At 70.7% G+C, this 55,427-nt stretch carries 57 protein-coding genes (1 of these 57 running past the window's edge); 31 read left to right on the forward strand and 26 right to left on the reverse strand.

Annotated features, from left to right (window positions below; genetic code table 11):
- The 3 genes from ACFO0C_RS43080 to ACFO0C_RS43090 form a co-directional block, all read left to right on the forward strand.
- Window positions 1–1,721 (forward strand): WD40 repeat domain-containing protein (locus ACFO0C_RS43080; protein WP_378072643.1); only part of this gene is annotated, 1,721 nt, incomplete at its 5' end.
- 265 nt (window positions 1,722–1,986) lie between these two features.
- Window positions 1,987–3,975 carry a cellulase family glycosylhydrolase gene (locus ACFO0C_RS43085; protein WP_378072644.1) on the forward strand — a complete coding sequence of 663 codons (1,989 nt, stop codon included), beginning with the start codon at window positions 1,987–1,989 and terminating at the stop codon, window positions 3,973–3,975.
- Window positions 3,976–4,047: 72 nt separating this feature from the next.
- Window positions 4,048–5,082 (forward strand): LacI family DNA-binding transcriptional regulator, encoded by a 1,035-nt coding sequence (locus tag ACFO0C_RS43090; protein ID WP_378072866.1) that lies wholly within the window; start codon window positions 4,048–4,050, stop codon window positions 5,080–5,082.
- Between the two features lie 63 nt (window positions 5,083–5,145).
- Here the strand turns inward: ACFO0C_RS43090 and ACFO0C_RS43095 are convergent, their stop codons facing one another.
- Genes ACFO0C_RS43095 through ACFO0C_RS43105 form a run of 3 tightly spaced genes read right to left on the reverse strand, consistent with a single transcriptional unit; the run spans window position 5,146 to window position 6,532 of the window.
- A complete protein-coding gene (locus ACFO0C_RS43095) occupies window positions 5,146–5,751 on the reverse strand; it encodes a maleylpyruvate isomerase family mycothiol-dependent enzyme (RefSeq protein ID WP_378072645.1) in 606 nt (201 codons plus the stop codon).
- Window positions 5,751–6,188: an SRPBCC family protein gene (locus tag ACFO0C_RS43100; RefSeq protein ID WP_378072646.1), complete on the reverse strand. Its 438-nt coding sequence runs from the start codon at window positions 6,186–6,188 to the stop codon at window positions 5,751–5,753. Before ACFO0C_RS43100 ends, ACFO0C_RS43095 begins: the two co-directional genes overlap by 1 nt.
- Window positions 6,185–6,532, reverse strand: a complete 348-nt coding sequence (locus ACFO0C_RS43105) for an ArsR/SmtB family transcription factor (RefSeq protein ID WP_378072647.1) — start codon at window positions 6,530–6,532, stop codon at window positions 6,185–6,187. The genes ACFO0C_RS43100 and ACFO0C_RS43105 overlap by 4 nt, the downstream gene beginning before the upstream one ends.
- Before the next feature lie 85 nt (window positions 6,533–6,617).
- Here ACFO0C_RS43105 and ACFO0C_RS43110 point away from each other — a divergent pair, with 85 nt between their 5' ends.
- Both ACFO0C_RS43110 and ACFO0C_RS43115 read left to right on the forward strand, forming a co-directional pair.
- Window positions 6,618–7,253: a hypothetical protein gene (locus ACFO0C_RS43110; protein ID WP_378072648.1), complete on the forward strand. Its 636-nt coding sequence runs from the start codon at window positions 6,618–6,620 to the stop codon at window positions 7,251–7,253.
- Window positions 7,254–7,343: 90 nt separating this feature from the next.
- Window positions 7,344–7,619, forward strand: coding sequence for a hypothetical protein (locus ACFO0C_RS43115; protein ID WP_378072649.1), 276 nt, complete (start codon window positions 7,344–7,346; stop codon window positions 7,617–7,619).
- Window positions 7,620–7,634: 15 nt separating this feature from the next.
- Here the strand turns inward: ACFO0C_RS43115 and ACFO0C_RS43120 are convergent, their stop codons facing one another.
- The 5 genes from ACFO0C_RS43120 to ACFO0C_RS43140 all read right to left on the reverse strand — a co-directional run bounded on the left by ACFO0C_RS43120 (window position 7,635) and on the right by ACFO0C_RS43140 (window position 13,851).
- Window positions 7,635–8,225, reverse strand: coding sequence for a hypothetical protein (locus ACFO0C_RS43120; protein ID WP_378072650.1), 591 nt, complete (start codon window positions 8,223–8,225; stop codon window positions 7,635–7,637).
- A gap of 91 nt (window positions 8,226–8,316) precedes the next feature.
- Window positions 8,317–8,661 (reverse strand): SRPBCC family protein, encoded by a 345-nt coding sequence (locus ACFO0C_RS43125; RefSeq protein ID WP_378072651.1) that lies wholly within the window; start codon window positions 8,659–8,661, stop codon window positions 8,317–8,319.
- A 227-nt stretch (window positions 8,662–8,888) separates the two neighbouring features.
- Window positions 8,889–9,998 (reverse strand): NAD(P)-dependent alcohol dehydrogenase, encoded by a 1,110-nt coding sequence (locus ACFO0C_RS43130; protein ID WP_378072652.1) that lies wholly within the window; start codon window positions 9,996–9,998, stop codon window positions 8,889–8,891.
- 27 nt (window positions 9,999–10,025) lie between these two features.
- The gene (locus tag ACFO0C_RS43135; protein ID WP_378072653.1) at window positions 10,026–11,486 is read right to left on the reverse strand and encodes an aldehyde dehydrogenase family protein; all 1,461 of its coding nucleotides are present in this window, start codon (window positions 11,484–11,486) and stop codon (window positions 10,026–10,028) included.
- An 85-nt stretch (window positions 11,487–11,571) separates the two neighbouring features.
- On the reverse strand, window positions 11,572–13,851 hold the full coding sequence (locus tag ACFO0C_RS43140) for an ATP-binding protein (protein WP_378072654.1): 2,280 nt from the start codon (window positions 13,849–13,851) through the stop codon (window positions 11,572–11,574).
- Window positions 13,852–14,199: 348 nt separating this feature from the next.
- Between ACFO0C_RS43140 and ACFO0C_RS43145 the strand changes: the two genes are divergently transcribed.
- Together ACFO0C_RS43145 and ACFO0C_RS43150 are read left to right on the forward strand one after the other, a co-directional pair.
- Complete coding sequence (locus ACFO0C_RS43145; protein WP_378072655.1) at window positions 14,200–14,874, forward strand: response regulator transcription factor; 675 nt, start codon at window positions 14,200–14,202, stop codon at window positions 14,872–14,874.
- On the forward strand, window positions 14,871–16,229 hold the full coding sequence (locus ACFO0C_RS43150) for a sensor histidine kinase (RefSeq protein WP_378072656.1): 1,359 nt from the start codon (window positions 14,871–14,873) through the stop codon (window positions 16,227–16,229). The genes ACFO0C_RS43145 and ACFO0C_RS43150 overlap by 4 nt, the downstream gene beginning before the upstream one ends.
- A gap of 1 nt (window position 16,230) precedes the next feature.
- On the opposite strand, the gene ACFO0C_RS43155 is transcribed toward ACFO0C_RS43150, so the two are convergent.
- Window positions 16,231–16,737 (reverse strand): SgcJ/EcaC family oxidoreductase, encoded by a 507-nt coding sequence (locus ACFO0C_RS43155; protein ID WP_378072657.1) that lies wholly within the window; start codon window positions 16,735–16,737, stop codon window positions 16,231–16,233.
- A gap of 137 nt (window positions 16,738–16,874) precedes the next feature.
- Entirely contained in the window at window positions 16,875–17,180 is a 306-nt protein-coding gene (locus ACFO0C_RS43160) for an ArsR/SmtB family transcription factor (protein WP_378072658.1), read from the reverse strand.
- A gap of 528 nt (window positions 17,181–17,708) precedes the next feature.
- Between ACFO0C_RS43160 and ACFO0C_RS43165 the strand changes: the two genes are divergently transcribed.
- Window positions 17,709–20,003, forward strand: coding sequence for an ATP-binding protein (locus tag ACFO0C_RS43165; RefSeq protein ID WP_378072659.1), 2,295 nt, complete (start codon window positions 17,709–17,711; stop codon window positions 20,001–20,003).
- A 120-nt stretch (window positions 20,004–20,123) separates the two neighbouring features.
- Window positions 20,124–20,333 carry a hypothetical protein gene (locus tag ACFO0C_RS43170; protein WP_378072660.1) on the forward strand — a complete coding sequence of 70 codons (210 nt, stop codon included), beginning with the start codon at window positions 20,124–20,126 and terminating at the stop codon, window positions 20,331–20,333.
- Between the two features lie 278 nt (window positions 20,334–20,611).
- On the opposite strand, the gene ACFO0C_RS43175 is transcribed toward ACFO0C_RS43170, so the two are convergent.
- Window positions 20,612–21,076: a hypothetical protein gene (locus tag ACFO0C_RS43175; protein ID WP_378072661.1), complete on the reverse strand. Its 465-nt coding sequence runs from the start codon at window positions 21,074–21,076 to the stop codon at window positions 20,612–20,614.
- Complete coding sequence (locus tag ACFO0C_RS43180; RefSeq protein ID WP_378072662.1) at window positions 21,073–21,594, reverse strand: RNA polymerase sigma factor; 522 nt, start codon at window positions 21,592–21,594, stop codon at window positions 21,073–21,075. Before ACFO0C_RS43180 ends, ACFO0C_RS43175 begins: the two co-directional genes overlap by 4 nt.
- Window positions 21,595–21,782: 188 nt before the next feature.
- On the opposite strand from ACFO0C_RS43180, the gene ACFO0C_RS43185 reads away from it, so the two are divergent.
- The 12 genes from ACFO0C_RS43185 to ACFO0C_RS43240 all read left to right on the forward strand — a co-directional run bounded on the left by ACFO0C_RS43185 (window position 21,783) and on the right by ACFO0C_RS43240 (window position 27,839).
- Window positions 21,783–22,262, forward strand: a complete 480-nt coding sequence (locus tag ACFO0C_RS43185; RefSeq protein WP_378072663.1) for an Asp23/Gls24 family envelope stress response protein — start codon at window positions 21,783–21,785, stop codon at window positions 22,260–22,262.
- Window positions 22,259–22,573: a hypothetical protein gene (locus ACFO0C_RS43190; RefSeq protein WP_378072664.1), complete on the forward strand. Its 315-nt coding sequence runs from the start codon at window positions 22,259–22,261 to the stop codon at window positions 22,571–22,573. The genes ACFO0C_RS43185 and ACFO0C_RS43190 overlap by 4 nt, the downstream gene beginning before the upstream one ends.
- Before the next feature lie 28 nt (window positions 22,574–22,601).
- Window positions 22,602–22,781: a hypothetical protein gene (locus ACFO0C_RS43195; protein WP_378072665.1), complete on the forward strand. Its 180-nt coding sequence runs from the start codon at window positions 22,602–22,604 to the stop codon at window positions 22,779–22,781.
- Window positions 22,774–23,166, forward strand: a complete 393-nt coding sequence (locus ACFO0C_RS43200; RefSeq protein WP_378072666.1) for an Asp23/Gls24 family envelope stress response protein — start codon at window positions 22,774–22,776, stop codon at window positions 23,164–23,166. Before ACFO0C_RS43195 ends, ACFO0C_RS43200 begins: the two co-directional genes overlap by 8 nt.
- Complete coding sequence (locus ACFO0C_RS43205; RefSeq protein WP_378072667.1) at window positions 23,163–23,738, forward strand: DUF6286 domain-containing protein; 576 nt, start codon at window positions 23,163–23,165, stop codon at window positions 23,736–23,738. The genes ACFO0C_RS43200 and ACFO0C_RS43205 overlap by 4 nt, the downstream gene beginning before the upstream one ends.
- On the forward strand, window positions 23,738–24,280 hold the full coding sequence (locus tag ACFO0C_RS43210) for a hypothetical protein (RefSeq protein WP_378072668.1): 543 nt from the start codon (window positions 23,738–23,740) through the stop codon (window positions 24,278–24,280). The genes ACFO0C_RS43205 and ACFO0C_RS43210 overlap by 1 nt, the downstream gene beginning before the upstream one ends.
- 88 nt (window positions 24,281–24,368) lie before the next feature.
- On the forward strand, window positions 24,369–24,590 hold the full coding sequence (locus ACFO0C_RS43215) for a hypothetical protein (protein WP_378072669.1): 222 nt from the start codon (window positions 24,369–24,371) through the stop codon (window positions 24,588–24,590).
- A gap of 168 nt (window positions 24,591–24,758) precedes the next feature.
- On the forward strand, window positions 24,759–25,196 hold the full coding sequence (locus tag ACFO0C_RS43220) for a hypothetical protein (protein WP_378072670.1): 438 nt from the start codon (window positions 24,759–24,761) through the stop codon (window positions 25,194–25,196).
- A gap of 106 nt (window positions 25,197–25,302) precedes the next feature.
- Entirely contained in the window at window positions 25,303–25,542 is a 240-nt protein-coding gene (locus tag ACFO0C_RS43225; RefSeq protein ID WP_378072671.1) for a hypothetical protein, read from the forward strand.
- Window positions 25,543–25,663: 121 nt separating this feature from the next.
- On the forward strand, window positions 25,664–26,242 hold the full coding sequence (locus tag ACFO0C_RS43230; RefSeq protein WP_378072672.1) for a hypothetical protein: 579 nt from the start codon (window positions 25,664–25,666) through the stop codon (window positions 26,240–26,242).
- Window positions 26,243–26,395: 153 nt separating this feature from the next.
- Window positions 26,396–26,803, forward strand: coding sequence for a hypothetical protein (locus ACFO0C_RS43235; protein WP_378072673.1), 408 nt, complete (start codon window positions 26,396–26,398; stop codon window positions 26,801–26,803).
- 511 nt (window positions 26,804–27,314) lie between these two features.
- The gene (locus tag ACFO0C_RS43240) at window positions 27,315–27,839 is read left to right on the forward strand and encodes a hypothetical protein (protein ID WP_378072674.1); all 525 of its coding nucleotides are present in this window, start codon (window positions 27,315–27,317) and stop codon (window positions 27,837–27,839) included.
- A gap of 24 nt (window positions 27,840–27,863) precedes the next feature.
- Here the strand turns inward: ACFO0C_RS43240 and ACFO0C_RS43245 are convergent, their stop codons facing one another.
- From ACFO0C_RS43245 to ACFO0C_RS43280, 8 genes are all read right to left on the reverse strand, one after another.
- Window positions 27,864–32,240 (reverse strand): hypothetical protein, encoded by a 4,377-nt coding sequence (locus ACFO0C_RS43245; protein ID WP_378072675.1) that lies wholly within the window; start codon window positions 32,238–32,240, stop codon window positions 27,864–27,866.
- Window positions 32,237–33,178, reverse strand: a complete 942-nt coding sequence (locus ACFO0C_RS43250) for a hypothetical protein (RefSeq protein ID WP_378072676.1) — start codon at window positions 33,176–33,178, stop codon at window positions 32,237–32,239. The genes ACFO0C_RS43245 and ACFO0C_RS43250 overlap by 4 nt, the downstream gene beginning before the upstream one ends.
- A gap of 1 nt (window position 33,179) precedes the next feature.
- Window positions 33,180–34,106, reverse strand: a complete 927-nt coding sequence (locus ACFO0C_RS43255) for an AAA family ATPase (protein ID WP_378072677.1) — start codon at window positions 34,104–34,106, stop codon at window positions 33,180–33,182.
- Window positions 34,106–35,389, reverse strand: a complete 1,284-nt coding sequence (locus tag ACFO0C_RS43260; RefSeq protein WP_378072678.1) for a toll/interleukin-1 receptor domain-containing protein — start codon at window positions 35,387–35,389, stop codon at window positions 34,106–34,108. The genes ACFO0C_RS43255 and ACFO0C_RS43260 overlap by 1 nt, the downstream gene beginning before the upstream one ends.
- 90 nt (window positions 35,390–35,479) lie before the next feature.
- Entirely contained in the window at window positions 35,480–35,695 is a 216-nt protein-coding gene (locus ACFO0C_RS43265; RefSeq protein WP_378072679.1) for a hypothetical protein, read from the reverse strand.
- A 61-nt stretch (window positions 35,696–35,756) separates the two neighbouring features.
- On the reverse strand, window positions 35,757–36,434 hold the full coding sequence (locus ACFO0C_RS43270) for a response regulator (protein WP_378072680.1): 678 nt from the start codon (window positions 36,432–36,434) through the stop codon (window positions 35,757–35,759).
- The gene (locus ACFO0C_RS43275) at window positions 36,431–37,546 is read right to left on the reverse strand and encodes a sensor histidine kinase (RefSeq protein WP_378072681.1); all 1,116 of its coding nucleotides are present in this window, start codon (window positions 37,544–37,546) and stop codon (window positions 36,431–36,433) included. Before ACFO0C_RS43275 ends, ACFO0C_RS43270 begins: the two co-directional genes overlap by 4 nt.
- 38 nt (window positions 37,547–37,584) lie before the next feature.
- The gene (locus ACFO0C_RS43280; RefSeq protein ID WP_378072682.1) at window positions 37,585–38,115 is read right to left on the reverse strand and encodes a hypothetical protein; all 531 of its coding nucleotides are present in this window, start codon (window positions 38,113–38,115) and stop codon (window positions 37,585–37,587) included.
- A 302-nt stretch (window positions 38,116–38,417) separates the two neighbouring features.
- On the opposite strand from ACFO0C_RS43280, the gene ACFO0C_RS43285 reads away from it, so the two are divergent.
- From ACFO0C_RS43285 to ACFO0C_RS43305, 5 genes are all read left to right on the forward strand, one after another.
- On the forward strand, window positions 38,418–38,690 hold the full coding sequence (locus ACFO0C_RS43285) for a hypothetical protein (protein ID WP_378072683.1): 273 nt from the start codon (window positions 38,418–38,420) through the stop codon (window positions 38,688–38,690).
- 44 nt (window positions 38,691–38,734) lie between these two features.
- Window positions 38,735–39,676 (forward strand): trypsin-like serine peptidase, encoded by a 942-nt coding sequence (locus ACFO0C_RS43290; protein WP_378072684.1) that lies wholly within the window; start codon window positions 38,735–38,737, stop codon window positions 39,674–39,676.
- Window positions 39,677–39,743: 67 nt separating this feature from the next.
- Entirely contained in the window at window positions 39,744–41,288 is a 1,545-nt protein-coding gene (locus ACFO0C_RS43295) for a S8 family peptidase (protein ID WP_378072685.1), read from the forward strand.
- A 61-nt stretch (window positions 41,289–41,349) separates the two neighbouring features.
- The gene (locus ACFO0C_RS43300) at window positions 41,350–42,060 is read left to right on the forward strand and encodes an ankyrin repeat domain-containing protein (RefSeq protein ID WP_378072686.1); all 711 of its coding nucleotides are present in this window, start codon (window positions 41,350–41,352) and stop codon (window positions 42,058–42,060) included.
- 40 nt (window positions 42,061–42,100) lie between these two features.
- The gene (locus ACFO0C_RS43305; RefSeq protein WP_378072687.1) at window positions 42,101–43,879 is read left to right on the forward strand and encodes a thiamine pyrophosphate-dependent enzyme; all 1,779 of its coding nucleotides are present in this window, start codon (window positions 42,101–42,103) and stop codon (window positions 43,877–43,879) included.
- Here the strand turns inward: ACFO0C_RS43305 and ACFO0C_RS43310 are convergent.
- Window positions 43,869–45,116 carry a GAF domain-containing protein gene (locus ACFO0C_RS43310; protein WP_378072688.1) on the reverse strand — a complete coding sequence of 416 codons (1,248 nt, stop codon included), beginning with the start codon at window positions 45,114–45,116 and terminating at the stop codon, window positions 43,869–43,871. The two genes, ACFO0C_RS43305 and ACFO0C_RS43310, sit on opposite strands and share 11 nt — an antisense overlap.
- 249 nt (window positions 45,117–45,365) lie before the next feature.
- Between ACFO0C_RS43310 and ACFO0C_RS43315 the strand changes: the two genes are divergently transcribed.
- Complete coding sequence (locus ACFO0C_RS43315; protein WP_378072689.1) at window positions 45,366–46,817, forward strand: helix-turn-helix domain-containing protein; 1,452 nt, start codon at window positions 45,366–45,368, stop codon at window positions 46,815–46,817.
- 9 nt (window positions 46,818–46,826) lie between these two features.
- Here the strand turns inward: ACFO0C_RS43315 and ACFO0C_RS43320 are convergent, their stop codons facing one another.
- A complete protein-coding gene (locus tag ACFO0C_RS43320; protein ID WP_378072690.1) occupies window positions 46,827–48,317 on the reverse strand; it encodes a serine/threonine-protein kinase in 1,491 nt (496 codons plus the stop codon).
- A 144-nt stretch (window positions 48,318–48,461) separates the two neighbouring features.
- On the opposite strand from ACFO0C_RS43320, the gene ACFO0C_RS43325 reads away from it, so the two are divergent.
- Window positions 48,462–48,674, forward strand: coding sequence for a DNA-binding protein (locus ACFO0C_RS43325; protein WP_378072691.1), 213 nt, complete (start codon window positions 48,462–48,464; stop codon window positions 48,672–48,674).
- A gap of 45 nt (window positions 48,675–48,719) precedes the next feature.
- Here the strand turns inward: ACFO0C_RS43325 and ACFO0C_RS43330 are convergent, their stop codons facing one another.
- Window positions 48,720–49,046, reverse strand: coding sequence for a TraR/DksA family transcriptional regulator (locus ACFO0C_RS43330; protein WP_378072692.1), 327 nt, complete (start codon window positions 49,044–49,046; stop codon window positions 48,720–48,722).
- Window positions 49,046–49,270 (reverse strand): CDGSH iron-sulfur domain-containing protein, encoded by a 225-nt coding sequence (locus tag ACFO0C_RS43335; RefSeq protein WP_378072693.1) that lies wholly within the window; start codon window positions 49,268–49,270, stop codon window positions 49,046–49,048. The genes ACFO0C_RS43330 and ACFO0C_RS43335 overlap by 1 nt, the downstream gene beginning before the upstream one ends.
- Before the next feature lie 51 nt (window positions 49,271–49,321).
- Between ACFO0C_RS43335 and ACFO0C_RS43340 the strand changes: the two genes are divergently transcribed.
- On the forward strand, window positions 49,322–50,284 hold the full coding sequence (locus tag ACFO0C_RS43340) for an iron-containing redox enzyme family protein (RefSeq protein ID WP_378072694.1): 963 nt from the start codon (window positions 49,322–49,324) through the stop codon (window positions 50,282–50,284).
- Here ACFO0C_RS43340 and ACFO0C_RS43345 read toward each other — a convergent pair.
- Together ACFO0C_RS43345 and ACFO0C_RS43350 are read right to left on the reverse strand one after the other, a co-directional pair.
- Window positions 50,270–51,367, reverse strand: a complete 1,098-nt coding sequence (locus ACFO0C_RS43345) for a carboxylate-amine ligase (protein WP_378072695.1) — start codon at window positions 51,365–51,367, stop codon at window positions 50,270–50,272. The genes ACFO0C_RS43340 and ACFO0C_RS43345 overlap by 15 nt on opposite strands.
- Window positions 51,364–52,299 (reverse strand): methyltransferase, encoded by a 936-nt coding sequence (locus tag ACFO0C_RS43350; RefSeq protein WP_378072696.1) that lies wholly within the window; start codon window positions 52,297–52,299, stop codon window positions 51,364–51,366. The genes ACFO0C_RS43345 and ACFO0C_RS43350 overlap by 4 nt, the downstream gene beginning before the upstream one ends.
- 143 nt (window positions 52,300–52,442) lie before the next feature.
- Between ACFO0C_RS43350 and ACFO0C_RS43355 the strand changes: the two genes are divergently transcribed.
- Complete coding sequence (locus ACFO0C_RS43355; protein WP_378072697.1) at window positions 52,443–54,686, forward strand: catalase; 2,244 nt, start codon at window positions 52,443–52,445, stop codon at window positions 54,684–54,686.
- A gap of 302 nt (window positions 54,687–54,988) precedes the next feature.
- Window positions 54,989–55,427: the 5' portion of a GNAT family N-acetyltransferase gene (locus ACFO0C_RS43360; protein WP_378072698.1), read on the forward strand. Its footprint extends 101 nt past the window's final position; only the first 439 of its 540 coding nucleotides appear in the window; it begins with the start codon at window positions 54,989–54,991; its stop codon lies off the right edge, out of view.

The following is a 55,427-nucleotide window of genomic DNA, read 5'->3' on the forward strand; positions in this document are numbered from 1 at the left end:
GTGGTGTCACGGTGCGCGTCTTGGAGGGTCATTCCGGTTGGGTGCGGGCGGTGTGCTCGGTCGAGGTCGGCGGTCGGGTTCTGCTGGCCTCGGCCAGTGATGATCAGTCGGTCCGGTTGTGGGATCCCTCCAGTGGTGTCACGGTGCGCGTCTTGGAGGGTCATTCCGGTTGGGTGCGGGCGGTGTGTCCGGTCGAGGTCGGCGGTCGGGTTCTGCTGGCCTCGGCCAGTGATGATCAGTCGGTCCGGTTGTGGGATCCCTCCGACGGCACCACCATTCGTACCTTGGAGGGTCATACCGGCTGGGTGATCGCGGTGTGCCCGGTTCCGGTGGATGGGCAGGTTCTGCTCGCCACTGCCAGCGGTGACCGGACGATCCGGTTGTGGGATCCCTCCAGTGGTGCCACGGTGCGCGTCTTGGAGGGTCACACCGGTGGGGTGCGAGCGGTGTGCCTGGTGCCGGTGGATGGGCAGGTTCTGCTCGCTACCGCCAGCGGTGACCGGACGATCCGGTTGTGGGATCCGGCCAGCGGCATCACCGTTCGCACTCTGGAGGGCCATGGCGGTGGGGTGAGTGCGGTGCGTCTGGTCGAGTTCGACGGCCGGGTCCTGCTCGCCTCGGCCGGCGGCGACCAGACGGTCCGGTTGTGGGATCCGGCGACCGGCGCCGCCGTGCGCACTCTGGAAGGTCACACGGGCTGGGTGAACGAGGTGTGCCCGATCGTCGTCGACGGTCAGGTCCTGCTCGCCTCCGCCAGCGACGACCGGACGATCCGGTTGTGGGATCCGGCCAGCGGCACCGCCGTGCGCACTCCGGAGGGTCACACGGGCTGGGTGCGAGCGGTGTGTCCGATCGAGGTCGACGGTCAGGTCCTGCTGGCTTCCGCGAGCGGTGACCGGACGGTTCGGTTGTGGGACCCCTCCAGTGGCACCACTCTGCGCACGCTGGAAGGCCACATGGGCTGGGTGAACGCGGTGTGCCCGGTGCCGGTGGACGGGCAGGTCCTGCTGGCTTCCGCGAGCGGTGACCGGACGGTCCGGTTGTGGGACCCCTCCAGTGGCACCACTCTGCGCACGCTGGAAGGCCACATGGGCTGGGTCAGCGCGGTGTGTTCGATCGAGGTGGAGGGTCAGGTCCTCCTTGCGACGGCCAGCGGTGACCGCACGGTCCGGTTGTGGGATCCCGTCAGCGGCATCGCCATGCGTACCCTGCACGGCCACACCAGCTGGGTGCGAGCGGTGTGTCCGATCGAGGTCGACGGGCAGGTCCTGCTCGCCTCCGCCAGTGGTGACCGGACGGTTCGGTTGTGGGATCCCGTCAGCGGCGCCACCGTGCGTACCTTGGAGGGTCATTCCGGCGGGGTGAGCGCGGTGTGCTCGATCGTTGTCGACGGTCAGGTCCTCCTTGCCACTGCCAGTGGTGACCGGACGGTCCGGTTGTGGGATCCCGCCAAGGGCAGCACCGTACACACCTTGGAAGGACACACCGGCGGGGTGCGAGCGGTGTGCCCGGTCGAGGTCGACGGGCAGGTCCTGCTCGTCACCGTCAGCGACGACCAGACGGTCCGGTTGCGGGATCCAGGCAAGTCACGCCACCTTGTGGTGCCGGTCCACTTCCCAGTGGCGAGCTGCACGGCACACGGCAACACCATCATCTTCGCCGCCGGTACGGGACTGATCGTCGTCGGTCTGCATTGGCCGGCGCAGGATCATCCCGGATGAATGTTTCTCTTCATTCGTGGTCAGGAGTGGAGAAACTTTCCAGCGGATGCAGGCTAGCGACGGTGATCGATGTGGTCAACGTGCTGCCGGAGGTTTGCGGGTGGCGGTGAACGCTGTGCCGCCGATCGCCGATTCATTGACGGCTATCTCTCGAGTTTCTAGCCTGCGACCAGAAACTTTCGGGCCGAGTCCCCCAACTGAGGCCCTCATCCCCAGGAATCGAGCCCTCATGAACCTGCAAGGCAAACGACGATCTCTCGCAAGGATGGCCACGCTCGCCGCCGCCGTGATCGGCCTGCTGACCGGCACGGCGGTGCCGGCGACCAGCGCCCAGGCCGCGGCCGGCTGCCGGGTCTCCTACACCGTCGGTGCGCAGTGGCCTGGTGGTTTCACCGGCAACGTCGCCGTGACCAACCTCGGTGCCGCGATCAACGGCTGGCAGCTCGCCTGGACCTTCCCGGCAGCCGGACAGGCCGTCACCCAGGCCTGGGGCGCCGGCGTCGTCGCGTCCGGCAGCACGGTCACCGCCACCAACGCCAGCTGGAACGCCGCGATCGCCACCGGCGCGACAGTGTCGTTCGGGTTCAACGGGGTCTGGTCGGGCAGCAACCCGGTGCCGGCGTCGTTCACCCTCAACGGCGTCGCCTGCACGGGAGGCACCACGCCGCAGCCGACGCCGGCCAAGGATGTCGTCGCCGCGATGCAGCCCGGCTGGAACCTCGGCAACACTCTCGACGCGATCCCCGCCGAGACCAGCTGGGGCAACCCGCTCACCAGCCGGGAACTTCTGCACAAGGTCCGATCCGAGGGCTACCGGAGCGTCCGGATCCCGGTCACCTGGGCCGACCACCTCGGCGCGGCCCCGGCCCACACGCTCGACGCCACCTGGCTGGCCCGGGTGAAACAGGTCGTCGACATGGCCCTCGACGAGGACCTGTACGTGATGATCAACCTGCACCACGACTCGTGGCGCTGGATCAACACCTACCCGGCCGACGCCGCCGTCCTCGACCGCTACACCGCCGTGTGGACCCAGCTGAGCAGCACCTTCCGCGACTACCCGGCCGAGCTGGTCTTCGAGAGCATCAACGAGCCCGACTTCACCGGCGTCACCGACGAGCAGAAGTATCCGCTGCTCAACACCCTCAACACCACATTCGTTCAGCTCGTACGCGCTACCGGCGGCAACAACTCGACCCGTGTCCTCGTGTTGCCGACCCTGTGGACGAACGCCGACCAGCCGCGCCTGGACGCGCTGAACGCCACGTTCACCGCGCTCAACGATCCCTACCTGGCCGCCACCGTCCACTTCTACGGCTGGTGGCCGTTCAGCGTGAACATCGCCGGCGGCGTCCGCTACAACGAGGAGGTCCGCGCCGACCTCAACGGCACCTTCGACCGGGTCAAGGCGTCATTCATCGACCGGGGCATCCCGGTGATCGTGGGGGAGTGGGCACTGCTCAACTGGGACCACAACCGCCCGGGCGTCATCGAGCGCGGCGAGTTCCTCAAGTTCATCGAGGAGTTCAGCCACCGGGCCCGCACCACCGGCGCCACCACGATGGTCTGGGACGCCGGCCAGTTCCTGAACCGTTCCACCCTCACCTGGCGTGACCAGGTCGTCTTCGACATGATGAAGGCCGGCTGGACCACCCGTTCGGGCACCGCCTCGTCCGACCAGATCTACCTGCCGAAGTCGGGCACCATCACCGCGAAGCCGCTGACCCTCCACCTCAACGGCACCACGTTCCAGGGCCTCTACCGGAACGGCACCGCGCTCCCCGCCGCCGACTACACCCTCTCCGGCACCACCCTCACTCTCACCCCGGCGGCCCTGACCCGGCTCGCGGGCAACCGCGCCTACGGCGTGAACGCCACCATCGAAGCCCGCTTCTCCGCCGGAACGGCCTGGCCGATCAGCATCATCTCCGCCGACCAGCCGACCCAGGAGGCAACGACCGGCACCACCACCGCGACGACTGTGCCCACCCGGTTCAACGGCGATCAACTGCAAACCATGGAGGCGGTGTACGCCGACGGCAGCCCCGCCGGTCCGGCCGACTGGTCCACCTTCAAGCAGTTCTGGGAGCACTTCCAGCCTGACTACGCCGCGGGCACGATCACGCTGAAGGAGGCCTTCTTCGCGGAGGTCGACGACGGCACGGTCACGCTCACCTTCCACTTCTGGAGCGGCGCGCGGACCACGTACAAAATCATCAAAACGGGGTCGACGGTGACCGGCTCGCCTGCCTGAAGCGTCGCGTTAGGATCGATGCCCGCCCATCGGTGAGCGGGCGCGAGCGGGAGGACCGGACGGGTGAGCGAGATGCCACGTGGCGGTGACTCGTCGCGGCCCGTCACCATCGCCTACATCGCCGAGTCCGCCGGAGTGTCGATCCCCACCGTGTCCAAGGTGATCAACGGACGCTCCGGGGTCTCGGCGACCACCCGTGCCCGCGTCGAGAGCCTGATCTACGAGCACGGCTATCGCAAGGTCTCCGCGGCCCACCGCCGCAACGTGCTGGAGCTGGTCTTCCGTGACCTGGAGAGCATGTGGGCCGTCGAGATCATCCGCGGCGTCAAGCAGGTGGCCCGCCGGCACCGGCTCGGCGTCACCGTCTCCGAGTCGGGTCTGGCCGAGTCCGACGAGTCCACCTGGGACGACACCGTCGCCCGGCGGCCGCAGTGCGTGCTGGCCGTGGCGCACCTGTCGGCCGCCGAGCGTGACGAGCTGCGGGCGAAAGACATTCCGTTCGTCGTCTTCGACCCGACCGTGGAGCTGCCGGCCGACGTGCCGTTCGTCGGCGCGACCAACTGGACCGGCGGCCGGACGGCGGCGCGCCATCTGGCCGGGCTCGGGCACCGCCGCATCGCCATGATCGGCGGTCCCGAGCACGTCCTGTGCTGCCAGGCCCGCCAGGACGGCTACCGGGCCGGGCTCGCCGCATCCGGCCTGCCGGCCGATCCGGATCTGATCGTGAACGTGCCGTTGACCCGCGAGGACGGATACACGGCGGCGGCCGCGCTGCTGCGCCGGCCCGACCGGCCCACGGCGATCTTCGCGGCCAACGACCTGCAGGCCCTCGGCGTCTATCAGGCGGCCCGCGAGGCCGGGCTGGCGATTCCCGGCGACCTGAGCGTGGTCGGCTTCGACGATCTGCCGGTCGCCGAGCTGGTCGACCCGCCGCTCACCACCGTCCGCCAGCCGCTGAGTGAGATGGCCGTCGCCGCGACCGAGCTGGCGCTGGCCCTGGGCCGGGGCGAGCGCCAGTCCCAGCTGGGTGTCGAGATCGCCACCACCTTGACGATCCGGTCCAGCACCGCCACGCCGAGCGAAACAGGCCCTCGTCCGCGCCGGTGACCAGCGGTGCCGGGTGACTCGTTCCGACAGGGCGAGGCGACTTGCCCGGGGGGACCGGGTGGCTCACCGAGGATTCAGCGGCGGGGGGAGAGCCCGGCCGTCGGGCAGCGTGCGCGCGCTCAACAATGCGACCAGTTCGCCGCTGCCGGCGCGGACGAGTCGGCCGTCGCCCCAAGCCCAGCCGGTGTCGGCCGCCTCCAGCCGGATGCCGGTCAGGTCCACGCCGAACAGTGCGCCGTCGGCGGCGGTGAGCAGATCAAGGACAGCGGTCACCGCTGCGGCCGGTGCGGCTGTGGGCATGCCGAGGGCGATCGTCACGTCCAGGGAGTGGATGACGGCGTGGCTCAGTGCACCGGCCGCGCCGCCGTCGGGTGGCTGCCAGGTGTGCAGTCGCGGCGACCGCAGCTGGTCCAGCAGGTCGGTCGGCGGCAGCGACGCGTCCCGGGCGGCGACGTTGTCGGACAGCACGGTGAAGTCGCCGCCGGCCGCCGCCATCTCGGCGCCGAACCGCTCCGGCGTCAGGCGCACCGGCATCGTCACATGTGCGACCACATGCCGGACCAGCCATTTCTCACACAGGGTGGGCGCGTCCCACGCGGTGGGGGAGACGGTGAGCAGATCGGCGAGACGCGTGTAGGTCGGCGCCACCCAGGCCATCGGATCGGACATCAACGGTCTCCCTGCACGAGGTGGGCGAGGTGTTTCTCGAGCTTGTCGAGGGAGGTGAGGAAACCGGCCCGGGACTCGGGGGTACGCATCGCCTCGGGCACATGCTGCTGACGGATGACGACCGAGGTACCGTCGGCGCCGAGATCGTCCAGCGTGCTCGTGGTGCGCATCCCGCTCGCCGGTTCGAACCAGGCGAGCCGCTCGGGTGCGACGACCTCGGTGAACACGGCGACCATCCGGTGACTGCCGTGCGCGCCGATCATCAGGGTCTCGAACCGGCCGCCCGGCCACAGCTCGACGACGATGCCGTCCGGTGGGGTGATCATGCCGTGCGGGCCCCAGAAACGCGCGGGCTCGGCGGGGTCGGTGAGGCAGTGCCAAACCAGCTCGCGGGGTGCCCGGAAGGTCCGCTGGTAGACGAGGTCGGCGTCGCTCACCGGTCGTCGTCTCGCTGCAGCTGGTCGAGGCGGGTCTCCAGCCGGTCCATGCGTTCGGACCAGATGCGCCGGCTCTGCTCGATCCAGGAGGCGGCGACGTCGAGGGCGCCCGGTTCGAGACGGCACGGCCGGGTCTGACGGTGCCGGCCCCGGCTGATCAGTCCGGAACGTTCGAGCACGCCGATGTGCTGTGACACGGCTTGCGTGCTCATCGCGTACCGCTCGGCCAGGTCTTTGACCGTGGCCTCGCCGGCGCTCAGCCGGACGACGATGTCTCGCCGGGTGGGGTCGCTCAGCGCGGTGAACAACGCGTCGAGCCGCTCGTCGTCCATGGTGACTGCCATGACGCTTACTCAAGCATCTGCTTTATCAACCGTCAACTTGTCGAAGCTGCCGACGGCACTTGCGGGGGCGTGCTCTACTGCGGTCATGCGGCAGCGGGCGGGTCTGATCCTGGGAGTGGTGGTGCTCCTCGCCGGAGTCACCGCGATCGCCGGCTGGCGTTGGTGGCAGGGCCGGGCGCCGTACGGGCCGGACGCTCTGCGGGCCTCCGCGACACTGCGGCTGGTCGATCAGGCCACCGCCGACGCCGCCCTCGAACCGTTCGACGCCGAGATCGCCACCAGCGACGACGACCAGATCCTGCTCGGCCGCGTCTCCTGGACCGCGCCGACGGCACCGGAGGACACCACCCTGCGGATCGTCCTGCTCGACCAACGCCGGCACCTGCTGCCCGGTTTCCTCGCCGTGACCGCGCCGGACCCCGAACACGTCTCCACCGGCCTGGACGGATCCCTCGACGACGCCCGCGACCGGTACGACTGGCTGGCGGGCACCGGCACCCGCGAGTCCGGCGGGTCGTTCTGGGGCGCGGGAAACATCATCACCGTGTCGTCGCTGGACGCCTCCCCGGTGACGTTCCAGACCGTGCTGCACGCCGAACGCCCGGACACCCCCGCCGGGGCCCGGGTCGCCACCGCGCCCGTGACCACACAGGACATGCTGATCGCCCTGATCTGCGTCGGCGGAGACGGCCGGGTCCACTGGGCGCAACGCCTCACCTGACCGCGGGCACTGTCCAACGGTGTCCGATGCGAAACCCGGCCGGCCCCCGAGCCGGTTACCGTCCGATCATCGCAACGACCGGAGGATCCCGTGCCCGAACTCAGCCCCGAGAACCGCGAGCGGCTGGTGCGCTCACAACGTCAACTCACCATCTTGGCCGTGCTGGCGATCATCGTGCTGGTGGCCATCGTGGTCGCCCTGTCAGCGGCGGGGGCGTCCGTGCTGCCCGGCGCGCTGGTCGGGGTCGCGGTCGGGGCTCTGCTGAGCATTCCGCATCGTCGCCTGCTCACCGAACTGGGCCTGACCAAGCAGGAGGCGCGGGCGATCCTCATCGAGGAGAGGAAACGCCGCAAAGCCGTCCGCTGACAGCGGCGGCCGGCGTCAACGCGCGGTACTTCCGTATGACGGTGTCGTGTGAATGCCTGTCCCGTACACGTACCGCAGGTCTGCCGCGTCGATGAGCCGGGCGGCAGCCGGCAGCACCGGACGGGGGCCGATCTTGTCTACGGCCAGGCGGCGGATCGCGCGGTTGAGCCGGCCGGACGCGCTGGTGACCGCCTTCCAGTCCCAGGCGGCGGGATCGCCGATCCCGGGGCTGGTCGGCGCCCATGTCAGGGCGCGTTTCTCCGTGTTGTGGTTCGTGTGGGTCCACCGCAGCTCCCGTTCCTTGAAGAAGCCGCCGTAGTGGAGCTGGATGAGCCCCCAGCCCTCGCAGATGTAGCGGAACCCGGCCTCCGACACCCCGGGTGCGAAGTCGATGCGCCGGATACGCGGTTCCGGGCCGGCGCCGGTGACCAGCAGCATGAGGTAGTCCTCACCGGCTTCGACGATCTCGTCGGTGGTGCGGAACTCGCGCAGATCATGGCCGGGGCGTGAGTAGGCCTCCCACACCCGGAACAGGGTCAGGCCGAAGACGATGTCGAGCACCGCGGGCCAGTCGTCGTCCACGGCGTAGAAGTCGAGGTTCGGCACCCGATCATCATTCCAGGGTCGAGGCACGGGTGACCCTGCTCGCCCAGGTCCGTGGAGACCGGTCGGCTGACGCGACATGCGCCAGGTCCGGTCAGGCGGCTTCGGTTGGTGCCTCCGCGGCGAGGCGGAGGCGGTTCAGCGTCTCAGTCATCGTGCGGCGGTTGTGGGCGTCACGGTCCGGGATCCGCAACATCGCGATGCCGAAGAGTTTGAGAGCGGGCCCTCGGCGGTCGGTGTACGTCTCGGTCACCTCGCAGCCGTCGCCGTCCGGGCGCAACGTGTAGGTCCAGCGGGCCACCGCGAGGAAACCCGCCCCGACCACGTCGAAACCGAATTCGCGCCCCCGGTCGGCGGCGCCTATGCGGGTGACATCGGCGACGAGATCCCACACGACCTCGGGCGTGGCGCCGATGTGGGTGGTCACGGTGACGGGCATGTCGCCATCCTGCCCGAGAACAGGTAGACGCGGCTGCCGCACCCGACATCAGCGGTCACTTCCGGGGCCGATCGCGCGCGGTCCCGCATGCTGACCAGTTGGTCGTCCCAGCCGGCGACGACCTCGGGACTTTACAGGAACCCGGCCGCCGGCCGGGCCGCACGGCCCAGGCGTCGTCGGCCGTGGTGCGGTCCGGATGTTCCGGGGCCTTGCGGTAGCCGGGCTTCTCAGGCGTCCATTCTGATCACTGGTTTGACGGTCCGGCCGCTGTGCATGTCCTTCGCGGCGATGTCGATTTCGGCCAGCGAGTAGTTCCTGACGAGCTTCTCCAGTGGCAGCCGGCCGGCTCGGTGCAGATCGACCAGCTGCGGGATCAGCGTCTCGGGTTCGGCGTCGCCGAGGGTGACGCCGACGATCCGCTTGCCCGGCAGCAGGCTCTGCACCTCGAAGGCGACCTCGGTGCCGGCTGGTGGGGCGCCGACGATCGCGCAGGTGCCGCGGATCCCCAGAGCGTCGACGGCGGTACGCACCAGGGCGGGCACCCCGGTCGTGTCGATCGCGTAGTCGAGTCCCCGCCCCCGGGTGGCCGCGGCGATCTGCGTGGCCGGATCCTCGGTCCGGGTGTCGATCGTGTGCGTGGCACCGACCTCGCGGGCCAGTTCGAGCCGCTCGGTGACCCGGTCGACGGCGATCACCGCGCCCAGCGGCAGGCCGGCGGCCGCCATCACCGCGGCCAGCCCCACCGCGCCCGCCCCGAACACGGCGAGGGTGGTGCCCGGTCGTGGTGCCAGCACGTTCCACACCGTGCCGAAACCGGTCTGCACGCCGCATCCGAGTGGGGCCAGCACGTCCAGCGGGACGTCCGCGGCCACCTTGATCAGGCTGCGTTCGTCGGCGATGGCGTGTGCGGCGAACGACGACTGGCCGAAGAACCGGCCGCCGATCGGTGCCCCGGCCCGGGTGATGGTCGGCGTACCGTCGCAACGCCGGCCGAGGATGAGGTTCTGCGGTACCCAGGTGTCGCAGTAGGCCGGGTGCCCGCCCCGGCAGGACCGGCAGGTCCCGCACGAGGTGAAGCTGAGCAGCACCTGGTCGCCGGCTGCGACCCGGGTGACGGCGGCGCCGGTCTCGACGACCACGCCGGCCCCTTCGTGCCCGAGCACGCCGGGCAGGGCGAAGGGGATGCCACCGGCCTGTACGCCCAGATCGGTGTGGCACAGTCCGGCCGCGACGATCCGTACCAGGACCTCGTCCGGGCGGAGGTCGGCGAGTTCGACGTCGGTGACGGTGAACCGGGCGCCGGGGCTCTCGACCACGGCTGCCTGCGTCTTGAACATGGCTGATGTCCTTTCGAGGTGGCCGTGTCAGGCCAGGTTGACGACGACCGATTTGGTGCGCAGGTAGGCGTCCAGGCCTTCGGGGCCGTTCTCCCGCCCGTGGCCGGAGGCGCCGATGCCGCCGAAGGGCATGGCCGGGTCGAGTAGCGCCCAGCCGTTGACCCAGACGATGCCGGCGTTCAGCGCCGCGGCGAGGCGATGCGCCCGGCTGAGGTCCCGGGTCTGCAGCCCGGCCGACAGCCCGTACCGGGTGCCGTTGGCCAGACGGATCGCCTCGTCCTCGGTGTCGAACGGCTGGACCGTCACGACCGGGCCGAAGACCTCCTCCTGCACGAGCGGCGAGTCCTGGGCCACCTGCGACAGCACGGCGGGCCTGACGTAGAAGCCCGGGCCGTCCGGCCGCTGCCCGCCGATCACCTGGGCGCCGGAGGACGCCGCCTGGTCGAGGAACGAGACGACCTTGGCGAGATGAAGCGGGCCGGCCATCGGGCCGACCACCACGTCCTCGGCGAAGGGGTCACCGACCGGTACGTGGGTCGCCGCGCCGCCCAGTGCCTCGACCACGTCCCGGTAGACCGGCCGTTCGACCAGCACCCGGCTGCCGGACATGCAGAACTGGCCGGTGTTGAAGACGAACGCACCGACGGCGGTCTCGATCGCGGCGCCCAGATCGGCGTCGGCGAAGATGATGTTCGCGCCTTTGCCCCCGAGTTCCACCGTGACCTGTTTCAAGGTCGCCGAGGCCTGGGCGGCCACCTGCGCGCCGACCGCCGAGGAACCGGTGAAGGCGATCTTGTCGACGCCCGGGTGCGCGACCAGCGCCGCGCCGGCCGCCCCGTCGCCGGTGATCAGGTTGTAGACGCCGTCCGGCAGGCCGGCCTCGGCCAGCAGTTCGGCGAAGAGCAGGGCACTCAGTGGGGTTTCCGGAGCGGGCTTGTGTACGACGGTGTTGCCGGCCGCGAGGGCCGGCGCGAGTTTGGTCGCCGACAGGATGGCCGGGAAGTTGAACGGCGTGATCGCGCCGACGACGCCGATCGGTTCCCGCCGGGTGTAGGCGAACGACGGTGCCGCGGTGGCCCGGGTGGCGCCCTCCAGCCCGGCCACCAGCCCGGCGTAGTACTCGAACGTGTCGATCACGGTCGGGATGTCGACTGTGGTGGTGAACATCAGTGGCTTGCCGACGTCCAGTGACTCCAGGCGGGCGAACTCGGTCGCGCGGGCCCGCAGCAGGTCGGCCACCCGCCACAGGATCCGGCCCCGGGCGCGTGGCGTCATCCTGGGCCAGGGGCCGTCGTCGAACGCCGACCGGGCGGCCGTGACCGCCCGGTCGACGTCGGCCGGTCCGGCTACCGCGACCCGGGTGAGTTCGGCACCCGTGGAGGGATCCAGGATCGGTGCGGTACGGCCGTCGGCTGCCGGCGTCCGTAGCCCTCCGATGTGCAGCAGCCCGTGGGGCAACGTGACAGTGCTGTCGTGGGTGATCGTCATCCGCCCGCCTCCTTGTCGAAATATGACGGGTGGCGAGCGTCACATGTTCGAAACAGGGTGGGGGAGGGTGGTTTCACCCCATCGACTACCCGTTCCGGGCGACCCACACGGCGACTTGGGTACGGGTGGAGAAGCCGAGCTTCGCCAGGATCCGTTCGACATGGCCGTCGACCGTACGCGGGGAGATCACCAGCCGGGCCGCGATCTCCCGGTTGCTGAGCCCGTCGGCGAGCAGGTGGGCGATCTCCCGTTCCCGGCCGGTCAGCACGGACGGCCTGCCCGCCCGCGGGGCCGGCTTCGGATCCGGTTCCAGGACCGCGCTGATCGCGTCGTCGACGCTGGTGAAACGAGGTGGCGTGCGAGCGACCCGCAGGGCCGCCGGTTCCAGCCTGGCCCGCAGCGACTCTTCGCAGGCGAGCCGGTGCTCCTGCAGCGGCGGCCCGAACGCGGTCAGGCGGGTGCCGATCGACTCCCACACGCTGTCGGCCACCGACAGGAACCGGGCCGACGTGGCGGGTTCGTCCCGGGTTCCGGCGATCCACGCGGCCAGTTCGATCAGCAGTGCGACCCCGACGGCGTCGTGGAAGTCCCGCTGCCCGGCCAGCCCCTCGGCCATGAACTTTTCGGCGCGAGCGGCGTCAGCGCGCCGCCAGGTGTCGAACGCCAGCACCCAGACGGCGTACGAACGGCACAGACGCTCGCCGGTCGACTCGCTGATCTCGATCGACTCCCGGCAGATTCGTTCCGCCCGTACGCCGTCGCCCTGATGTGACGCGGTGATGGCCAGTTGGAACAGCGTCCACAGCAGGCCCTCCATGTCGCCGATCGCCCGGAAGACCGTCGCGGCCTGCTCGTAGGCGGCCTGCGCCTGTGGGAGACGGTCCCGAAACAGCAGGGACGTGCCGCGCAGCGCGCTCACGTATCCGACGGCGCGGTCCGGTCCCGAGCTGCCGGCCAGCGATTCGCACTCGTCGAGGCGGGCGGCGGCCCGCTCGTGGTCGCCCTGCAGCAGGGTCACCCACGCGGCCACCCACAAGGTGTCCGCGCGGGCCCGCCGATCCTCGTGGGTCGCGCCGGCCGGCGCCGCCAGGAGCGCCCGTTCGAGCCAGTCCCGGCCCTCGCTGAGATAGGCGTCGGCATACCACAGCTGCCGCAGAGCGGTCACCAGTTCGAGGGCGTGCCGGCCGCGGTCGGCCGCGGCCAGCGCATGGTCCAGGGCGGCGCGCAGGTTCGGGTACTCCGAACGCAGCCGCGACAGGCCCTCGCGCTGACCGGGGGTGGCCCAGCCCGCCGCCACCTCCCGGGCCGTCGCGAGGTAGTGGTCCAGGTGCCTGTTGCGCAGGTCGTCCAGCTCGCCGAGTTCGGTCAGGCGTTCACGACCGTACTGCCGGATGGTCTCCAGCAGCCGGAACCGTACGGTCGTCCCGGTCGGCTCGGCGGTCACCACCGACTGGGCCACCAGCTGGTCGAGCTCGTCGAGCACGTCGTCGTGCGGCAGCCCCGCGCCCGCGCACACCGCCTCGGCCGCCCGCAGGTCGAAGGTGCCCGCGAAGACCGACAGCCGGGCCCAGAGCAGACGCTGCCGTGGCGAGCACAGCGAGTGACTCCATTCCATGACCGCACGCAGGGTGCGCTGCCGGGTCCGGCCACCGTGGCCGGTCAGCAGGTCGAGCCGGGTCTCCAGGCGCTCGGCCAGTTCCTGGACGGAGAGGCTGCGCAGCCGGGTGCTGGCCAGCTCGATGGCCAGCGGCAACCCGTCGAGCCGGACACACAGGCGTGCGGCCGCGGCCAGGTTGGCGTCGGTGAGCGCGAACTCGGGCTGCGTCGCCCGCGCCCGGTCGACGAGCAACTGCACGGCCTCGACCGCGCCGAGATCCTCCGGCCCGGAGAGCCGGGACATGTCCGGTACGGCCAGCGGCTGCACCGGATAGAGGTGCTCACCGGGGACGCCCAGGGTGCGGCGGCTGGTGGCGAGCACCCGCACCTGCTCGGTGTGATCGAGGATCTCCTCGATCAGCGCTGAACAACCCTCGGCGACGTGTTCGCAGTTGTCGAGGATCAGCAGCGTCCGGCGGCCGGTGAGGTGAGCGATCAGTTTGCTCTCCGGGGTGCCGATCGACCTGTCGATCACCGCCAGCGCGGTGACCACTGCCTGGGCGATCTGCCCGGTCTCGCCGACGGCGGACAGGTCGATCATCCGGATGCCGTCCGGGAAGGCGCCGCCGAGGGTGCGGGTCAGTTCCACGGCCAGGCGGGTCTTACCGACACCGCCGACCCCGGTCAGCGTCACCAGGCGGCTCTCGGCGAGGCGCCGCCGGACACTCTCCAGATCGGTGCGGCGGCCGACGAACCGTGTCGTCGGCATGGCGAGACCGTGCCCGGTGCCGCCGGCGGATCTCGGCGTCAATCGGCTTCACCGCCCCGATGATTCCGCACTCCAGAACGCGATCGTACTGCTCCGCCGGGTCGCGTCCGGACCCGACGCCCGACCCGGCGAAGGTCCAGCTGGTCGCCTGTTCGGTTACCAAGGGAAAGGGAGATCTGATCAAGACCTGCTCGCCGTGACGGTAAAGAGTCGGACAGGGGCCGGTAAAGAATCGGCGGCGGCCTTGGTCCACTGTTTCCCGAACCGGGCCCGACGATCCTGATGTCGCAGCTCAACGCCGTTCGCTCGTGATCTTGGACGGGTCGGCCGGTGGCTACTCTTCTTCTCGTGCGTGTACTTCTGGTGGAGGACGACCATCCGGTCGCCGAGTCGCTACGGCGTGGGCTCGGCCGGTACGGGTTCGAGGTCGAGTGGGTGACCGACGGCCGGTCCGCTCTGGCGGCTCCGCCGTGCGACCTGGTGCTGCTCGACCTCGGGCTGCCCGATACCGATGGCCTCGACGTCTGCCGCGAGTTGCGGGCCCGGGGTTCCGTTCCGATCATCGTGATCAGCGCACGATCCGAGGAGGTCGACCGGGTGGTCGGGCTGGAACTCGGCGCCGACGACTACGTCTCCAAGCCGTTCGGGATGCGTGAGGTGATCGCGCGAATCCGGGCGGTGCTGCGCCGGTCGGCCGGTTCCGGCGCGGACAGCGGCCCGGCCGCCACCGACGGGACCCTGCCGGATCGCCTGGTGATCGACAGGTGGTCGCGCCGGGTTCTGCGGGACGGTGCCGAGGTGGCGCTGACACCGAGGGAGTACGACCTGCTGGCCTTCCTGGCCACCGAACCGGGCCGCCTGTTCACCCGCGAGCAGATCATGGAGTCGGTGTGGGCCACCAGCTGGTTCGGTGCCACGAAGACGTTGGATGTGCACGTCGGTGCGCTGCGCCGCAAGCTGGGTGAGGCCATCGCGTTGGAGACGGTGCGCGGCGTCGGTTTCCGGCTGGTGGCGGCCGCGTGATCCGGCAGCTGACGGTCAGTTATGTGGTGCTGGTGGCGGTCGCCATCGCCGCGTTCACCGTTCCGGTCGCCTGGGTGCTGACCGATCAGCTCAGTGACGATGCGATCAGCGCCGCCCGTCGTGAGGCCGACACCGCGGCGTTGCTGCTGGCCGGCGGCGACGTCCCGTCGCAGCGGGCACTCGTCGCGCTGATGGATGCCTATCGCCGGCAGACGCCCGGGCGCCTCGACGCGGTCACCGCGCCGGGCCGCCCGGCCGGTTCGGTGCCGGCGGCCGTGGATCCCGGTGATGAGTCGTTCACCCGGGCGCTGGCCGGTGAGCAGGTGGTCGTCGAGTGGGGTCACCAGGCGGGCCTGGGGGAGGAGGGCTTCGCCGTCGTGGTTCCGGCCCGGGACGCGCGGGGTGAGGTGGTCGGAGCCGTCCGGGTCAGTTACCCGTCGGCTCCGCTGGATCGCCGGCAGTGGCAGATCTGGGGCTTCCGGGGTGTGCTCGCGGTCGCCGTGCTCCTGGCCGCCGCTCTGCTGGGTCTGGCCTTCGCGCGCCGGGTGACCAGCCCGCTGCGGGCGCTCGACCGGATGGCCGGGCGGCTCCGTGACGGGGACCTGGCGGTCCGGGTCGAGGAGACCGGTCCGCCTGAGGTGCGCACCCTGGCCCGCACGCTGAATACCGCTGCCGAGACGATCGACGGTCTGGTCCGGTCCCAGCGGACGTTCATCGCCAACGCCTCTCACCAGCTGCGTACTCCGCTGACCGCGTTGCGGCTGTCGCTGGACAACATCGCCGACGCGGCGCGCGATCCCGAGCTGCGCGAGGACGTCGACCAGGCGTCGGCCGAGGTGGTCCGGATGAGTCGGCTGGTGAACGGGCTGCTGGCCCTGGCCCGTGCGGAGGGTGACGTGTCGGCGCCCGAGCGGACCTCGGTGGGTGACATCGCTGCCGGGCGCCTCGACGTGTGGCGGGCCGCGGCCGACGAGAAGGGTGTCGCCCTCGAGTTGACCGGGACGCCGACCTGGCCGGATGCGCTGATCACTCGTGGTCACCTGGAGCAGATCCTGGACAACCTGTTCGCCAACGCGCTGGAGGTGTCGCCGGCCGGTGGCAGCATCCGGGTCGCCGCGGTCCGCGACGGTGACCGGGTGACGGTCACCGTCGCGGACGAGGGGCCGGGTATCTCACCCGAGCTGCGGGAACGTGCCTTCGACCGGTTCTGGCGCGGCGACAGCCGGCCCGGCGGATCCGGGCTCGGCCTGGCCATCGTGCGTCAGCTGGTCGAGGACGACGGTGGCCGGATCCGGCTGGACGCGGCCACCGGTGGCGGTCTGCGTGTGATCATCGAGTTCCGGGCCGTGGTGTGACTCATTCCGGCATTGCCGAGGAATGGTGGTTGACGATCAGCCAGGTGCCGTTGATGCGCTCGTAGACGAACGTGTAGCGGGCGTCCACGATGCGCGTTCCGGAGTCGGCGCGCAACGTGAACCGGTAGGTGCCGGTGTCGATCGCCGTGGTGGGGTCGAGAATCTTCACGTGCGATTCGGTGATGACCGCCTGCGGCCGGTTCTCCAGGAAGTGCTGGAAGTAGTCGGCGATCTCCGCGCGGTTCGTGCGGATCTGGTTCGACACGGTCGGCACCAGCACGCCGCCGGGGGCGTACCGGTCGGCCACCCGCTGGGGGTCCAGGGTCGCCAGCGATCGGTTCCACTGCGTGAAAAGTGCCCGGATCTGCTGCTCGGAAGCCTTGTGCGAGACCGTCGACCTGGTTGCCGGGGAGGCGGTCGCGCTGGACACGGCCCACGGCGCGGCGGTGATCGCCAGCGCCGTCACGGCGCCGGCGCCGAGGACTCGGATGCGTGAATTCCGGGTCATTGTCGTCTCCTGTCGATCGGGATTGGTGCATCCCACTATCGAGGGCGGAGAGAAAGGGGAGAGTACGGCTGCGGCAAGGCTTCCGGTAACGTTTCGCAAAGGCGGCGGCGGATGCTTACATCCTCCGTTTTCCCGTCTCATTGCGATATGGGGTTCTCCGGTTGGAGAGCCGATGCACGAGTGGCCAGTGCGAGGATCTCCCGGACCGCGGGTGTGGCGAGGGCGTACATGACGACGCCCGCGTTTCGGTAGGTCCTCACCAGGAAGGCGTGGCGTAGCACCGCCAACTGCTGGGAGAGATTTGCCGGCTCCACGCCCACTTCGGCCAGGAGTTCGCGGACGGCCAGCGGCTTCGCTTCGAGGAGCTCCAGGATGCGTACGCGTACGGGATGTCCGAGAGTGCGATAGAACTCGGCCTGTGCCTGGTAGAGAGGGAACGACACGAGCGCTCCCATCGATCACCGCGGCCCCGTCCTGGTACCAGATCTACACGGTCGCGGGGACATCGTGGGCCGGTTCGGGTCCAACCTCGCCGCCACGGGTCGTCCTGCCCTCTTCCGGGTGATCAGGCTCCTGGTTCGGGTGGATGGGGAGGGCCGCTGGAGTCGTCGTGCTGCGGCGCGGCAGGCCCGTAGCGGGTCTCGCGCTGGTGGCGCAGCTCCCAGTAGATGGCGATCAGCGCGTTGGCTTTGGCCAGTTCGGCGGCGTGGGCCGGGTCGATGACGTCCAGGCTGGCTTCGGTCAGGAGCGACTCGGCGGCGATCGCCAGTTCGGCTCCCCGGCTCGCCGCGCTGGCGGCGTCGTTGTCGGCGGAGATGGTCGTGGCCTCCTTCTCGTACGGGGGTTTCAGCCTCTCCCGCTCGTCAGCGGTTGGGTACCGTGACGTTACGCAGAGGGATACGCAGACGACTCCGGGTGCGTAGCAGCGTGCGGCGCCGGATCCGGGAGAGGACGAGGCGACGGGTGAGCCGATGAGGTCCGGAAGCTACGGCCGGCACACCCGGCGCGCGTTGCCGGCAGACGTGACGAGGTTCGTCGGCCGGCGCCACGAGCTCGCCCGGCTCCGTGACCTGCTGGCGGACTCGAGGGCTGTCACCGTCACCGGAGTCGGTGGTCTCGGTAAATCCCGGCTGGCGTTGCAGGCCGCCCGGGACAGCGTCCGCCGCTTCGCCGACGGTGTGCTCCTGGTGGCACTGACCGGCGCCGACCGGTCGACACCGGTTGTCGAGTTGGCCGTGCAGGCGCTGGAGATCCGGGAGCAGTCGGCGCGACCGTCGTGGGAGGCCCTGACCGGGTTCCTCGCCACCAGGACCATGCTGGTCGTGCTCGACGCCTGCGAGCATCGAGTCGACGAGTGCGCGGAGTTCGTCGGCCACGTCCTGGCCGCAGCGCCCGGCGTCCGAGTCCTCACCACCGGCCGGCTGCCCCTGCACGTCGCGGGAGAACGGATCCTGCCGTTGGCGCCCCTGGCCGTCGACCGGCCCGGCGGCGTGTCGTCGGATGCGTTCGACCTGTTCACCGCCCGTGCCGAGACGACTCCGGGGGTCTGCCTCACCGAGCGGGACCGGGCCGACGCCGTCGTCCTGTGCCGTCGGCTGGACGGGATCCCGCTGGCCATCGAGCTGGCGGCGGCCTGCCTGCTGACGCTGTCGGTCAGGCAGATCATCGATCGCCTCGACCACCGGTTCCGCCTGCTGGCGGCCCGGCGGCCGGGGCGAGCACACGAGGAGGTGCTGCGCGCCGCGCTCGACGGCAGTTTCGAGGTGTGCCACCCGAGTGTGCGTCTGTTGTGGCAGCGGCTCAGCGTGTTCGCCGACGAGTTCGACCTCGCCGCGGTGGAGGCGGTGTGTTGCGGTGACGAGTTGCCGGTGCACGATCTGCCCCACCACCTCGGTGCCCTGGTGGAACAGTCGGTCGTCGTACGCGTACCCGGTGAGGTGCCTCGTTTTCTGCTCCTGGACACCATTCGCGAGTACGGCTCGCTGAGACTCGGCGACTCCGTGGAGGCCACGGACTGCCGGGATCGGCATCGCCGGTTCTACGCCCTCCGGGCCGCACGGGCCGAGCAGGCCTGGAACGGACCCGACCAGTGTCGCCGTCTCGACGAGATCCGTCACGACCAGGGCAACCTGTGGGCCGCGTTGGACGCCTTTCTGGACGACGACGATCCCGCAGCGGTGTCCGCCGGCGCGGTCATGGCGGCTGATCTCTGGTTCTTCTGGATCGCCGGCGGCCGGCTCCGGGACGGCCGCCGCTACCTGCAACGAGCACTGAGCCGCCATACGCGTCCTGGTCACGCGCGCCGGCGTGTCCTCTGGGCCGCCGCTTTCGTCGCGGGGACGCAAGGTGACCTCGAGTCGGCGACGGCGATGGCGCGGGAGTGCCTCGCCGCTGCTGCCGAAGCCGGCGACGGGGACCTGCAGGCCTGTGCCCAGGAGACCCTCGGCATGATCGCGGCTATCGGCGGTGACCTCGGCGCCGCCGTCGTCCGGCTGACCACGGCGCTGGAGTGGCACGGCGCCGACGGCCGCTCACCGGCCGGGCTGCTGCGAACGCTGCCGTGCCTCGGCATCACCCACATCATGAACGGCGACATCGACGACGCGATCGTGATGGCCGGGCGGGCCGAGGCCCTGTGCGAGCGTCTCGGCGAGCGTTGGCAGATGTCCTACGTCCACTACCTGCTGGCGCTCGGGCTCCGGATCAAGGGCGACCCTGACGCCGCGACGGCCCGCGTGCGCGACGCGATCGCGATCAAAGCCGAGTTCCATGACGTCGTCGGTCTGGTCATGTGCATCGAGCTGCTGGCCGGACTGCTGGCCGACCGCGGGGACGGCGGCCGATCGGCGCAGCTGCTCGGCGCGGCCGAGTCACTGTGGCAGGACTTCGGCCTGCCGTCCTTCGGGTCACCCTTCCACTCCGCCGAGCACACCCGGACGGAGTCGGTGATCAGGCAGTCGCTCGACGCCATCGCCTATCGGAGTGCCCTCACCGCGGGCCGGCGGCTCGGGATGGACGAGGCGGTGGCGTTCGCTCTGGACCGTGAGCCGGCCACCGGGCGCGGGCCGGGTGCCGCCGATCGAGGGCCTCGCCTGACACCACGGGAGTCACAGGTCGCCGCATTGGCTGCCACCGGCCTGTCCAACCAGGAGATCGCCGACCGGCTCGGCATCGGCCGGCGCACTGTGGAGTCCCACGTCGAGAACCTGCTGCGCAAGCTCGGTTTCCGCACCCGTACGCAGATCGCCGCCTGGTTGGCCACCTAGCCACCGACGCTGTGCCGCCGGACCGCGGAAACGGGCAATTCGGTCTCGTCGAGGTGTGAAATTGCTAAAGTTTGCAACTGCGAAGCTGATGGCCGTTCGCAGCAGGTGAGGGCGGAACAGATGGCACTGCTGGACGAGCCGGAAGGCCAGGTCGTGGCGCGGCTCTATCTCAAGACCGTCGACTACAACTACGAGCTGTTGTGCCTGCTGGCCAGACACTTGGCGGACAATGGTGCCGGTGGCGACCTGCCCCGGTTACAGGCGATGCTCGATCAGTACGAGGCCGCTCTCGCGGACCTGCGGTCTCGCATCCGGGCCCGCGCGCCGTAATCGACAGCCGTGCTGCCGGAGCAGCGAGCGTCACGGTCCAGGACCTCCGGGCCACCACGCGGCTGGCGATGCAGGTCGAGTTCCGGTCGGCCGACTTCAACGGCTGGCAGACCGCGTACGCCTTCGACGTCTCGCGTGGAGTGAGCGGAGCCGCCGCCGACACCGCGCAGAGCCGGTCCGCCTTCCTGGCCGCGGCGGCGGCGTTCCGCAGCCCGCCGCCGGTCACGCGACCGCGACGATGGCCAGCCTGGGTACCTCCTCCGCGGAGATCCAGTCGATTACTGAGCGGTGCCGGCCGGCCGGTCGTCGCGGATGTCGTAGACGTGCACGTGGGAGTGCACCGCGGTGGCCGCCGGCGCGAGATCGCCGAGGATGTCGATGACGGCGCGATGGGTGACGTCGTGCACGGTGGCGGCCAGGGTCGGCAGATGTGTGCCGTAGCTCGCCGCGATCTCGACGGTGACCTCGACGAGCTGCTCCCGGTCGCCGGTCACGCAGGTGATGTCGGCGGCGCGGGCGCCGGTGACGGCGTCGACCGCCTGGCGGATCTGCTCGGTGAGCACGTCGCAGCGCACGAAGTAGTCGCCGTGGGCATGCCGGCCACGGACCGGGTCCGACGGGCGGAACACGCGCATCATCCGGTCGAGGATGCTGGGGCTCAGCACCGTCCACCCCGCGTCGGTGTGCTCACGGAGCAGTCGGGTGGCGCGCGTCAACGCGTCGGCGTCGTCAGGGATACTCACCGCCACTCCTTCAGGCTAGTCGCCAGTGTCGTCCGGGCGCGTTCCAGTAGCCCCCGTACGACGGTGGTGGATTCTGCGAGGACCGTCGCGATCTCCTCGTAGCTGAGATCCTCGATCTCGCGCAGCAGCCACGCCGACCGCTGGCGGGTCGGCAGGCGGCGCAGGGCGACGTCCAGCGCCCCGAGCAGGTCCGCGCCGAGCTGGACGTGTACCGGATCGGCAAGCGGGTCGGCCAGGTGTTCCTGCACGTCGTCGACGTTGACCGGGGGCTTCTCCGGTCGCTTGCGCAGGTGCCGGGACACCCGGTGCCGGGTCAGCGTGAACAGCCAGGTACGCAACGACGCGTCACCCCGGAAGGCCGGCAGGCCGCGCCAGGCGTCGATGAACGTCTCCTGGAGTACGTCCTCCACGCCTGCCGGTTCGTCGAGCAGGCGGTAGGCGTACCGGTAGAGGGCCGGGCCGTGCCGGGAGATGAGAGCCGCGAAGGCGCGTTTGTCCCCCAGACGTGCCCGTCTCACCAGGTCTTCGTCGGGTTCCTGCTCGTCGTCGGATTGCGGTGCCGTCAGGCGCACGGGCCTCTCTCTTTCCGCAAGCGCCCCTACTCTCCCGGTATGTGATGCACGTCACAGCTGTGGTGCCGTGAGGATTCCGACCGACCCGGCCTCGAACTGAGTGAACGCCACCGACACCCGACCAAGGAGCCACCATGACCGACTCGGTCACCACCGCACCGGCCAAGCCCGCCACCGCGAAGCCCGGCGGGCTCGCCGTGCGGGACAACGATCTCCAGACCGCGCAGGGTACGACCTCGATCGCCGACACCGTGGTCAGCAAGATCGCCGGCATCGCCGCCCGGGATGTGATCGGCGTGCACGCCCTGGGCAGCGGCACGTCACGGGCCGTCAACGCACTGCGCGAGCGCATCCCGGGCGCCCGGACCAACCACGCTCAAGGCGTGACCGTCGAGGTCGGCGAAACCCAGGCCGCCGTCGACATCGACCTGATCGCCGAGTACGGCGTCGCCATCGCCGACCTGGCCGCCGGCGTGCGCCGCAACGTCATCACCTCGGTCGAGCGGATGACCGGCCTCCAGGTCGTCGAGGTCAACATCGCCGTCGCCGACGTGCACCTGCCCGACGACGAGGCGCCGTCGGCAGAAGCCGATCGTTCGCCGCGCGTCCAATGAGCGGCGACCACGCCGAGGAGTCTGCCGACCGGATCATCGATCCGGTCGGGCAGACCGCCGAGGACGTCGCCGTCCTGGTCCGGGGCGTACCGGGCGTACAGCGACTGCACGGCGGCCTGTTCGGCGAGGTCGCCACCTACCTTCCCGGCCGGCGGGTGTCCGGCATCCGGATCGCCGCGGACCGCGTCGAGGTGCACGTGGTGCTCGACGCGAACGTGCCGATCCGGATGACCGCCGAACGCATCCACGCCCTGGTCCACGCGGCCACCCGCCTGCCGGTCCACGTTGTCGTCGAGGACATCGCGGCCTGACCGCGCTGTCGCGAGCTGAGGAGTGAGCATGTCCGCATCCATCGCCGGTCTGCTGGCCGGGCTGCTGCTGGCGCTGGTCGGCGCCGTCGGCGGCCTCGGCTGGTGTCTCGTGGCCGTCCTGCTCGGAGCCGTCGGCTACCTCGCCGGCGCCCAGCTGGAGGGCCGCATCGACCTGTCCGACCTGATCCCGGGCCGACGTCGTGGCTGAGCTGATCCGGACGAGCCGGCAGGCCGCCCAGGCCGGGGACCCTCGACCGGACCCCGGCGAGCGCGGTGGCCTGCACATCGCCGACCGCGCCGTGGAACGCATCGTGGTGGCCGCCGCCGGAGAGGTCGACGGCGCAGCCCGGCTCTCCGGCGGGCTGACCCGGTCGTACCCCCGGGCCGAGGTCGTCGTCGCCGGCGACCGGGTCCGCGCCGCCGTCACGGTGGCCGGCCGGTGGCCGACGTCAGCCGCCCTGCTCGCCGCCGACGTCCGCTCCACCGTGACCGACCAGCTCCGGCGCCTGGCCGGCCTGCGGGTCGACGCCGTCGACGTCACCGTCGCCGCCATGGTCCGCGCCGACGCGACTCACCACAGGAGGGTGAAGTGACCGTCGCCAACCACCAGCCGTCGCCGCTGACCGCGGCGACCGCGCCCACCGGCAACGGGCCGGTCGGCGCCGTCGGACCGGCGCTGGCGGTCCTGCTCGTCGTCGTGGGAGCGGCCGGGGTGCGAGAAGGCCTGATCACCGCCGGCATGGCCGGTGGATCCCCGCTGCTGCCCGGCCTACTGGACACCGCGGACCGGGCACTGACCGACCACGCGGCCCCGAGCGGCGCGATCGCGATCCTGGCCGGCCTGTGGCTGGTCGTGACCGCGTTGCGCCCCCGAGTACGCCGGACGTTCGCCCTCCGGGCCCGCACCGGTGTCTTCGCCTCCCGGCGCGACGTCGCCCGGATCGCCTCGGACGCCGCCGCCGGGGTCAGCGGTGTCCTGCATGCACGGTCCACGGTGTCGCGTCGCCGGGTGACGACCACGGTCGACACCCTCGGCTCCGACCCCGGCCCGGCCGACGAGGTCCAGCAGGTGATCACCGACCGGCTGCGACGTCTCACCAGCGAGCCGGCCGTCCGCGTCCGGACCCGGCCGGCCCGCCCCGGCGCGGACGGGAGGATCGCCTGATGCGCCGTCTCGTGCTCGGCCTCGACCGTACCGTGACCCTTGTCCTCGGCTCGGCCCTGATCGCCGCCGGAATCGTGCTCGTCTTCCGTCCCGGCCTGCGTCCCCGCCTGGACGCCGTGGCGTTGCACTCCGCCACCGGGCAGCCGTGGTGGCCGTGGGCCTGCGCTCTACTGGCGATCACCGGCGTCTGGTGGCTACTGGCCCACCTGCCCCGCCCCACGATCGCCGCCCTGCTGCTGCCCGGCTCCGGGCAGCCGGGCCGCCTCCTGCTCGACCCGCGCGGCCCGGCCACCCTCGCCGCCGAGATCCTCGCCGAGACACCCGGCGTCCGTTCGGCGCACGGCCGGGTGCTGCGTGACCGCGGTCAGATCGTCGTCGTGATCAACGCCGTCGCCGAGCCGCACGCGAACCTCGACGACATCGCCGACGCCGCCGACGCGGTCACCGCCGACCTGCACGCCGTCCTGGACCGCGACGACGTCACCGCCCGTGTCAACCTCGCCGTCGCCGGGAAACGACGCGCCCTGCCGCGGGTCAGCTGACCGCATCCCGGGCGTCAACGAAAGTGAGAGACCGATTCGGTCGTACGGCAGACGAGACGTACCCGCCCGGCCGGGCAAGCTCATCGACATGACCAAACCCCAGCTGTCCCGCCGGCCCGCCCGCAGCGATCGCCCGCACTGGTGGAAGTTGCTGCTCGACACGGTTCCGGCCCTGCTCGACCTGCCGGCAACGTTGGGTGACCTGGTCGGAGAGGCCTCGGCGGCGGTCCTCGACGACCCCGTTGATCTCCTGCCGGGCACCCGTCGCCGCCGGCGTACCCGAGGACGATCACCCGTCGCCGACGCATGACCTAACGCCAGTCCGCGGCATCGGACAGTGCCCGGGGTCGCCGTGTTGGTCTTCCGGTCCTTCCACCAACAGCGAACCCAAAGATCGGGCCCCAAGCTACTTCCCGGACCCGGCCGACGGACGGGTCGCACACGGCATCCGTGGCCCTTTTGAAAGTCGGAGTCTCTCATGCACGCAACCCGCCGCCACCCCCTTCTCGTGCCGCTGGCGGCCGTCTCGGCCGCCGCGGTGACCGCCACCATCGTGGCGGTGACCAGCGGGCAGAGCGCCAGCGCCACCGGGACCAATCAGACCACCGCGATGGTCGCCGAGTCGTTCGACGAACGGTCCTGCGGGACGGACGTGGTCACCATCAACACCACCAACTACCGGCAGGTGCGCATCGTCGGTAACTGGTTCGCCGACGAGGCGGACGGGACGACGGCGGCCACGCTCAAGTTCTTCGTCGTCGGCAGGGACACCGGCCAGTGGCAGCTCGGCGAACTGGCTCTCGCCGACCGCAGCGCCAAGACGATCGTCCTCGACGTGCCCGGGACGTCACTCGTCGTCAGGGCATCGTGCAACGGTACGTCCGCGACGATGGGCCTGCTGGCCTACGGCAACTGAGTGCCGCGCCGCTGTGGGGACGTCGAGCGGTTGTCCGGCTCGTCGACCCCACAGCGGGTACGCCGGCTCGCTCGGGGCGCGAGCGTGTGCATGGTTTACTCACCGGATGATCCGTTCGGGGGCTCGCCGTCTGTATGGCACCGCGCTGAAATGGCCGGTCGCGACGGCACTCGGCCTCTTCGCGTTCGGAACGGCACTCAGTGGCATCGCCGGATTGGTGATCGAGGAGACGAGCGGCCTGCCGCCCACGCCGTTCGTCGTCGTCATCGGCGTCGCCACCGGCGTGGTGGCCATCAAATTCCTGAGGGATGCCGACCGCAGAAAGCCGGTCAAACGGCCACGGTGATGCGTTGGCATCGTGACCGCTTGCTTTCGACGAAGCCGGGCCGCCGGCCGGGCATCCCGACCGGCTCCCGGCGAACCGGCACCAGCCGCAGGCACGTGATGCAGCCACTATCGTGGACCCGATGACGGGGATCACGGGTGGGGAACTCGGCCGCGAGGCGGCGCGCCGCCTCGCCGAGCGGTGCCGGGACATCCAGCCGGGCCTGACCGGCGCCGAGTTCGACCGCATCGAGCAGTCGTACGGCTTCGCGTTCGCTGACGACCACCGGGCTTTCCTCGCCGCCGGCCTGCCGGTCGGCGGTAGCTGGCCGGATTGGAGGAACGGCGACCCGCAGGTGCTCCGTGACAAGCTCACCTGGCCGGTCGAGGGTGTCCTGTACGACGTGGAGCACAACGCCTACTGGAACAACGGGTGGGGTGAGCGGCCGGCGCAGACCTCCGTTGCCGTCGGGCGGGCGCGGAAGCACCTCGCCACGGTCCCCACGCTGGTTCCGGTCTACTCCCACCGGTACCTACCGGCCGGCCGGGACACCTCCGGGCATCCGGTGATGTCGATGTATCAGACCGACATCATCTACTACGGGATGAACCTGCTCGACTACGTCTACCAGGAGTTCTCGGCCGGCCCGGGGATCCGGCGCTCGGATCCGCGGTGGGAGCCGCTGGCAACGGTCCCCTTCTGGAGAGACCTCGTCGGGTAGTGGCAGTTCCGGCGGAATCTCCCGCTCTCCTGCCTGGTCACCCGATGGGGCGCCACGGTAATCCGTTCAAGCAGATCTTCGTGATGGCGACCATCGGTGCTCAGCTGCCCGGATAGCTTTCCCTCGAATGGCGTGGTGAGGAATCGGGGGATCATGCTCAAGCCGAATATTTCGTCGGGGAAGAACGGCCGGAAGATGTCGGGCTCGACGCTCGCGGTGGCGTTTGCCGCCGGTGCTGTCGCCTTTGCGGGGGTTCCGTCGCCCGCCGTCGCCCAGGATCGCATTGATTACTGGTGCTATGGCTGTTTCGTCCTGGCTGCCGGGCCCCAGGCCGACACCGGGAAGGTTTCCGTCCTCCTGCTGGATCCGAAGAAGGGGTTCGGGGGAGAGCGTGGCAAGGAATGGTTCGACGCACGGAAGAGCCCGGATCGCATTCTCGCCACGGCACTGGCGGCATTGACGTCCGGCAAAACGGTTTCCGTCAATGTGGCCGCGAGGACGAAGGACAGCGCCATCGATCGCATCTACCTGGAGAGGGCTCCCGAGGAGGGTGGTTCCTAGACTCCTCCGCGGATTCGATGGCGGCCGGGCGTGTCGAGGCGTGGATCGTTCTGAGCTGGGGTGGTAGCTCGGCCCGGTAACGTCGCCGCGTCAGGACCGAGCTGGGAAGCTGACGGGTCGCCGCGAGATCACCGGCTCGCCCAGGGAGAGCCGCCGGGGCAGTGCTGAACCGTTGTCGGCGCCCAGTTCGATCCGTGGCACCAGACGTCCGGCTGAGCCGTAACGAGGCCACCTGTGACGGCGTGGGCGGTCCGGGTCGCTCCCGAATGGCCGAGCAGGCCGCTGCCAGCGTGGTCACGCCGTACATGCAGTAGTCGAGGTACCGGTTCAGTTTGTTGAAGAAGGAGTGCGACAGCTGGAAGGCCAAGCGTTCGCTCCTCTCATCCCGGTCATCGGGTGCGTTGCACTCGACGATATGCGCCTTTCAGGCGGGGCTTCGCGATGAGCGAGGCACGGTCTCCGGTGCCGACTACGGTACGAGGGAAGTGACATCGTGAGGCGAGGTTGGTGAATGAGAACGCTGTGGGATCGCGAGATGAGTGCCGAAGTGGCTCTGCTGGGAGACATCTCCCCGGCTCGCCGCATCAAGCTCGTATCGGACGTGATCGACGACACCGTCGCCTCGTTGCCTGACGCCGGACAGGATCTGCTCACCGGCGAGGCGGGTGCGGCGGTCGAGGCGGCGATCCGCGCGATTCATGCAGCTGTGGGCGGATCCAGCGAGGACGAACCGGCCGACGAGCTGTTCGATGAATTGCTCGAACTCGCCGAAGATGTCGACGTCATGCCGTTGTGGCAGCTGTTCATGGGTCTTTCGTACTGTGTTGCGGTTGTTCCTATGAAGATCGGTGTCGGCACCACCGAGGAGGTGCTGTCAGCTCTCTACGACACTGTTCGGGACTGCCAGGATCTGCCGGAGTTCCCGGTCGGAACTGCTGAGGACGTGGTGCTCGCCGTCGAGTCGGCGAACGACAGGTGTGTGGCTTCGATCGCCCGCCAGAAGACTCTGATCCGGGAGGCCGCCGACCAAGGGTGAGAGATTCCTGGTGGCGCTCTCGTCTCAAGCCACGAAGGCGGCGAGTGACGTCCACTCGCGTTCCGGCCGGCCGGCCGCGATCGCGGCCAGCTGGGCGTTTCTGAGCGCGACGTCCAACGAGACGGGTCCCTCGCGCAGCACTCGGATGACTCGGGCGGCCATCGCGCCGATCTCGTGATCGGACGCCGACTCGACGCCGACGACCAGGCACTTCACACCGAGGCTGAGCAGGAGCAGAACCAGGTCGAAACGGCCCGATCCGCCGATGGGTGCCGAGATCAATGCCGAGCGGGGCCAGCGCAGGTGTGTTGCGGTCGCGAGGGAGAGGTATCCCTCGGGGAGGATAAGCCGCTCGGCCGGGCCTGTTCCGGTCCCGCGCGCCGCCAGGTGCAGGAAGTCGTAGGTGTCCGCGCGCAGGGCGTCGAACAGGTGTCCGCCGGTCGACGTAAGCAGGTCAGCGGAGTGGAGATGGCAAGCGCTGGCGGGAACACTGTTGCCGTCGGTGTCCAGATCCCACGCGGCGCGTTCGGCTTGGACGTCGACGCCTCCGTCGTCGAGGCCTACCAGCCGCACGAGGGCCTGGCCGTCGACGCTTGGTGGGGACGGGCTGGTGACGCAGGTCAGCAGCGGCGTTCTGGTGACGACCGCATGATCGATCAACCTCAACCGTGCGCCGGACGGCCCCGTAAAGGTCAACGCCGGCCACGGTAGGTCACCGGCGCGGCAATTCGCCGATATCACGATCTCGATCGGGTTCCCTGCGGCGGTGGCCAGTCTCCTGATCAGGTCGACCGGCAGCAATCCGTCGAGAGGCGACGGTGAGGCGGCGGTGCCGCCCGAGAGAGAGGTCGCGGCTTCGACCGTCTCGGGTGCGAGTCGCGCGAAGGTGAGAGCGGCTCCTGACGAGATGCCCGACCGAAATACGCTTTTGAGACCCAGATTGTCGGTGATTTCGGTGAAGTCCAGTGCGTAGCGGGTTCCGATCGTCTTGCGTAGGTCGGCCACCTTCAGTTCCCGCGGGAGGACCAGCTCGGTGAAGGGCGGTGACACCGTTGCGTCCAGCTCTTGGCGTATGTTCTGGACATCAAACGGCCGGTATGGCCACGGTCGCATCCCTTTCTCCCCGTCGACGAGGTCATCGATGATCGATCTGACACGCTGGGTCAGGGAGGACCGTCCCGCGCGGACAGCGGTTGCGAGGTCAGCACGTCCGGCTGTCAGCGCCACCCGCAATCCGAGGTCGGCACCATTGCGGTCGCCGAGTTCGGCGGCAAGTGCGGCTAGGTCGCCGCAAGCTCGTTTCAGTGCCATGGTGAGCGGCGCCGGGGCGTGCCCGACGACTCTGTCGGTGCGCCACAGTTCCTCGATCAACTGCCTGGCCCGACGGGCGACGACAAGGGCGTGAGTGCGCTGACCGGCGGCGGCGGAGAACTCTGCTGCCGTCAACGTCAGGGAAAGGGGCCCGATCCCACCGTCCAGCGCCGTCTGGCGTTGTGCGGTCAGCAGATCGTCCAACGCCCTGCCGTCGTGGGATTCCCACCGGAGCAGCGCGCGAATCAAATCAAAGCGGTGCCGCCTCTCGTGTCGCAATGTCATGGTCGTCATCTGTGACTCCCACTCGTCGAGCAGCGGTCCGGCCTGGTCAGGTTCACCGATGCTGATGTACGCAGCGCCGGTTTCGTAAACGAAATCCGTGTGGTAACTGTCCGCTCCGCTGCCGAACAGCATGCCGGGTGGCACGCGGGACAGCTCCAGGCTTTCTGCGTATCGGCCCGCGAGCCGGAGGTCCCGCGCGCCGCGATAGCGTGCGACCACCGCCAACGTCAGGTCCCTCGGTGGGCTCCCGCCAAGCTCCCTGAGTGACATCGCGTGCAGGTCCGCAGCGGTGTGACCCGAGGGTGAGACAACTGGGACACCGGCCATCTCGGCGAAGCGATGGACGACTCCGGCACGCATCATCGCCTGCGCCCGGGTTGCCCAGCTCTCCGTAGCCCCGGCCGCGACGTCCAAGTGTTCGAGAGCACTCGACAGCAGCTCCGACTCGTTAGTGACCTTGCGGCTCAGTGCCTCCCGCTGATCGACGACGCGGGCAGCGGTCGTGGCATCGAGCGCGAGGGACAGGAAGTCGTCTCGGGCCATCGCCCGCTTGACTGCTTCGGATCGGACTCGAACGCGAAGCGCACGGGGCGAGTCCCGGCCCGGAGACCGCACCTCACCTGCGCCGACGTCGGATCTGTCGTCATCGTCGATCAGGGTGAGGACCGCCTCGACGCGGTCCTGCCGGCCACTTTCGTCCGCATAACGGTCGAGTGAAGGCCAGCGGCGGCGCCACTGCCGGTAGGTGGTGACGGCACTCCGTTGCGACCGGGCAGCCTCCACGGCACGGATGAACGCCGGCATCGTGGCTCCACCGACGGCGCCCGCGTCACCCCGGTAGCTGGTCCGCTCGTCGGCGAGCAGCTCAGACAGTGCTTCCGCTGCCTCATCGTCCAGGGGGTCGAGACCCATGGCCTGCGGACGGAGTCCCGATGTCGGCAGTGAGTCACCGGGGAATGCCAGGGCGACACCGAGTCGTAGCTGTGCCAGCCCGCGCCGCATGTCAGTGAGAAGTGGAGGCCTCCGCCCGTCAGCGGCTGCGGCCGGTTCGTCGATCGCCTGGTAACAGTCGGCCAACGTGCGCATCCAGGCGGCATGTTCTGCGTCCGGCCGGCCGTCGGAGATCACCGCGGCGAGCAGGCACGCCCGGGCGGTGAGCAGGGCCGGTGTCCGTGGACTTCCCACCACCGCCAGCCTGTCCTCGGTCACCATCGTGACGAACCCGTGCTGCCTGCCGATGTGGACAGCCGTGGCCAGCGCATTCTCGCCGACCTTCACCGCTTCCCGAAGTTCTCGGTGCAGGCGCTCCAGCCAGTGGCTCTCGTTCTCGGCCGGCGCGAACTCCTCGGCCCACCTCGTGATGACTCGCTCGGCCATCCGGTTGACGGTGCCCACATGGGCGTTCGAGAGTTGAACCAGCATCTCGTCGAGTTCGACGTCGCTCCCGGCGAGCTCCCGAAAGTCCTGGCGGTCGTCCAGTACCGCCCGGATCAGTGCGAGCGCGGCGTCGTACCCCTCGATGGTGTCTCTCTTCGCCTCGGCTATGGCCGCCGCCCTGATCGCGCCGAGGGCGCGGGGTGCGAGGTGCCGCTGCGGAAGGTCCCGGGCGGCCGCTGCCAGCCGCGCGGTGTGCGTGAACGCGGCCTCGCTCAGGGACCGCTGCTCCGGCGACAGCGTCATCCAGGATGATTCGACGTTCGCGACGGACTCCATGCCGGCCTCGTAGAGGACCCAGCCGAGCAGCCGGAGGCTGTCCGCCGTCTCGAATTCACCGGCGCGGGCGCGCGCGATCCGTGCCTCGACGGCGGCGACCAGTTCGTCATCGACCCGGACCCGCCGGGTGCGCAGGGCGCGGGCGAGGTCGCGCAGTTCCCGGTTGGTGCCCAGCGGCATGGTTGCGCGTACGGCGACCACGGGCACGATCTCCATCGGAGCGTCGGGCGCCTCGGCGTCAGCCGGTCCGCCCACCTCGAAGACGTCGCCGCGGCCCGTGGTGATCCGGACCGGGTCCGGCCCGACCTCGATCCGCTCCACGCGATCCGGGGCGATCTGTACCAGCGCGTCGACATGGGTACCCGATCGCACCCGTACCAGGCGCGGGGTGGTGTCCGGAACCGGAAGCAGCAGGTGCCGCCAGGTCATCGGTGTCTCGTTCAGGACGAGGTCGTCGCCGTCCAGACGGACCGGCATGTTGACCGTCGGAACGTGATCGCCGAGCGCATGGATGTGGGTGAGGTCGAGCGGCCCCGGCGAAGCGACCGGCAGTTCACCACGGGGTGCTGCCTGCAGCAGCTGCCAGGCGGTGACACTGGACCGCACGAGTTCGGGCAGGCGCCGGTAGGCGGCGGTGAACCAGTCCACCACACCGGTACGGTGTTCGACCACGACCGCCCGCAGCGCCGGCTGGAGCACCCGATCGATCTCGGCCGCGTCGGCGAGTCCGGCGGCCACCCGCACTGCGGCCCACTGCAGTTCCTCCTCCAGCAGCAGCGTCGGCGACAGCCGCCCGTGTACCTCGTGCAGGACCGGCCAGATCCGGTTCAACGGGCCGTCGGGGTCGTCGCCGAGACGGCGGGTCAGTTCCGTGCGCAGCGACTCGGCGATCTCGGTGCGCAACTGGACGGCTTCGGCGGAGCGGTGCCCGATCCAGTCGCTGAACCACAGGTCGCCCTCGACGCCGACGTCGTAGGCGGGGAGTAGGCCGAGCCGGACCGCCCGGATCAGTTCCGGCTCGATCCGCACCGCGACGCATAGCAGCAGCGCCAGTTCCTCCGCGGCCGGGCCGGGGCTCACGTAGCCGGTCACGGCGCGGCCGTCCGTGCCTGGCCGGCCGTGGTGTGCCGGTCCCATGTGATCATGGGGCAGTGCCGTAGCAGCACGGACGGCCACCGGGCCGGCGGGTAGGGGACGAGCCCGATCGGCTGGCATCCCCGGTGGATGAGCTGCCGCAGCAGGCGGTCCCATTCCCGCACGGTCGGCCGGTTCGGGGCGAGCGGGTCGGCGCCGATGCCGAAGTCGCTGAGCAGCAGCACCCGGGTCCCCGGCGGCGGTGGCCGGTAGGGACCCCAGGTCCAGCGGCGGCCGGGCCCGGCGCCCCGGCCGGGCACCTCGGCGAAGTAGACGACCTCGGTCGCCCGGGCCCCGATCACCGCACGGACGTCGTCGACGACATCGGCCTGGTCGCGCCGGAACGGCTGCATGCTGTCGCCGAGGTCGACCAGGACCTGGGTGCCGAACCGGAGTGTCGGGGCCAGGGTACGGGGCAGGTCGGTCACCGGTTCCGCCGCGGCGATCCGGGCCAGTGCCGCCGCGATGTCGGGCGCGCCGTCCGGGACCGGCCGCGACAGCAGCAGTTGCAGGATCGCCGCCGTCGACCGGGGCGCCAGCAGCCGTAACCGCCGCTCGGCAGCCCGTACACCGGGCGGTGGGGTCCGGGCGAGCACGTCGCCGTCGGCGTCCACGACCGGGCCCAGCGGTTCCCGGGCCACCGGCTGCAGGATCGGCAGGTTCGCGTACTCGCCCTCGTCGGCAGTGTCGCCGCCGGTGTCGGCCGGATCCGGAGTCTCCGGGCGTTCCGGTCGTGGCCGTGGCGTGGCAGGGACCGCCGGTAGCGGATCGGGCGCCGGCGCGGGCGAACCGGTGCCTGCCGCCACGTCGTAGCCGAGTGCCCGGGCCGCCGCCGGGAAGTCCCCGAGCGCACGCCGGGCCCGGATCACGTCACCCCACCAGATGTCCCCGGGCATCTCAGGCCGCCGGCTGCTGCACCTTGATGAGGACGAGCGAACGCAGGTCCTCCCACTCCGGGCTGCCGACCTCGATGCCGAGTTCCCGGATCGCCCGGAGCGCGTCGAGGAATTCGGCGGTGCTGGGTTTGCGGACGCCGAGATCCGCGGCCTGCCGCCGGGCCGCCATCAACTCGCGGGCCAGCGCCTCGGCCAACGTCGTGTCCGACTCGGTGACCTTCTCCCCGTACGCCCGGAGGTGTTCGGTGGCGACCTTGACCAGATGTTCGCCGGTCAGCTCGGGCAGCCAGGCCACCACGCAGCGGCGCAGGAACGCCTGCGGCAGCTCGCGGTCCTCGTTGGTGGTGATGATGATCAGCGGGCGTACGTCGTCGGCCGCGCGGATCCGGGTCCGGGTCTCGGTCACCTCGAACTCGCTGGAGCCCAGGGGAACCAGAATCCCGTTCGGCATGTCCGGGTCGGCCTTGTCGATCTCGTCGATCAGGACGACGGCGTGTTCGCGGGCGCGTCGCGCGTTGTCGGGGTTCGGATCGTCCGCGTGATGATCGGCGTTCGCCCCGCCGCGTTGGGCGGCCGAGTCGGGGGCGAACGCCCACCAGAGCACGCCCGGTTCCACGTAGGCGATGTCATGCGGCCGCTCGCCGTGCTGCCGGAGCTGGGCGTCACCGAGACGCCGGACCGCGTCGAAGGACCACAGCAGATCGCGCGCGCCGGTCCGTGAGGTGACGACGTGTTCGTAGTAGCGCCAGTTCCACGTCCGGGCGAGATGCGCCGCCAGCGACGACTTGCCGGAGCCGGGCTCGCCGCGCAGCAGCAGCGGCCGCCCGGTGGCCACCGCCACTTTCACGGCGAACGAGATCTCCCGCTGCAGGACGTACGCCTTCCCGTCACGGCCGTCCGGGATACGTGGCGCCGGGTGAATCGTCATCAGCGGCTCCCTACTCGCTCGATCATGTTCCTCAGTTCGTTGATGACTCCGCGTGCCTGCGCCTCGGCGTCCGGTTTCAGCGGTGGTTCGAGCAGGGTGGCGTCGGTCAGACCCCATCGCGTCATCTCCTCCGGGGTCGGCGCTGTCCGGCCCACCAGCACGATCACGCTCAGCCATCGGAAGCGCTCGCGCACATGAGCGACCGCGCGGGCGACCGTGTGCGGCTGGTACTGGCTGGCGTCGAGGATCAGGAATCGGGGGAGCCGGGCCCCTTTCGCGCTGCGCGGGCCGTTCCGTACCCAGTCGGCGGGCAGGTCGTCCCACTCGTCGAGATCCGGATCGGCTCCCAGAAGACGCTTCACCGTACGCTCGCACGCGTCCACGAGTTCGCCGACCACGTCCTCGCCGACCGCCAGCGGCACCTCGGCGGAGTCGGCGAGGGGACTGACACAGGTGGCCCGCAGGTAATACTGCTTCGCGATCATCGGGTCGCGGGCGTTCAGCACCGCGACACAGCCCTGCCCGGCGGCGTACCGGGTCAGCGGGCGGGAGGCGCCGGCATCCACCCAGGTCGGCTGGATCAAGCCGACCAGGCGCGCCAGGGACTCCCGGTCACCGCAGTAGAGCAGGGGCTCGACCGCGTCGATGGTGGAGAAGTCGGTGGCGTGGCCGAGGAACTGATGAGCGAGGAAGTGGTAGCCCCGGGTCAGCGGCACCTCGCCGAAGTCCTCGGCACGCACGCCGAGAGCCCGGGCCGCCTTGATCATCTGCTCGGGGTGGGGCGCACCGATCTTGTGCAGTACCAGGGTGATGTTGGTGAACCACTTGTTCATCTCGGTGTCCGGCGTCGGTGCCCGCGTCGCCGGGAAACGCGCGACCACCCGTTCGGCGATCTGCTCGGGCGACAGTTCCCCGGCGCCGGCCTGGAGGAACTGCGTCTCGGTCAGCTCGTTGAAACCGGCCTGGCGGATCGCCTGGGTGCCGGTCCGGTCCAGGATCACCGGGACGATGACGAGCTCCGGGTCGAACGCGGCCCGCCACAACAGGATGTCCAGCTCCCGGCGGACCCACTTGCTATTGCGCAGAGTGTCCTCGGTCAGCAGCACCACGGCGCCGGCACATAACGCCAGCTCGTGATAGAGCCGCCACCGCCAGGGCTCACCGGCGTGGATTTCCCGGTCGATGAACACGTCGTAGCCTTTGGCGCGGAGGCCGGCGGTGAGGCGGCTGAGGACGACCCGGTCGTCCTTGGTCCTGGTGCTGTGGCTGATGAAGATCCGCAAGTGCTCCGTCCACGCTGTACGGCCGTTCCGGGAGTCGAGCCTCGCAGCGCACCGCACACACCGTCAAGACACCGATCGGGCCGCCGCCGATCAGTGCCGCTGCGCCAGCAGGGCGTGGGCCTGGGCGAGCTGACACGTCGCGGTCAGCATCGCCAGGTCGGCGCCGGGGACGTACGGCTCCTCGGAATGGTCGTCCTCGTTGATGTTGGTCTCGTAGTCCACCAGGCAGATCTGGTAGAGCCGCTCGGCTTCGGCGACGAGCTCGGCGGCACGGGCGGCATGTTCCTCAGGCGTCACGCCGAGCATGATCCCATCACGGTCCGGCCGGACTGTCGCCGGTCAGCGGCCGATCGAAGATCATCGTGTGTCAGGGCCGGGGATCTGGCCGGACCAGGTGGTTCTGGTAGGCGATGACGATGGCCTGGGCGCGGTCGTGGACGCCGAGTTTCGTGATGATGCGGCTGACGTGGGTCCGGACGGTCGCCTCGGACAGGAACAGCCGGACCGCGATCTCGCCGTTGCCGAGGCCGTAGGCCATGTGCTGGAGGACCTCCCGTTCGCGTGGGGTGAGCCGGTCCAGGACACCCGGCAGTGCCTGTCCGGCGACGGGCTGCGCGGCGAGGCTGGCGATGACACCACCGGTGACGGCCGGGTGCAGGTAGTGGTGTCCGGCGGCGATGGTCCGGATCCCGTCGGGCAGCTCGTGCGGGGAGCTGTCCTTGATCAGGAATCCGGCGGCACCCGCCCGGAGGGCCTCGTGCACGGTGTCGTTGTCGTAGAAGTTGGTCAGGACCAGGATCCGCGGCCGGTAGGTGTCACCGGACTCGGACGGGGCGAGGAGCCGGCGGGTGGCCTCGACCCCGTTCATCACGGGCATTCCCAGGTCCATCACCACGACGTCCGGATGGTGCACGGCGCACAGGTCGACGGCCTGTTGCCCGTCGTCGGCCTGGGCCACCACGTCGAGGTCGGGCTGGTGGGTGAGGAGCATCGCGATGGCGGATCGGATGAGCTGCTGGTCGTCGGCGAGGAGCACGGTGATCATGATGAGGTTCGTTCCCTGATCGGTGGCGTGGTGGACGATGCGGTTCGGCGCCGTTTCAGTGGCAGCCGGGCTTCGACGACGAAACCGCCGTCGGACGGATAGGTGTTCAGTGTGCCGCCCACCACCGTGATCCTTTCGTGGAGTCCGAGAAGGCCGTGTCCGCCGTTGAGGCGGAGCCGGCCGCGTTCGCGGCGTGCCGGTGGCCGGTCCTGGATGCGGATGTCGAGGTTCTCATCGCCCCATCGGAGGACCAGTTCGACGACGGCGCCGGGACCGGCGTGCTTGAGGGTGTTGGTCAGGGCCTCCTGCACGAGCCGGTAGGCCGCCAGGCTGGTGAACTCGTCGAGCAGTCCCGGCTCGCCCTCGACCGACGTCGCCGGGATCAGGCCGTTGGTGCGCGCCCAGTCGAGCAGGCCGCCGATGTCCTGGAGGCCGGGCTGCCGGTTGAGGTCGGGTGTGACGTCGCCGCCGGCCGAGCGCAACAGGCCGAGCAGCCGGCGTAGCTCGTCCATGGCCTGGACTCCGGTCGTCTCGATCGCGTCGAGGGCCTGGGCGGCGCGTTCCGGGTCGTCGGCGATCACCGCCCGTGCCCCGGCGGCCTGCATGACGATCGCGCTGATCGCGTGGGTGACGATGTCGTGCAGGTCGCGGGCGAGGCGTAGTCGTTCGGCGCGCAGGGCGTCCCTCGTCACCTCTTGCTGTACGGTGACCGTATCGTAACGCCGGTAGCCCAGGGCCCAGGCAGTCGTGGCGATCAGGAACCCGGTGAGACCCTCGGCCCATGAGTCGGAAGCGGGGAATCCGACCTGGATGAACAGGACGGTCGTGGTGGCCGCCAGCCCGCCGACCGACAGTGCCGGCGGCCGGCGGGCCGCGAGAGCCTGGAGCGCGACGAGCGATCCGGTCAGTGGGGACACGACTCCCATCAGCGGCTCGGCACCCACCGACCAGATCAGCTGCACCACCAGGACCAGGCCCGGCCGTCTGTCCCGCAGGTAGAGGGTGGCGAACACCGCCGCACTCACCACCAGGCTCCTCGGGTCGAACGCGGAGTCCAGCCGCTCGTGCGCCCAGTCGACGGCCCAGGCCAGCACCGGGACGAGCAGGCTCATCGTGCGACTGAGACCTGCCTTCGTGAGGGTGCGCACGGCTATCCGCCCAGTCCCAGCCACCGACCGACGAGGCGTCCCCACGTGGTTTTCGCGTCGTGGCCGGTGCTGAAACCGTGGCCGGGCGATCCCGGCAACCGGCCGAAGGTGAACGGGTACGGGCGGGGCGCCGGTCCGAACGCGGCGCGGGCCTTGGCCGCGTGTTCGTACCAGTCGGCCAGCGGTGGCCGGCATCGGGCGAGCACCCGGTCGGCCTGGGCTTGCGCCTCGGGATCGAGGAGTTCGTCCTTCCCCGGCGTCCAGACGTCGATGCCGAGGTGATCCCAGTCGCCGAGGTGCACCAGCGCGACCTGGTGTACGTGACCGCCGGGGCCCTTCCACCATTGCCGCGGTTCGAGCGGAGCCTCCAGCAACGAACCGGAGTCGGGTTCGGCCGGCCCGGCCAGCAACCGCAGGTCCCCGGTGAGGTCCCGGCCGTCTCCGGTGCTGATCAGCGCCAGCCCGGTGTCGATCAGGGTGCCCCAGGCCAGGCCGGTGCGTCCCAGGTCGTCCAGCCCGCCTACCGGGTGCACGGACGCCAGGAACCGTGAATCGTTTGATTTCACAATTTTGGATGCCATGGCCAACATTGTCGGGCCCCGGAGGGACTCGCCGCGTCGGTCTGCTGCCTTACCGGCTGGACGGCTGAGTACCGCGCCAGCCGTACGCCCCACACCGTATATGCGCTGTTCACAGGGGTCACACCGGAACAAGTGACGTCAACATCGCACCGCGGCTGCGGTAACCGCGCATCGCTGTCAGGCGGCTGACGACCGCGACCCCGTCGCGACGACACGATCGTCGGCATCACATCGGCTCCGAAACGGAGGCAGTCATGCGCCATCACCTGCAAGAAGTCGTCGAGACGGTCTGCTGCGAGGCCCTCTTCGCCAGCCGGCTGCCGACCGGATCACACCCGGGCCGGCCCGATCTCACCTTCGCCATCGCCGACGCGGTACGCCGTCACGGCGGCACCCGTGGCTGCGTCGGCGAGATGGCCTGCGCCTACGGCGAGAACCCGGAGAACGCCGCCACCCGCATGCGCTGGGCCCGGTCCGTGGTCCGGCAGGCGATGCGGACCGGGACCCGGAACCCGCCCGAACCGTGACACCCCTCATCCCGTCCATCCCACCGTTCATCAGGAGGAACATCGTGCACGCATCCCTCTCCCGCTTGATCGTCACCGGCGTGACGATCGGGCTCACCGCGACCGTCGGCATCCCGGCCGCCCAGGCCTCACCGCCGCCGGGCAACATCAGCATCGACGCGCTGGCCAACAGCCGTTCGCTCGACGACATCGAGCGGTACTGGACGCCGGAACGGATGGCCGAGGCCGTCGATCTTGACATCGAGACCGGCGAGCGGCCGGCCGGCGGCCCACGACGCCCCGACGGCGTGAGCGGCTCCGTCGAACCGGTGGCAGCCCGCAACGGCATCCGGTCGGTCGATCAGTCGCAGGCGGTCGGCAAGGTCTACATGACCACGCCGTCCGGGCCGGCGGCCTGCTCGGCCAGCGCCGTCAACAGCCCCACCGGCCGTCTGGTGATCACCGCCGGGCACTGTGTGCACGGCGGGGCGGGCCAGGACTGGTACACCGACTTCATCTTCGTGCCGGCGCTGCGGCAGGGCGACGAGCCGTACGGCCGATTCGTCGCCTCGACCCTGACCACCCGCTCGGCGTGGGCCGAACGCAGCGACCTCGACCAGGACATCGCGATCGCCGTGATGAGCGACGGCGCCAGCGGTGACACCGTGGTCGACACCGTCGGCGGCATGGGCCTGCGCTGGAACTGGGGCTACCAGGTCGACGTGACCATCCTCGGCTACCCGGCGGCCGACGGCTTCCCCGGCGACGTCCAGTACTACTGCCAGAGCGGCACCTGGCAGGCCGAGGGTGAGCAGGTCCGCGCCTGGTGCGACATGACCGGCGGCTCCAGCGGCGGCCCGTGGCTGCAGGAGTACGACGACGACTCCGGCCTCGGCTACGTCAACAGCGTCGTCAGCCACGGCCACGGCCACCCGGGCCAGTTCGACGGGCCGTACTTCGACGGTGACGTCGCAGACCTCTACACCTACGCCGAATCACTCGCCTGATCCGACGACGGGGTCCCGGCCCACGCCGGGGCCCCGTCCCACCCCGCCGAACCTCGAGGAGGACACCATGCCCGCAGTGACCTACGGCGGCCGGAACGGCCGGACCCACCATCTCGTCGTCGATCCCGAACTCGTCGCGGTGCGCACCCACCGCCGGCTACCGCCGCACACCGGCCCCGAACTGGACGGCCTCGACCGGGTGCTGTCGTTCCCGGAGTCCGGCGTGCAGGTGTACCGGACCGGCGAGGCCCGCACGATCATGGCCGGTCTGCGGGCGGCGCCGGACGTCCGGTTCGCCGGCCGGGTCCTCACCGACGGGCACTCCGGTGAACCGGTGATCTACACGGAGAACCTCTTCGTGAAATTCGAGGACGATGTCCCGTACGACCGATGCCGCCGGATGCTCGCCCAGCGTGACCTGACCGTGAAGGACGAGCCGGGATATGCCGTCAATGCCTTCTTCGTGGCCGCGCCGGAAGGCGCCGGGCTGACCGTCTTCGCCATCGCCCAGGATCTGCTGGACCGGCCCGAGGTGCGGTACGCCCATCCGGAGATCGTCCGGGAGCTGGGCCGCCGCGCGATCGCGCCGCAACAGTGGCACCTGGCCGCCACCGTCGTCGGCGGCCACCCGGTCGACGCCTCCGCGAACGTCGCCGAGGCACACGCCGTCAGCCGGGGCCGCGACGTCACCATCGCGATCATCGACACCGGCATCGACCTCGGTCACCCGGAGTTCTCCGCACCCGGCAAGATCGTGGCACCGCGCGACGCGACCGCCGGCACCGGCGACCCACGCCCGCGGGGCAGCGAGTTCCACGGCACCGCCTGCGCCGGGGTGGCCTGCGCCGACGGCCGGTTCGGGGCCAGCGGTGTCGCACCCGAGGCGCGGCTGATGCCGATCCGGCTGCGGGCCCAGCTCGGCTCCCAGCAGGAGGCCGACGCCTTCCACTGGGCGGCCCGCAACGGCGCCGACGTGATCTCGTGCAGCTGGGGCCCGCCCGACGGCAGGTGGTCGCGGCCGGACGACCCGCGCCACCACGTGCCGCTGCCCGACAGCACCCGGCTGGCCATCGACCACGCGGTCACCCACGGCCGCGGCGGCAAGGGCTGCCTGGTCTTCTTCGCCGCCGGTAACGGTAACGAGAGCGTCGACCTGGACGGTTACGCCAGCCACCCCAGGGTGCTGGCGGTGGCGGCCAGCAACGACCGCGGCCGCCGCAGCGTCTACAGCGACAAGGGCGACGCGATCTTCTGCGCCTTCCCGAGCAACGATTTCGCGTTCGCCGCGGAGAACCGGCCGGAGCCGATCACGCCCGGGATCTGGACCACCGACATCACCGGGCGCGGCGGCTACGACACCGCCGATTACACCGCCGATTTCGGGGGTACGTCCAGCGCCTGCCCGGGAGCGGCCGGTGTGGCGGCGCTCGTGCTGGCCTGTAACCCCGCCCTGACCTGGGCCGAAGTCAGGGACGTGCTGCGCCGCTCGTGTGACCGCATCGACCCGGCCGGCGGGCGGTACTCCGCCGCGGGACACAGCCCGTGGTACGGCTTCGGCCGCCTCAACGCGGGAACCGCCGTCCGGCTCGCCGCCGGTCGCCACGACTGTTGAGATGTGCCCGGCACGGCCACCGGTACGCCGGTGGCCGTGCCCCGTCGGTAGGGTGCCCGGTGTGACTGCCGACGTGCTCGTGCTCGACGGGGAGGATCCGCTGGCCGTCGCCGCGGTCGGGGCGATCCACAGGGGAGACGTCGAGGCGTTGCGGCGGCTGCTGGCCGACCATCCGGGCCTGGCCACCGCGCGGCTGGGCCCGCGGACCCTGCTGCACGTGGTCACCGACTGGCCGGGCCACTTCCCGGCCGGGCCGGCCACGGTCGCCCTGCTGGCCGGGGCCGGTGCCGACGTCAACGCCCGGTTCACCGGCGGGCACACCGAGACGCCGCTGCACTGGGCGGCCAGCAACGACGACGCCGACGTGCTGGACGCGCTGCTGGACGCCGGTGCCGACATCGACGCCCCCGGCGCGGTCATCGCCGGTGGTACCCCGTTGGACGACGCGACCGCCTTCGCCCAGTGGCGGACCGCCCGCCGCCTGGTCGACCGCGGAGCACGGACCACGCTGTGGCACGCGGCGACGCTGGGGCTCCTCGACCGGGTGCGGGCCTGCTTCACCGGTGCCGTCCGGCCGTCGCCGGACGAGATCAACGGGGCGTTCTGGGGCGCCTGCCACGGCGGCCGGCTGCCGGCCGTCCGGTTCCTGCTCGACCAGGGTGCCGCCGTCGACTGGATCCCGCCGTGGGAGGACCTGACACCGCTGGGCGCCGCCACCCGCAGCGGAGCCACCGACGTGGCCGACTGGCTGCGCTCGCACGGCGCCGGCTGACCCGACGTTTGGCCGTCCGGCACGAGGTTACTCGGCGGCGATGGAGACGATTACCTCGCAAGTCCTGATCTCGCGGCTCGCCGACTGGGGAGTCGACACGGTCTTCGGCCTGCCGGGCGACGGCGTCAACGGGCTGATGGAGGGCCTGCGCCGCAACGCCGACCGGGTGCGGTTCGTGCTGGTGCACCACGAGGAGGCGGCCGCGTTCATGGCGACGGGCTACGCCAAGGCCACCGGGCGGATCGGGGTCTGCCTGGCGACGTCCGGCCCGGGTGGCATCCATCTGGCCAACGGGCTGTACGACGCGGCCCTGGACCACGCGCCGGTGCTGGCCCTCACCGGGATGCAGGAGACGTCCGTGCTGGGTACCGCCTATCAGCAGGAGGTGGACCTGACCAGACTGTTCGCCGACGTGGCCGTCTACAACCAGCTGGTGGTCAACCCGCAGCAGTTGCCGGGGCTGGTCGACCTGGCGATCCGGCACGCGTACGCCCGCCGCGGTGTCGCGCACCTGTGCGTACCCAACGACATCCAGGTCGCCGCCGCCGGCGACGACCCGTACCAGCACGTGGCACCGGCACTCCCGCCGGCCACCGCGGCCGTGTATCTGGGCTCGCCGGTGCGTCCGCGTGACGACGACCTGGACCACGCCGTACGGTTGCTCGGCGATCCCGGCCGGACGGCGATCCTGGCCGGTGTGGGTGCCAGGGGAGCGGGCCACCTGATCGAGGAACTCGCCGAACGCCTCGGCGCGCCGGTGGTCAAGACCCTGTCCGGCAAGATGGTGCTGCCCGACGACTCGCCGTACACCACCGGCGGCATCGGCCTGCTCGGCACCGCGCCGAGCGAGGATCTGATGAGCGACATCGACACCCTGGTCATGCTGGGCACCAACTTCCCGTACACGAAGTACCTCCCGGAACCCGGCAGTGTGCGGGTGCTGCAGGTGGACGTGGAGCAGACCAGGATCGGCACCCGGCTGCCCACCGAGGTGCCGCTGGCCGGTGACGTGGCCGCCACCCTGGAGGCGTTGCTGCCCCGGCTGGAGCGCCGCACCGACCGCTCCCACCTGGCGAAGTACCAGGCGGCGACACGCGAGTGGCGGGACCGGATGACCGCACTGCAGGATCCGGACCGTGATCCGATCGCCCCGCAGTACCTGGCGTCGTGCATCGACGACCTGGCCGCCGGCGACGCGGTGCTGTGCTGCGACTCCGGCACCGTCGCGACCTGGGCGGCCCGGCACTTCACGATCCACGGCGACCGGGAGTTCTACCTGTCGGGCAACCTGGCGTCGATGGCACCGGGTCTGCCGTACGCGATCGGCATCCAACTCGCCTTCCCCCAGAGGCAGTTCATCGCGTTGCAGGGCGACGGCGGGTTCGCGATGCTGATGGCCGAGTTCTCCACCGCCTGCCGTTACCGCCTGCCGATCACCGTGATCATCAACAACAACAACTCGCTGGGGCAGATCCTCTGGGAGCAGATGGTGCTGGGCTACCCGGAACACGGTGTCCGGTTCGGCGAGCCGCAGCCCGACTACGCGGCATGGGCGCAGGCGTGCGGCGGTCTCGGCGCGCGTGTCACCAGGCCGGGCGACCTGCGGGCGGCGCTCGCGCAGGCGCTGGCCCATCCCGGTCCGGCCCTGCTCGACGTGGCCGTCGACCCGAACGAGCCGCCGATGCCCGGCAAGGTCGGTTACGAGCAGGCGAAGAACTTCGCCGCGTCGTTCCTGCACGGCCAGCCGCACCGGGCGGCGATCGCCACGACCCTGTTCAAGGACAAGCTGGCGCAGCTGCGCGGTGGTGTCAGCGATTGACGTAGGCGGCCAGGCCGCCGAGTTCCTCGCTGGCGATGAAGACCGAGCGCACGTTGAGGATCGCCTCCTCGATGTGGGCCGAGCAGCCCCACGCCGAGTCGCCCCACGAGTCGGCGACCTTGAGTTCGGCGGGCTCGGTGCAGCCCGTCCGGCCGCCGAGCTGGCAGTGCTCGGGATGCGGGGCGGCGGCCAGCGCGGCCGCGGCGGCCCGCATCCGGGCGTTGAGTTCGGCGGCGGCGGTGGCGCGTTGCTCGGCGGCGGCGCGCAGTTGCTTCTCGGAGTGGACGGTCCGGGCCAGTTCGTCGAGTGCGGCCTGTTTGGCCTGTTCGATGTGGTGGCGTTCGATGGCCATGGCGGCGGTGCCGGCGAAGATGTGGGCGAGGGCGAGGTCGGTGTCCTGCGGGACGCGGGGCGTGCGGTGGTACATGGCGAAGGTGCCCAGCAGTGCGCCGTCGCGGGCCAGGATCGGTGTCGACCAGCAGGCGGCCAGCCCGGCCCGGGTGGCCAGGTCGCGGAACTCGGTCCAGAACGGGTCGGCGGCGATGTCGGTGACGATGACCGGCTCACGGCGGTGGGCCGCGGTGCCGCACGAGCCGACGCCCTCACCGGTGGCGATGCCGTCGATGGCCTCGTTGTAGAAGGCGGGCAGGCTGGGCGCGGCACCGTGGCGCAGGTGCCGGCCGTCGGGGTCGGCGAGCAGCACCGAGACGAACACCTCCTGCGGGGCGAGGGTCTCGATGCTGCGGGCCATCCCGTCGAGCACCTCGGTCAGGGGCGCCTGGCGGGCGATCTGCTCCAGCAGCGCCCGGTGCTCGGCGGTCAGCTGCTGGGCGTGTTTGACCTGGGTGGTCTCCACACCGATCACCCGGATCCCGGTCACCGTGCCGGCGGCGTCGCGGTACGGCTCGTAGGTGAAGTCGAAGAACGCCTCCCGCGCGTGCGGGCCGCTGCCCAGCACGATGCGGGCGTCCCGGCCGGTGTAGGCCTCGCCGGTGTGGAAGACCTGGTCCAGCAGGGTGAGGAAGCCCTGGTCGGCCAGCTCGGGCATCAGTTCGGCGAGCGGGATGCCGGTGCGTGCCCGGTCGCCGCCGCCGATCGCGGTGAAGAACGCCGGGTTCGCGGCCTCGACCACGTGCGACGGGCCGCTGAGCGCGGCGAACACGGCGATGGACTGCCCGAACAACGTCCGCAGATCGTCGGCCGTGGTGTCCGGTTGCTGGCCCGATACCGCCGTCATGGTGTGGTCCGCCCATCAAAAATCGTTGCCTCATGGCAAATGACGGGGATCAGCGTACGGCCTTGTCGCTGAATCGGCTCGGTGACCGGCGGCAGCGGTGGAAAGCGGGCCGGCCGCCTACGGGCTTCCGCACAGAATGTGCGACACCTGGGCGGGGGGTTTCTGAGACGATTTCCACGATCTGGCCTGCCACCCGACCGGAATCCGATCGGATCCCCGGTGCGGCGGGACACGAGAGGCGGGAATCCGATGGCCCCAGTCGGCGGTGCGTCGGGCAGGACCGAACCCGATGACGTCACGGCCCCGGCGACGCCATCGGTGGGTGGCGTCGCCGATCGGTCGGCGCTGCTGGCCGAGGCCGCCGCCTGGTGGGACCTGCGCGACGAGATGACACTGCACGTGCTGGGCCTGCACCGCGATGCCGACGATCTTCCCGGCTCCGTCCGCGACTTCACGCAGGCGGTCCTCCATCAACTGACCGATCGGGGTACGGACCCCGCGTCGCGTTCCGGCGAGGCGACCACGACGCCGTCCCCGCGTGACGAACCACCGGCCGGGGACCGCGTCGCCCACTGGCGCAGACTCCGTGGCCTGACCCAGCACGACCTGGCCCGCCGCCTGGACACCACCAGCCGATGGGTCGCCGCCGTCGAACGCGGGATCGAGCCGATCGCCACGATCGACAGCGCCCGCCGGATCGCCGCGGCCCTGCGCATCGACCTGCCCCTGCTCACCGGCCGCGATCCGCGTCCACGGCTCCTCCCGGCCGGCGACCCCGTCGGCGAGAACCTGGAACGGGTCCGGGCGTTCCTCGAACAGTCCGGCGGCATGGTGGCCGCCCGCGACACCGCGACACCGTCGCTGGCCGCGATCACCCTGATGCTGCGGGACGCGTGGCAGACGTTCCACCAGGCCGAGTACGGCCACCTGTTACGCGCCCTGCCCCGGCTGCTGCACGACGCCGCCCTGTCCGACCGCACCCGGGCCGGCGGGCGGGACGGGCCCGAGGCGGCGCGCCTGCTCAGCCAGGCCTACCAGGTCACCGCCGCCGTCCTGCACCGGCTCGGCGAGAACCACCTGTCGTGGCTGACCGCCGACCGCGCCATCGAGTCCGCCGGTCGTGGCCAGGATCCGGCGCTGACCGCCGCCGCGGCACGGTTCTCCGCGACGGCCATGCTGGCGATGGGCCGCGCCGTCCCGGCTCTCAACCTGACCCGGACGGCGATGCTCAGCCTGCTCACCGCCGGCGACGCCAACCCCGCCGTGCTGGTCGTCCGCGGATCGCTGATGCTGCACGGTGCGGCGGCCGCGGCCCGCCAGGGCGACACCGACACGACACGGGGGCTGCTCGCCACGGCCGACGTGCTGGCCGTGCGGCTCGGCAGCGACACCGACCGGTACTGGGCCGGGTTCGGGCCGACCGCCGTCGAACTGTCCCGGGCCAGCACGGCCGTCGACCTCGGTGACGGCACCTTCGCCGTCGCTGTCGGGGAGAGCCTGTCGCCGGCCCGTCTCTCGCGCCTGTCCCGGGATCAGCACGCCGGCCACTGTCTGACGCTCGCCCGCGCTCACCTGCAAGCCGGTTCGGCCGATCGGGCGGTCCAGGCGCTGGAGGCCGGTACACGTCTTGCTCCGGCGGTGGCCCGTCGTCCGCTCTTTCAGGAGATCGAGCTTCAGGTCCGTACCGGCAGAAGGTCTTGATCTCCGCCGTCAGCCGCAGTGCCGGGTCTCGCTGGCGAAGCTGATGTCGTCGCCCATCCAGCCGGACCATCGGACGCATTGGCCGTTCTTACCGCTGTACATCACGGCGTATTCGCCGCCGCCGTCGCTGTTGACCAGGCCGAGTTCGCCCTTGATGTGCACGGCGACGGCCGCTTCGAGGGACTTGCCCACGCCCTTCTCCTTGATCGTGACCGCGCAGTGCGAGCCGTCGGTGTCGGAGTAGAGCAGGTAGACGACGCCTTTGAGGACGCCGCGGGACGTTTTCAGCTTCCTTGAATCGACGATCCGGTACGGGCTGGTGCCGGCGCTGCAGATCTCCGCCGGGGTGTGGGCGCGGACCGTCGTGACGCTCGGTGTGACCTTGCTCGGGGACGGGGTGCCGCTGCTCGCGGCTGGGGAACCCGCGGCTCCGGAGGGCGTGTCGGTGGTGTCGTCCTTCAGCAGCCGGCCGCCCCAGGCTCCGGCGCCGGCCAGCAGGATCGCGGCCACGACGGCGACCGTGACGGCCGTCCAGCGTCTGCCGGCCTGCGGCGAGCCGGCGAGCCTGGTCGGGGCGCTCACCCTCGGGACCACGACCTTGGTGTCGTCCGCCGGGGTCGCCGGAGCCGCCGGAGCCGTGGGGGTCGTGGGGGTCGCCGGCGCCGTCGGCGCGGGGGTCGCCAGTTTGCGGGCCGCCGTGGCGAGTTCCGCCGCGCTCGCGAAACGCTGGGCCGGGTCTCGCGCCATCGCCCGCGACACCAGCGCCGCGGCCTCGGCGGGAACGTCCGGCGGCAGCTCCGGCGGCTTGCCGTGCAGCAGCTGGGCCAGCACCGCGAGCGAGCTGTCACCCTCGTAGGGCGGCCGCCCGGCCAGGCAGCTGAACGCGACCGCCCCCAGCGAGTACACATCGGTGGCCGCCGACACCGGACGCCCCGCGGCCTGCTCGGGAGCCATGAAGTGGACCGTGCCGAGCACCACGCCGGTGCCGGTGAGGCTGGTCAGCCCGTCGGAACGGGCCACCCCGAAGTCGACCAGGACGACCTCCCCGCCCGGCCGCAGCAGCAGATTGTTGGGTTTGACGTCCCGGTGCACGATGCCGGCCTGGTGCGCGGCCCGCAGGGCGTCGGCCACCTGGGCGACGACGGCCATGGTCTCGGCCACATCCAGGCGTCCGGCCTGCTGGATCCGTGTCGACAGGGGAGTGCCGTCGATGAACTCCATCACCAGGTAGTCGAACCGGTGCGGTCCGACCTGCGCGTTCTCCCCGTAGTCGTGGATCGGTGCGATCCCGGGATGCTTCAGCGAGGCCATCATCCGGGCCTCGGCCCGGAACCGGGCGACGAACTGCTTGTCCGCCATCAGCCCCGGCAGCAGCACCTTGACGGCGATCTCCCGGTGCAGCAGCAGATCGTCGGCCCGCCACACCTCACCCATCCCACCGGCGGCGACCGGCCGGGTGAGCTGGTAACGGCCGTGCAGCACGACACCCGCGGAGAGCATCGGCCCATGCTAATCCGCCTGATCCACCGGGCACGACGGGCGCGGCCGGCAACCGGCCCGCGCCGGCAGGACGGATACGCCGGATCGGGTGTCTCGCCGGCGGAACGACTTCCACAATGCCGGTGTCATCAGTACAGTAGTCATATGACAGTTGACGTTGAGCAAGAGTTGATCGGCCGGGATCTCGTCGGTGCGCACGAGATCCGGATGATGTTCGGCGGGATCAGCCGGCAGCGGGTCTACCAGATCACCAATCATGCGGACTTTCCACCACCGGTGGCTGATCTGGCCCAGGGCAAGGTGTGGCTGGCGAGCCAGGCCAACGCCTGGCGGTCCCGGCGGCGCCCGGCGAGGTAGGGGGGTGCCCCGAGGCGAGGGCGCGATCCGGGCCGTCCTCGTCCGTCAAGCGCAGGCGATGCAGCGACGTGCGAAAGGCCGCGCGGCGAGTCGCTCCTCGGCGATCGGCCGGCGGCATCCGTCGCACCGGCCGTAGGTTCCGGTGTCCATCCGGCCCAGCGCGTCGTCGACCTCGGAGATGCGTTCCCGCGCGGCCGCCAGCAGGGCGGTCAGCTGGGCGCGTTCGAAACCGATGGTGGCGCCCTCGGGGTCGTGCTCGTCGTCGGCGTTCGAGTCCCGCGACGCGCTGAAGAGCGCCTCCAACTGCTGGGCCAGCACCGACACCTCGGCTTCGGCGCTCGCCCGCAGCCGTGACAGATCATCCCGGAGCATCACCCCATTGTCCGGGGTTCCGGCGAGTTCCGTCCGGTTCCGGCCTTGAAACGGAACGTCTTGTGGGTGCCGTCGCAGAACGGTTTGACCGCGGACTTGCCGCACCGGCACAGGGCGATCGTGCCGCGTCCCGGATCGATGACCTCACCCTCGGGGGTGCGCAGTTCGAAGTCACCACGGATGATCAGCGGGCCGTTCTCGTACGGAGTGATGATCGACGTCATGGTGATCGGGATTTCCGTTTCCGGGGTCGGCAAACGGGAATCCGTTGCGGCATGAAACTGCCGGCACCGCGAGGTTCCCTGTCCAGCGCCTTGATCGAGACTCTCGGCGGTGGAGTGTCACCGATCACCGGTACTACGCCGGACGATGACGAGGATCTGCATCTGTCGCTGTTCGTCTGTTACGAGCTGGCCTACCGCGGCTGGGACGGTGTCGACGACACCTGGGAGCACGACCCCGGCCTGCTGCGTCTGCGGACCGGCCTGGAGCGGCTCTTCGAGGCGCGATTGCACGACCTCGTCGGCGAGGTGCGGCCGGTGGACCCGGCGGCGGTTCCGCGGCTGCTCACCGAGGTGGTGGCGGCGGACGACGGGCCGTCGCTGTCCGGATATCTGCGGGGCCGCGCGACCCGGCAGCAGTTCCGCGAGTTCGTCATGCACCGCTCGGTCTATCACCTGCGGGAGGCCGACCCGCACACCTACGCGATCCCGAGGCTGGGCGGCCGCGCCAAGGCCGCACTGATCGAGATCCAGCTCGACGAGTACGGCGGCGGCGTCACCGAACGCATGCACCAGGAGCTGTTCAAGCAGACGATGGCGTGGTTCGCCCTGGACCTCACGTACGGCGCCCACGTCGACGCGGTCCCGGCGGCGACGCTGGCCGTCAACAATCTGATGTCGTTCTTCGGGCTGCACCGGGCCCGCCGTGGGGCGATCCTGGGGCACCTCGCCGCCTACGAGATGACGTCGTCGCTGCCGAACCGTGCCTACGGCAACGGATTGCGCCGTCTCGGCGGGGACGCGCGCGCTACTGCCTTCTACGACGAGCATGTCGAGGCCGACGCCGTGCACGAGCAGATCGCCGCCCACGACCTGTGCGGATCGTTCGCCACGGCCGAACCGGAACTCGCCGGGCAGGTGGTGTGGGGCGCCCGGTGCGCGCTGGCCGTCGACAACCTGTGGGCGCAGTCGGTGCTGGACGCGTGGGCCGCGGGCGGCTCCTCACTGCGTGCCTGACACCCGGGCCAGTGTCCGCGGGATCGACAGGCCCTCGGCGAGCAGGCGACGCTGGCGTTCGGCGCCGGTGCCGTCCCGGTGGATCCGGTGCAGGCCCGCGGTGACCGTCTCCACGTCGTGGTGGCGTCGCAGGGCCGGGGTGATCCGGTCGACGAGCGCACCCACCAGGTCCCAGGCCGGACGGGCCCGGCCGGTGTGCGCGTCGAGCAGGGTGCCACTCATGCCGTAGCGGGCGGCACTGCCGTGGGCCGCGTTGACCAGCACGTCCGGGACCGCCGGGGCCGGGGTGTGCGCCGCGGTGTCGACCAGGGCCCGGACCAGGGCGGCGAGCAGGACGGTGTCGTCCGGGTCCGGGCAGACGTCGGCCGCCCTGATCTCGACGGTGGGGAACGACCGGGACGGCCGGGCCCACCACAGGACCATGCTGTCGTCCATCATGTCGCCGGACGCGACCAGCGCCGCGACGGTTCGCTCGAACTCGGTCGTCGACCGCAGGTGCGGCCACGGCCCGACCGTCGGCCACCGCCGCAGCTGTACGCACCGCCAGCTGGCATATCCGGTGTCGGTGCCGAGCGACAGCGGTGAGTTCGCGGTCAGGGCCTGCAGCAGTGGCAGGTCGGCCCGCAGGCGGGTACAGATCTCGACGGCGAGGTCCGGGTCGGCTACACCGACGTGGACGTGACAACCGCACAGCGCGGGGTCGCGGGCGATCGGCCCGTAGTGGTCGGTGATCGCCCGGAACCGCAGGTCCGTGGCGGCGGCGGTCTGCGGGTCCGCCTCGGCGACCGGGGTGGCGCCGACCGCGATCAGGGCCGCCCCCGCCTGCCGCGCCGCCTCGGCGGCGGCCCCGCGCCCGGCACGTAGCTGCTGTGACAGCTCCTCGGTGCTGGTGCACACATCGGTGACCATCTCCATCATGCTGGGCCGGAACTCCGGGCGGCTGCGGTCCCGCAACGGCGGGGGCAGTCGGCCGGCGACCTCCGCGGCCAGCGGCAGGTTCACCGCGGTCCGTGGGTCCAGCAGCAGGAACTCCTCCTCGACACCGAAGGTCCGCACGACGGGTCCGGTGCTGGAGGTGCTCACCGCGGGCGGGTGGCGGTCAGCAGGACCACGGCGATGCGTTCGGCGTGGCCGTAGGCCGGGCCGTCGAGCTCCTCGCCGTACACATCCGGATCCACCTCCCGATAGGTCCAGCTCAGATCGGTGCCCTCGAGGTGGTCGGCGGCCGTCTCGCGCAACGGGTCCCGGCCGTCGACGATGCCGGTGCCGGTGAACAGGACCAGCGTCCCGCCCGGCGCCAGGCGTTTCGCGGCGGTGTCGATCAGTCCCAGCGACAGGTCGTGGCCGTCTGGCCCGCCGCCGTCGCGGTAGGTCCGGCCGGCCGGGTCGATCATGAACGGTGGATTGGAGAGGATCAGATCGAAGTCGCCGTCCAACGCGGTGAGCAGGTCGCTGTGCTGCGCCGACACGTTCACGGTGCCCGCCAGGTGGGCGTTGACCTCGGTGAAGCGCAGGGCGACCGGATTGATGTCGACGGCGACGACCTCGGCCCGCGGCGCCCGTTTGGCCACCGCGATCGCACCCGCGCCGGTACCGCAGCCGACGTCGACGACCCGATTCAGTGGTGCGCGGCGGCTGTCGGTGTACGCGACGGCGGCGTCGGCCATCCGGTACGTGTCCGGTCCGAAGAACACCGTGTCGGCCGCGTCGGTGGGGAACGCCGAGTGGACGAACAGCTCCCCGCCGTACGAGGAGAATCGCACTCTGCTGCGCCACAGCGAACCGCAACGCTCGACGCCGTCCGCGGCCCGCAGCATGTCGAGGATCTCGCCCGGCACCGTCTGCGGCCGGAACGGCCGGCTCCAGCCGAACACCCCGCGCAGGTCGCGTGCCTCCGCGTTCTCCGGTCGCCGGTTGACCCGGGCCTGCGTGGCCGGGGTGACGGTGGTGAAGGTGTAGCCGCGTTCGCGCAGCGCGCGGCCCAGACGGTGGAGTTCGTCGCCGGTTGTCGTCACCGGCGGCGGATCCCCCGCAGCGCCCGTTCTAATCACGGTCACGCCGGTGCCGTCGGTGCGCGGCTGTACCCCGTCCGTTTGCCGGTCCCCGGGCCGGGTATGCGGGTGGCGACCGCATCGCACTTATTGAGGAGTTTGTCCTGATGGAAGCGCGTACCCCCGCCGAGGTGATCAAGGACGCGGTCACGGCCGTGACCGGCGACGGCAAGCCCGACGTACCGGGCAAGCCCGGTAGCGGCACACCGACCGTTGCGGAGCCGACCGAACCGGTGGCCCCGCTGCCGCCGAGCCCCGAGCAGGGACAACCCGACACCGTCACGCCCACCGGCGCACCGACCGGAGCCCCGCCGGAAGCGTTCGCCCAGCAGGGCGCCTACCTGACCACCGCGCAGGGCACCCGGCTGCGCGACACCGACCACTCGCTCAAGGCCGGCCCGCGGGGACCGATCCTGCTCCAGGACCACCACTTCCGGGAGAAGATCACCCACTTCGACCACGAGCGGATTCCCGAGCGGGTCGTGCACGCCCGCGGCGCCGGTGCGCACGGCGTGTTCACCAGTTACGGCACCGCGTCGAAGCTGACCCGGGCCGGTTTCCTGGCGGCCAAGGGCAAGGAGACCGACGTCTTCGTCCGCTTCTCCACCGTCCTGGGTTCGCGCGGCTCGGCCGACACGGTCCGGGACACCCGCGGGTTCGCGACCAAGTTCTACACCGATGAGGGCACGTTCGACCTGGTCGGCAACAACATGCCGGTGTTCTTCATCCAGGACGCGATCAAGTTCCCGGACATCATCCACGCCGCCAAGTGGCATCCGGACCGGGAGATCCCGCAGGCGCAGAGCGCCCACGACACGTTCTGGGACTTCGTCTCGCTGCACACCGAGGCACAGCACCACACCATGTGGAACATGTCCGACCGGGGCATTCCCCGTTCGTACCGGACCATGGAGGGTTTCGGTGTCCACACCTTCCGGCTGGTCAACGACGCGGGTGAGACCGTGCTGGTCAAGTTCCACTGGAAGCCGAAGCTCGGTGTGCACTCCCTGGTCTGGGAGGAGGCGCAGCTGGCCTCCGGTGTCGACCCCGACTTCCACCGCCGCGACCTGTACGACGCCATCGAGGCCGGCGCCTACCCCGAGTGGGAGCTGGGCCTGCAGGTCTTCCCGGACACTCCGGAGGAGACGTTCGCCGGCATCGACCTGCTCGACCCCACCAAGATCGTGCCCGAGGAACTCGCGCCGGTCCAGCGGGTCGGCAAGCTGGTGCTGAACCGGACACCGACCAACTTCCACGCCGAGGTCGAACAGGTCGCCTTCCACCTGGGCCACCTGCCGCCCGGCATCGACGTCACCAACGACCCGCTGCTGCAGGGCCGGCTCTTCTCCTACCTGGACACCCAGCTGACCCGCCTGGCCGGGCCCAACTTCCACCAGATCCCGATCAACCGGCCGCACGCCCCGGTCAACGACATGCTCCGCGACGGCTTCCACCAGCACGCGGTCCACGGTGGCGTCGCACCCTACCGGCCCAATTCGCTCGACGGCGGCAACCCGTTCCCGGACAGCGACGGCTTCGTCGACGTGCCGGTGACCGTCACCGAGGCGCCCAAGGTCCGTGACCTGCCGGTGTCGTTCAAGGACCACTTCAGTCAGGTCCGGCTGTTCTGGCAGAGCATGACCCCGGTCGAGCAGGAGCACATCATCCGGGCCTACACCTTCGAGCTCGGCAAATGCTACGAGCAGGCGATCAAGGAACGGCAGCTGCAGTGCCTGGCCGACATCGACCCGGTGCTGTGCGCGTCGGTCGCCGAGGGCCTCGGCCTGCCCGCGCCGGCACCGACGGCCGCCCTGCCCGAGGTGACGCCGAGTCCCGCGTTGTCGCAGGTGGGCCGTCAGTGGCCGGCCGACGGCCGGATCATCGGCATCGTCATCGACGACGACATCAAGACCGACGACATCGACGAGGTACGGGAGTCGATCCTCGCCGCGGGCATGGTGCCGTTGATCATCGCCCCGCACGGCGGCAAGGTCGGCACGTTGACCGTGCAGCGCACCTTCGCCACCGCGCGGTCGATCGAGTTCGACGCCCTGCTGCTGGCCGCGGCCCCGGTCCCCGCGCCGGACGCGTTCGTGGCCCGCGACGAGAAGGCCGGATCGCCGGGCACGGCCGGTGTCGACCCGCGTGTCAACCTGCTCATCGACGAATGCTGGCGGCACGCGAAGGCGATCGGAGGCTGGGGTTCCGGCGCCCAGCTGCTGCGCGAGACCGGGCTGGACGCCACACCGGGCGTGGTGGTGCACGACACCGCCACCGGCGTCCTCGCGGCCGTGCAGAAGCTGATGGCCGCGCACCGCGTGTGGGAACGTTTCCCCGTCACGGTCGGCTGAGGTCCGCGAGCCGATCCGCCGCAGTATGCGGTCCGATCGGCGTAGCGCGTCACCGGCCACCGGAGCCTAGAGTTCCGTCGATCAGGATCGAGCGACGGAGTTGACGTGGGCTGGTTGGGGTGGATAGCTACGGTCTCCGTGTTCTATCCCCTCAACCAGTGGCTGGTCGATCGCAAGTCCCTGGACCACCGGCCATATTTCGTCCCGAGCCTGTGGGGCCCGATAGGCACGTTGATCATCATCGCGGCCCGCCCGACAGGCTGGCGCAGATTCCCGTCCTGACGGGTCGGTAGAGTCGGGCGATGCCTGACCTGCAGCCACTGGACGCCGGCCACGCCCCGGCCGTCCTGGCCTTCGAGTTGGCGAACCGCGCCTACTTCGCGGCGTCGATCTCCGACCGCGGCGACGACTACTTCGAGCGGTTCGCCGACCGGCACGATGACTCGCTCGCCGAGCAGGAGACCGGCATCAGCGCCTTCTACGTGCTCGTCACCGACGACGGCGCGGTGCTCGGCCGGTTCAACCTGTACGACATCGGCGCCCACACCGCGAACCTCGGCTACCGGGTCGCGCAGCACGCCTCCGGCCGCGGGCTGGCGACCACGACCGTCCGCGAACTGTGCGGCCTGGCCGCCGCCCACCACGGTCTGCGCACGCTGCGCGCCGCCACCTCGCTCCAGAACATCGCCTCCCAGAAGGTGCTGACCAGAACCGGGTTCGTCCCCGTCGGCCCCGCCGACA

It is taken from the genome of Actinoplanes subglobosus (assembly GCF_042650585.1).
Taxonomy (GTDB): Bacteria; Actinomycetota; Actinomycetes; order Mycobacteriales; family Micromonosporaceae; genus Actinoplanes; species Actinoplanes subglobosus.

Coding starts and splice junctions, on each gene's coding strand:
- ACFO0C_RS43165 (WP_378072659.1), top strand. CDS start 17,709: ATGAGGTCCGGAAGCTACGGCCGGCACACCCGGCGCGCGTTGCCGGCA.
- ACFO0C_RS43155 (WP_378072657.1), bottom strand. CDS start 16,737: ATGACCCGGAATTCACGCATCCGAGTCCTCGGCGCCGGCGCCGTGACG.
- ACFO0C_RS43265 (WP_378072679.1), bottom strand. CDS start 35,695: ATGCTCGGCGTGACGCCTGAGGAACATGCCGCCCGTGCCGCCGAGCTC.
- ACFO0C_RS43190 (WP_378072664.1), top strand. CDS start 22,259: ATGAGCGGCGACCACGCCGAGGAGTCTGCCGACCGGATCATCGATCCG.
- ACFO0C_RS43140 (WP_378072654.1), bottom strand. CDS start 13,851: ATGCCGACGACACGGTTCGTCGGCCGCCGCACCGATCTGGAGAGTGTC.
- ACFO0C_RS43240 (WP_378072674.1), top strand. CDS start 27,315: ATGAGAACGCTGTGGGATCGCGAGATGAGTGCCGAAGTGGCTCTGCTG.
- ACFO0C_RS43135 (WP_378072653.1), bottom strand. CDS start 11,486: ATGACGATCACCCACGACAGCACTGTCACGTTGCCCCACGGGCTGCTG.
- ACFO0C_RS43270 (WP_378072680.1), bottom strand. CDS start 36,434: ATGATCACCGTGCTCCTCGCCGACGACCAGCAGCTCATCCGATCCGCC.
- ACFO0C_RS43315 (WP_378072689.1), top strand. CDS start 45,366: ATGGCCCCAGTCGGCGGTGCGTCGGGCAGGACCGAACCCGATGACGTC.
- ACFO0C_RS43285 (WP_378072683.1), top strand. CDS start 38,418: ATGCGCCATCACCTGCAAGAAGTCGTCGAGACGGTCTGCTGCGAGGCC.
- ACFO0C_RS43095 (WP_378072645.1), bottom strand. CDS start 5,751: ATGTCCGATCCGATGGCCTGGGTGGCGCCGACCTACACGCGTCTCGCC.
- ACFO0C_RS43325 (WP_378072691.1), top strand. CDS start 48,462: ATGACAGTTGACGTTGAGCAAGAGTTGATCGGCCGGGATCTCGTCGGT.
- ACFO0C_RS43255 (WP_378072677.1), bottom strand. CDS start 34,106: ATGACGATTCACCCGGCGCCACGTATCCCGGACGGCCGTGACGGGAAG.
- ACFO0C_RS43125 (WP_378072651.1), bottom strand. CDS start 8,661: ATGCCCGTCACCGTGACCACCCACATCGGCGCCACGCCCGAGGTCGTG.
- ACFO0C_RS43355 (WP_378072697.1), top strand. CDS start 52,443: ATGGAAGCGCGTACCCCCGCCGAGGTGATCAAGGACGCGGTCACGGCC.
- ACFO0C_RS43210 (WP_378072668.1), top strand. CDS start 23,738: ATGCGCCGTCTCGTGCTCGGCCTCGACCGTACCGTGACCCTTGTCCTC.
- ACFO0C_RS43305 (WP_378072687.1), top strand. CDS start 42,101: ATGGAGACGATTACCTCGCAAGTCCTGATCTCGCGGCTCGCCGACTGG.
- ACFO0C_RS43225 (WP_378072671.1), top strand. CDS start 25,303: ATGATCCGTTCGGGGGCTCGCCGTCTGTATGGCACCGCGCTGAAATGG.
- ACFO0C_RS43090 (WP_378072866.1), top strand. CDS start 4,048: ATGCCACGTGGCGGTGACTCGTCGCGGCCCGTCACCATCGCCTACATC.
- ACFO0C_RS43170 (WP_378072660.1), top strand. CDS start 20,124: ATGGCACTGCTGGACGAGCCGGAAGGCCAGGTCGTGGCGCGGCTCTAT.
- ACFO0C_RS43335 (WP_378072693.1), bottom strand. CDS start 49,270: ATGACGTCGATCATCACTCCGTACGAGAACGGCCCGCTGATCATCCGT.
- ACFO0C_RS43235 (WP_378072673.1), top strand. CDS start 26,396: ATGCTCAAGCCGAATATTTCGTCGGGGAAGAACGGCCGGAAGATGTCG.
- ACFO0C_RS43295 (WP_378072685.1), top strand. CDS start 39,744: ATGCCCGCAGTGACCTACGGCGGCCGGAACGGCCGGACCCACCATCTC.
- ACFO0C_RS43230 (WP_378072672.1), top strand. CDS start 25,664: ATGACGGGGATCACGGGTGGGGAACTCGGCCGCGAGGCGGCGCGCCGC.
- ACFO0C_RS43320 (WP_378072690.1), bottom strand. CDS start 48,317: ATGCTCTCCGCGGGTGTCGTGCTGCACGGCCGTTACCAGCTCACCCGG.
- ACFO0C_RS43195 (WP_378072665.1), top strand. CDS start 22,602: ATGTCCGCATCCATCGCCGGTCTGCTGGCCGGGCTGCTGCTGGCGCTG.
- ACFO0C_RS43330 (WP_378072692.1), bottom strand. CDS start 49,046: ATGCTCCGGGATGATCTGTCACGGCTGCGGGCGAGCGCCGAAGCCGAG.
- ACFO0C_RS43105 (WP_378072647.1), bottom strand. CDS start 6,532: ATGGCAGTCACCATGGACGACGAGCGGCTCGACGCGTTGTTCACCGCG.
- ACFO0C_RS43110 (WP_378072648.1), top strand. CDS start 6,618: ATGCGGCAGCGGGCGGGTCTGATCCTGGGAGTGGTGGTGCTCCTCGCC.
- ACFO0C_RS43130 (WP_378072652.1), bottom strand. CDS start 9,998: ATGTTCAAGACGCAGGCAGCCGTGGTCGAGAGCCCCGGCGCCCGGTTC.
- ACFO0C_RS43310 (WP_378072688.1), bottom strand. CDS start 45,116: ATGACGGCGGTATCGGGCCAGCAACCGGACACCACGGCCGACGATCTG.
- ACFO0C_RS43085 (WP_378072644.1), top strand. CDS start 1,987: ATGGCCACGCTCGCCGCCGCCGTGATCGGCCTGCTGACCGGCACGGCG.
- ACFO0C_RS43215 (WP_378072669.1), top strand. CDS start 24,369: ATGACCAAACCCCAGCTGTCCCGCCGGCCCGCCCGCAGCGATCGCCCG.
- ACFO0C_RS43340 (WP_378072694.1), top strand. CDS start 49,322: ATGAAACTGCCGGCACCGCGAGGTTCCCTGTCCAGCGCCTTGATCGAG.
- ACFO0C_RS43250 (WP_378072676.1), bottom strand. CDS start 33,178: ATGCCCGGGGACATCTGGTGGGGTGACGTGATCCGGGCCCGGCGTGCG.
- ACFO0C_RS43275 (WP_378072681.1), bottom strand. CDS start 37,546: ATGAGCCTGCTCGTCCCGGTGCTGGCCTGGGCCGTCGACTGGGCGCAC.
- ACFO0C_RS43220 (WP_378072670.1), top strand. CDS start 24,759: ATGCACGCAACCCGCCGCCACCCCCTTCTCGTGCCGCTGGCGGCCGTC.
- ACFO0C_RS43185 (WP_378072663.1), top strand. CDS start 21,783: ATGACCGACTCGGTCACCACCGCACCGGCCAAGCCCGCCACCGCGAAG.